The sequence below is a fragment of the Sphingobium cupriresistens genome (genome assembly GCF_004152865.1).
In the GTDB taxonomy this organism is placed as follows: Bacteria; Pseudomonadota; Alphaproteobacteria; order Sphingomonadales; family Sphingomonadaceae; genus Sphingobium; species Sphingobium cupriresistens.
This window is the reverse complement of sequence record NZ_SEOO01000017.1, coordinates 55271-97344: the sequence shown is the minus strand read 5'-3', so window position 1 is coordinate 97344 and position 42074 is coordinate 55271. Positions and strand designations below refer to the sequence as shown.

Here is a 42074-nt window from a genome sequence, read left to right as displayed (position 1 = left end):
AACCTTCCCGACTATGCTCTCGCCGGGCAATACCAGTCCATGCCACCATTCACTCCATCTTGTCGCAAAGACGGCTGAATCACAACATGCTGGTATTGCTCAACAACTTTCGGATCGGGCTCTGAGCGGAGTAGAAGGGCCGAGCGAATTTCGACGGAAGAACAAGGATAGCCCATGGACCGGCTCGTCAATACGGCTCTTACCGCGATGCGCGGCGCGATGGCGCGGCAGACGGCGGTCGCGAACAACCTCGCGAACGTCAATACCGTCGGCTTTCGCGCCGAGATCGCCAATGCCGAGACGCGCTGGATCAAGGGCGACAGCTTCGACACCCGTGCGCAGGCTTCGGAACAGGTGATTGCGGCCGACATGGCGCAGGGCGCGGTCACCGAAACGGGCAATCCGTTGGACGTGGCGATGAACGGCGATGCTCTGCTCGCCGTTCAGGCCACCGACGGCAGCGAAGCCTATACGCGCCGCGGCGACCTGAAAGTCACTGACAGCGGCCTGCTGACCACTGGCGACGGCTTGCCGGTGCTGGGCGAAGGCGGCCCCATCACCCTGCCGCAGATGGACAGTGTTTCCATCGCCAAGGACGGCAGCATCTGGGGCGTGCCACAGGGTGGCGATCCGGCCAATCCGCAGCAGGTCGACAAGCTGAAGCTGGTCAATGCGGCCGGCTCCAGCATCGCCAAGGGCACCGACGACCTGTTCCGCGAAGTCAATGGCGGCGCCCTGCCGTCCGATCCGCTGGCGACCGTCACGTCGGGTTCGGTCGAAGGATCAAACGTCAATGCGACCCAGGCGCTGGTCCAGATGATCGAAGCGAGCCGCGCCTGGGAAACCCAGGTGAAGATGATCGACACCGCCAGGCAGCTGGACGACGGCGGCGCATCGCTCATGAAATTAGATGGTTAATTTTGGCACGCATCTTGCTGTGACTGACGCATGAGCACCCTATGGGGATGCGCCACGGAGAAATGAACGATGAGCAACGCCGCCCTTCATGTCGCCCGCACTGGCCTTGACGCGCAGAACACGAAGATGCGCGTGATTGCCAACAACCTGGCGAACGTCAACACGACCGGTTTCAAGAAGGACCGCGCCGATTTCGAGACGCTGGCCTATCAGCAGATCGTCCAGGCCGGTTCCAATTCGGACAGCGAGAATAAATTCGCCACCGGCCTCAATCTCGGCTCCGGCGTCGCGTTGCAGGGCACGAGCAAGATCAATACCCAGGGTACGCTGAACCAGACCAACAATGTGCTGGATATCGCGATCGAAGGATCGGGCTATTTCCAGGTGCAGCAGCCCGACGGCTCGACCGCCTATACCCGCGCCGGCAATTTCAGCGTCACCGCCGAAGGCACGGTCGTCACCAGCGACGGCCTGCCGCTGATTCCGCAGATCACCGTGCCGCAGGGCGCGACATCGGTCTCGATCGGCAATGACGGCACCGTGTCGGCCACGCTGCAGGGCGAAAGCGCGCCGAGCAACCTGGGCCAGATCGAAATCGCCACCTTCATGAACCCGGCGGGGCTGACCTCCATCGGCGGCAACCTGCTGACCGAAAGCGCTGCGAGCGGCGTGCCGCAGGTCGGCGTCGCGGGCCTCGAAGGCCGCGGCCTGATGCGGTCGGGCTATCTGGAAACATCGAACGTCAACATCGTGGAAGAGCTGGTCGACATGATCGAGACGCAGCGCGCCTATGAGGTCAACAGCAAGATGATCAAGGCGACCGACGAGATGCTCCAGTACGTCAACCAGAATATCTAAGGCCAGATGATGCGCCTCTCCTACGCCACCATCGCCGCGGTTTCGCTGATCGCACTGGCCGCGTCGCCCGCCGACGCTGCCAAGCAGAAGAAGCGCGATATCGAGCGCGATTTCTACGCGCCGACCGTGATCCCCCTGCCCGTCGCTCCGCCCGCGAACGGGTCGATCTTTCAGGCATCGACCGGCTATACCCCGCTGACCAGCGGCGCGCGCGCGACCAGCGTGGGCGACATCATCACCATCGTTCTGGTCGAGCGGACCCAGGCGAGCAAGACGACAAGCGCGGACACCGCCCGCAACGGATCGATCGGCATCACGCCGCCGAGCACCGGCATATTGTCCAAGCTGTTTTCCGCCAGCGACGTGTCCGCCGGCGGCCAGAACAGCTTCACTGGCAAGGGCGCCGCGAGCCAGTCGAACGCGCTGAGCGGCGAGATCACCGTGACGATCGCGGCGACCTACCCCAATGGCACCATGCTGGTGAAGGGCGAAAAGGCGCTGACGCTCAACCGCGGCGACGAATTCATCCAGATCAGCGGCCTGATCCGCCAGGCCGACATCGCGCCCGACAACCGCATCGCATCGACCCGCGTCGCCGACGCCAAGATCATTTACAAGGGCAAGGGCGAGATCGCCAATGCCAGCCGCCAGGGCTGGCTCCAGCGTTTCTTCTCCGCGATCAGCCCCTTCTGATGGAAGCCGCAAACGCCATGATCCGTCTGTTCCGCCTGATCCTGCCGATCTTCGCGCTGATGGCCTGTCCGGCCCAGGCCGAGCGGGTGAAGGATCTCGGCACCTTCCAGGGGGTCCGTCCCAACCAGCTGACCGGTTATGGCATCGTCGTGGGCCTGGCCGGCACCGGGGACGACAGCATCGAATATGCGACGCAGGGCATGAAGGGCGTCGTCTCGCGCTTTGGCCTTACCCTGCCGCAAGGCGTCAATCCGGCGCTCAAAAATGCCGCCGCTGTTCTGGTCACCGCCGACCTGCCCGCCTTCGCCAAGCCCGGACAGCGGCTGGACGTCACCGTATCGGCGCTGGGCAAGGCCAAGTCGCTGCGCGGCGGCACGCTGATCCTGACGCCATTGCGCGGCGCGGATAACGAGATTTACGGCATGGCGCAGGGCAACCTGGCCGTCGGCGGCCTGGGCGTATCGGGCGCCGATGGCAGCCAAGTGTCGGTCAACATCCCGTCGGCTGGCCGTATTCCCGGCGGCGCGACGGTGGAACGCGCGGTCGCGACCGGATTCGACACCGCCCCGACGCTGACCTTCAACCTGGCCGAAGCGGACCTGACCACGGCGTTGCGCGTCGCGGACGGCGTCAACCGCGCCTTTGGCGACCGCCGCGCCCGCGCGATGGACGCCGTGTCGATCGCGATCGACGCCGCGCCCGGCGCCGAAGATCGCATCATGATGATGGGCATGATCGAGAATATCGAGATTTCGCCCGCCGATGCGCCGGCCAAGGTGATCGTCAACGCGCGCACCGGCACCGTCGTCATCAATGGCGCGGTCAAGATTCATCCGGCCGCCGTCGCGCACGGCAAATTGACCGTCAGCGTCAACGAAAGCCCGCGCGTCGTCCAGCCTGCGCCCTTCAGCCAGGGGCAGACCGCGCTGGAGCAATCGACCAGCATCAGCATCGACGAACAGAAAAAACCTATGGTTAATTTTAAAGGCGGGGCGTCGCTGGCCGATATAGTCAAGGCGGTCAATGCGATCGGGGCTTCCCCGGCGGATATGGTCGCGATCCTCGAAGCCTTGAAACAGGCGGGCGCGATGAAAGCCGAACTGGTGGTGCTGTGATGCAGGTAGCGACGACAACCTCCCCCGCCGCCGCGAGCGCCGGAACATCGAACAAGGCGTCGCTGCAAAAAGTGGCGCAGCAGTTCGAGGCCGTTTTCCTGCGCCAGATGATCGGCGCGATGCGATCGGCCAGCCTGGCCGAAGGGATCGACGATTCAGCCGCGACCCAGCAATTTCGCGACATGGCCGATTCCCGCACTGCCGACGCGATGGCCAGCAAGGGCGCGATGGGCATCGCCGAATTGCTGCTGAAACAATTTGGCGACCGGGTGAGCGACACGCCCTCGCCGACCGTCCCTGATGGTCCCGCGCCGGCGACAAGCGCATGAGCGATCTTTTCATCATCGGCGCTTCGGGCACCAAGGCCTATCGATCGGCCATGGCCGCGATCGGCGAAAATATCGCCAACGCCAGTACGGACGGCTATGCGCGCCGATCGGTGCGGACCATCGAATCCGGGTCGTCCACCGCAACGATGACGACCTATATCTCGCGCGCCAATTTCGGCGGGGTGCAGGTTGCGGGCATCAATCGCGCGGCCGACCCCTATCTCGACGCCACGGTCCGCAACACCGGCATGGCGCTGGGCAGTTCGACCGCCCGCCTGCGCTGGCTGACCGATGCGGAAACGGCGCTGAACGACACCGGCACCGGTATCGGCCAACTGATGACGGGCATGTTCCAGAATATGGAAAAACTGGCGGCCAGTCCTGGCAACGCCTCGTTGCGCGTCACTACGCTCGACAGCATCAACAGGGTGTCGGAAGCGTTCAGCCAGACGTCCGCCGATCTGCAACAAGTGTCGAGCGGCATCGCCACGGAAGCGCAATCGTCCGTCGATACGATCAACCGCTCGCTCGCGTCGCTGGCGGACATCAACAACAGCCTGCTGCGCGCCCAGCCCGGCACCTCCGCTTATGCCCAATTGCTCGACAGCCGCGATTCGGCGTTGCAGACGCTGTCGGACAATCTGAACGTCACCATCAGCTTTGGCGCGCATGACAGCGCGCAGATCAGTTTCGGCGGGCAGACGCTGGTCACCGGCGACAGCGCGACCAGCCTGTCCATGGCGACCCATGACGACGGCACGCTCTCTCTCAACCTGGCCGATGGCGCGGCGCTGACCGCGCCCGCCAATGGCACGCTGGGCGGCCTGTTTTCCGCCGCCGACACGGTGGCGGATCGCCGCGCCGATCTGGACACGCTGGCCGAACAGTTCGTCACCGACCTTAACGCCTGGCACGCGCAGGGTGTGACCGACGGCGGCGCAGCGGGCGGCGCATTGCTATCCTATGGCGGCAGCGCCGCGACCGTCGCCACGCTCATCACCGATCCTGCCCAGCTGGCGACCCGCTCTTCGGACGGGACGCTCAACGGAAATCTGCTGACCGTCAATTCCGTTCTGCGCGGCAATGGCAGCGTGGAGCAGAATTGGACGACGCTGATCGCGTCCCACGCCACCCTGGTGGCGTCGACCCAGGCGGAATATGACACGGCGAGCAGCCGCAACGACCAGGCGGTCGCCGCGCGCGAAGCGGTGAGCGGCGTCGACCTGGACATGGAAGCCGCCGATCTGCTGCGCATCCAGCAGGCCTATTCGGCCTCCGCCAAAATCCTGCAGATCGCCAAAGAGACGATCGATTCTATCATGAACATCATCTGACCCGGAAAGGATTGAGCCATGGTAGGTATCACCAACAAGATCATGCTCGCCGAAATCCGGCGGCAGCAGAAATTGTCGCAGGACATTGTCGACGGGCAGACCGCGATCTCCACCGGGATCACACTCAACAAGCCGTCCGACAATTCGCTCGCCTGGGTCCAGGTGTCCGACATCGGCCGCGCCCAGGCGCAACAGGCCGCCTGGCAGTCCAACATCAGCTATGGCGCCACTCGCGCCGGCAATGCCGAGGCCAATCTGTCGGAAATCGACAATCTGCTGACCCGCGCGCAGGAATTGGTGACGTCGGCCCGCAACGGGTCGCTCAACGACACCAGCCGCGCCGCGATCACCGAGGAAATGTCGACCATTCGCACGACGATCGACGAATTGCTGAACCAGAAGGATTATCAGGGCGTGTCCGTTTTCGACGACGGACAGAGCGTGCTGGTGCCGGTCAGCCGCGGCCTGAACCTGGCGGTCGTCGGCACGAAGCAGGAAGTATCGGAAGGCATCGACGTCGATGGCGTGCCGATGTCGATCGACGAGATATTGGCGCAAAGCATCGCCGCCGTCCAAAGCGGCGACGATGCAGCCGTGGCCGCCTCGCTGGAGGGGGTCAAGACCGCGCAGGGCCATATCGCGGTCGAGCAGGCGAGGCAGGGCGTGCGGGGCGACCGGCTGGACGTCATCGGCACGCGACTGACTGATGTCGACCTCGACCTGACCGAACGGCGCGCATCGCTCGAATCGACGGACCTGAGCGAAGTGATCGCGAATGTGAAGGCGCAGTTGCTGCAACTCGACGCGGCGCAGTCGGCCTTCGCCCGCATCAACCAGCAGACATTGTTCGACCTGATCAGCTGATCGCACGCTAAAAAGCCGCGCGGTCCTAAACCGGACGCTAACCAGTCCGTATTAACCACAAGGACACAGCGTCGCACGCGACGCGGGGAGCTACCGCCTCCGGGCGCGTCAATCGGGGATAATCATGTTCGCAGCCATCGGCCTCGTCATTCTGATCGTCATGGTGTTCGGCGGCTTCGCCTTCACCGGCGGCGACCTTGGCCCCGTGTTGCATGCGCTGCCGCACGAAATGCTGATCATCGGCGGCGCCGCTGTCGGCGCGCTCGTCATCGGCAATAGCGGCGCGGACCTGAAAGCGCTGGGCGGTGGCCTGGGCAAGGTGTTCAAGGGCGCCAAGTATAAGAAGCAGGATTTTCTCGACTGCATCTTCCTGGTCAGCAAGTTGATGAAGACGCTGCGCGTGGAAGGGCCGGTCGCGCTGGAACCCCATATCGAAGACCCGTCCAGCTCCACCATCTTCACCGAATATCCCAAGTTGATGAAGGACAAGGCGCTGGTCCACCTGATCAGCGATACGCTGCGCCTGGTCGTCATCTCGTCCGGCACGCTCGATCCCCATGCGGTCGAGGACGTGATGGACAATACGCTCAAGACCCACCATCACGAGGCGATCAAGCCGGCCGACAATTTGCAGGGGCTGGCCGACGCATTGCCCGCGCTCGGCATCGTCGCCGCGGTTCTGGGCGTGGTGAAGACCATGGGCTCGATCGACCAGCCGCCCGCCATATTGGGCGCGATGATCGGTTCGGCGCTGGTCGGCACGTTCCTGGGCATTCTGCTCGCCTATGGCATGGTCAATCCTTTCGCCAATCGCTGCCGCAGCGTGATCGAGGCGGACGGCGCCATCTATCAGGTCGTCAAGCAGATCATCATCGCCTCGCTCCACGGCCATCCGCAGCCGCTGGTGATCGAAGCCGCCCGTTCGGGCCTGACCCATGCCAACCAGCCCGGATTTGCCGAAGTGTTCGACGGTATGCGGGGCAAATAAGCCATGGCGGAAAAGAAGCGCGGCGCGAACGAGCCGGAACCCCGGCCGATCATCGTCAAGAAAATCATCGTCGAAGGCCATGGCGGCCATCATGGCGGCGCCTGGAAGGTCGCCTATGCCGACTTCGTGACGGCGATGATGGCGTTTTTCCTGCTGATGTGGCTGCTGGGCGCGACCACCGAAAAGCAGCGCAAGGGGCTGGCCGACTATTTCACGCCGACCCTGGTGCAGATGAAGGAAAATTCGGCCGGGTCGAACGGCATGTTCGGCGGCGACAGCATGATGGGGAAGGATAATTATCCCACCACCGGCGGCCAGGGCAATCTGGCCATCACCATCCCGCGCGACGCCAGCGGCACCAAGGATCAGGGCGGCAAGGCCACCCGCGCCGCCGACCGCCAGAAATTCGAATCGATCAAGAAGAGCCTGGAAGAGCGCATGATCGCCAAGGGGCTGGGCAAGCTGCGCAAGAATGTGCGTTTTACCGAAACGCGCGAAGGATTGCGCATCGACCTGATCGACGAGGCCGATTTCGCGATGTTCGCAATGGGCACCGACCGGCTGGTGCCGCAGGCCCGCGCGCTGATCTCCGAGGTCGCCACCGTGTTGCAGACCATGCCCAACCCGCTGATCGTGCGCGGCCATACCGACGGCCTGCCTTATGCATCGGGCCGGACCATGAACAACTGGATGCTGTCGTCCAGCCGCGCCGAAACGACGCGCCAGACACTGAACCAAGCAGGCATCGGCAATGCCCGCTTCGCCCGGATCGAGGGCGTGGCCGACCGCGAACCGTTCATCAAGGACGACGCCTATGATCCCCGGAACCGGCGCATGTCGATCATCCTGGGCTGGACCCGCGGCGGCGGCGATGGCGACGACGACGCGCCGGACGCGGAAACCAAGGCCGCGATCCAGGAACGCGACAATCCCTTGCGCGTGGCGAAGGAACAGGCGCGGAAGCTGGACATGGGCGGCACTGGCCTGCCCAGCGGCGCAGCGCTGATCAACCCGGCCGCGCCGGGAACGTCGAACAAGCCGGGCAAGCATTAAGTAAAGCGAGGGTGACTAAAAAGGGTGAGAAGCGGACATTTCCCTCCCGCTTGCGGGAGGGGCAGCGTTAGTCGCAGCGGGGTGGGCAGTTGCGACGTCCTGCCCCTCTAACCCTCTCCCGCCAGCGGGAGTGGGAACATGTCCGATGTTGGTCGATTGCGGCCGTCCCTTCCCCACTATACTTCCAATGTAGGATTTTCTCTGATCTACCCTATGGGATGGAACAGCGCCCTGCCCCCCGCCCCAACCCATACGTGACCCGGATGGCGTCACTGGCGCGTGGGCGTGAACCAGGCGGCGCGTCCGCGATACCTATGCGGGCCTCAACCGAGGCCTGGACACAGCGCGCACCCGGCCTACACCACGCTTCTCCGTCCCATTATCGACCCTTCAGTCCCCGAAGAAAACACCAGCGACGGTGTGAACTTCGATGCATGACCCGGCCGCGACGGTCCTTGCCCGTCACCCCTTGACCCCGCAGACCCGGCCGGCGACAGCGGCGGTCGGCCCCCACCCGATAAGGATCGCACCCACCCCCATGTCCGCCTCAACCGCCATCGCCTATCTGAACGGCCGCTTCCTGCCCCTAGAAGATGTCCGCATTTCTCCGCTCGACCGCGGCTTCCTGTTCGCCGACGGCATTTACGAGGTTGCGGCTGTGATCGACGGCAAGCTGGTCGACAGCGCCAGCCATCTCGCCCGGCTGGAGCGCTCCACCGCCGCGATCGGCATCGTCCTGCCGCTCAGTCTGGCCGATATAGAAGCCGCGCAGACGGAGCTGGTCGCCCGCAACGGCCTGAGCGAAGGCCTCGTCTATCTCCAGATCACCCGCGGCGCCGATGCCAGCCGCGACTTCATCCCCGCTCCAGACCTTCAACCGACCCTGTTCATGTTCATGCAGGACAAACCGCTGATAGATCTGCCCGCGGTCGCCGCCGGCATCGCTGTCGCGACCATGCCCGACCTGCGCTGGGCGCGGCGCGACATCAAGAGCGTCGGCCTGCTCGCCCAGGCGATGGCGAAACAGGCCGCCAAGGAAGCGGGCGCGCAGGAAGCCTGGATGATCGAGGACGGTTTCGTCACCGAAGGCGCATCGTCCACCGCCTTCATCGTCACCGACGAAGGCATCGTCACCCGCCCCTACAGCCAGTCGGTTCTGGCCGGCTGCACCGGCGCGGCGCTGACCGCGCTGGCGCAGGAAAGCGGCATCGCCGTCATCCGCCGCCCTTTCACCGTCGATGAAGCGCTCGCCGCTAAGGAAGCCTTCATCACCAGCGCCTCGACCCTGTGCCTATCCGTGGTGCGGATCGACGGGCAGCGCGTTGGCGACGGCGCGCCCGGCCCGGTCGCGATGCGTCTGCGCGCGCTCTACATCGATTTCGCCCGCGCAACGGGGGTCTGACAATTAACTCCATTATGGAGGTAGCTTCACCCTGTGTTGAGAGGATAGGAAATGTCCTACATTCTCCCGCCAAAACGGCGGCAAGCTGGACGAAAGGGGGCGTGAAACAAGCACGGCGCGCGGGCCTATGACGGCTTTGCTCCATAGCCCGTCCATAATGGCCGTTATATGGGGCTGAAACGATCCGTTCTTGCTTTATTCTTGGGAACGAAGGTAGAATAGGATTCGGATCATGATGGACGATTTTTCCTACGCCCAGCCAATCATCGGCCAAACCGCGCTGCTGGCGCCGCGGGACGAGCGCGCCAGCCTGCTGGTGATCGCGGACCAGATGGATGCGCCCGATCTGGCGCCGGTGGCTGCCGCCGCGGGCTTCCGCTTGCTGGGCGTGGCTGCGCTGGCCGACGCCCCGGTCCGGCTCGACCTTCAGGCCCAATGCGACACGGTCCTGTTCTTTTGCCCGACCATGACGCCGCTGCTGGAACGGCTGCTGGTGCAACTCGAAACCCAGGCGATCCAGAATGGTATGGCGGTGATCCTGGTCGCCGGGTGGGAGACGGTGGAACTCGCCTTTGCCTGCCTGCGCGGTCCGCATACCCAATTGCTCTGCGATCCCGACCGCACCGAACTGGCTGCGGCGCTGGTCGCCGCGGGCGAACATCGGCCGGTCGTCGGCCATGTCCATGAAATCGACCGGGAAGGCGCCCGGCTCCAGCAATTGAGCGAGGAGGTAGGCCGGCTCGCCCGCACGCTCGATGCGCTGACGGAGCGGACGCGGATGGCGACGCCCAGCTTCGACCTAGGGCCGCGCATTTCCGACCGGCCAAGCGACTATATCGGGATGCCCGCCCTGCACCCCATCGGCGCGCCGTTGCAGCCTGTGGAAAAAGCCGCGCCCGCCATCACCGCCGCCCAGGTCCGCGACCTGCTGCGCGCGCGGCGTATCCGCGCGGACTTCCTGCCCGGCGACCTGTTCGCCGACCCTGCCTGGGACATGATGCTGGACCTGCTCGCCGCGCGGCTTGACCATGAGCGGGTGTCGGTGTCGAGCCTCTGCATCGCCGCCGCCGTGCCGCCGACCACCGCGCTACGCTGGATTCGCACGCTCACCGACAAGGGGCTGGTGGAGCGCCAGGCCGACCCGCATGACGGCCGCCGCGTCTTTATCGCCCTGGCGCAGGAGGCGGCCGATGCGCTCACCCGCTGGTTCGGCGCCAGCCGACGCCTGCTCAGCGCCTGACCGCTATGTTCCACCCTTGACCGGCCCGCTTTTTGCCGTAGAGAGGCGCTCTCCCGAATGGGGGCGATTAGCTCAGTTGGTAGAGCGTCTCGTTTACACCGAGAATGTCGGCGGTTCGAGCCCGTCATCGCCCACCAGTTTTAAGCCTTCGGGACTTCGCCGGGAATGGGTGGCGGAAAAACTTCGAGCGAAGGCAATAGACCGCCTTCAATTCGCAACCGTAATGTTCATCGTGCAGCAAGCATCGATACGGCATCGTTACTATATGCCATTCGCAGCTTTCTTCGGCGGCCCGATCATGCCTGTTTTGCTGATGCTGTCGCCGCTGGCGGTGATGGCGGCCAGCGATTGCACTCGCTGGCATCCGGTCGCCGATGCGGCCAAGGCTGGCGACCGAACAGCCTACACGCGCCATCGCCCGCCATTGATGTGACAGTGGATATTGCGGCGCAGCGCAGCCGCTGCTAGTCCCGCATCCCATGATCCAACCGCCCGAAATCCTCCGAGTCTCCAAATCCCGCGTGTCATGCGACGGTAGCGGCGACATCCCCGCCGCGCTCGGCCATCCGCGCGTTTTCCTGGAAATCGACGACCATGGCTATGTCGATTGCGGTTATTGCGATCGGCGCTTCGTGCTAATTGGCGGCCCCGCCGACAATGGCGAGATCGCGGGCAAGCCGGACATCGCGTCGGGCGCCAGCCTCTAAAATTTTCGTTGGGCTTGGGGAGCGCCGCCCCTATATCGAGTGGCATGACCGATCTTGCTCCCCTGTTCACCGACGCCCGCGGCCTGCTCTATCGTCCCGGCCTGCTCGATCCCGATGGTGCGCGCCGCCTGACAGCGGAGGCGCTGAAGGCCTGCGACGACGGCGAACTCTATCTGCAATATCGGGCGAGCGAGAGCTTCGGCTTTGACGATGGTCGGCTCAAGACCGCCGACTATTCGACGGACGCGGGCTTTGGTCTGCGCGGGGTGTCGGGCGAGATGACCGGCTTCGCCCACGCCAATGACATTAGCGAAGCGGCGATCCGCAAGGCGGCCCAGACCCTCACCCTGCTCGACCCGGCCAGCAGTCCGGCTGCGCCGCCGCCCCAGCGCACCAATCGCCACCTCTATACCGACGCAAATCCACTGGAGATCGTCCCCTTCGCCGAAAAGGTGAAGCTGTGCGCCGAGGTCGACGCCGCCGCGCGCGCCCGCGATCCGCGGGTGGCGCAGGTGTCGGTCAGCCTGGCCGGTAGCTGGTCGGTGATCGAAATCGTCCGCGCCGACGGCTTCACCGCGACCGATATCCGTCCGCTCGTCCGCCTGAACGTCTCCATCATCCTGGAGGAAAATGGCCGCCGCGAAACTGGCGTGTTCGGAGTGGGCGGGCGCTATCTCTATGACGAGGTGATGGACCGCGCCGTCTGGAACCGGGCCATCGACGAAGCGCTGGCCCAGGCCCAAGTCAACATGCGATCGATCGCCGCCCCCGCAGGCGAAATGACCGTGTTGCTCGGCCCCGGCTGGCCCGGCGTGCTGGTGCATGAAGCGATCGGCCACGGCCTGGAAGGCGATTTCAACCGCAAGGGCACCAGCGCCTTTTCCGGCCGGGTCGGCCAGCGCGTCGCTGCGCCCGGCGTCACCGTGGTCGATGACGGCAGCATCCTCAATCGCCGCGGATCGCTCTCCATCGATGATGAAGGCACGCCGACGCAGGAAAATATCCTGATCGAGGACGGCATCCTGAAAGGCTATATGCAGGACCGGCTCAACGCCCGGTTGATGGGCGTCGCGCCCACCGGCAACGGCCGCCGCGAAAGCTACGCCCATGCGCCGATGCCGCGCATGACCAACACCTTCATCAAGGGCGGGCAGGACGATCCGGCCGAACTGCTCAGTCGCATGAAGTCCGGCATTTTCGCCAAAAGCTTCGGCGGCGGACAGGTCGATATCGTGTCGGGCAAGTTCGTCTTCTCCTGCACCGAAGCCTATAAGGTGGAGAATGGCCGGCTGACCGACCCGATCAAGGGCGCGACCCTGATCGGCGATGGCCCGACCGCGCTGACCAAGGTGGTCGGCATCGGCAACGACTGGGCGCTGGACGAAGGCATCGGCATGTGCGGCAAGGGCGGGCAAAGCGTGCCGGCAGGCGTGGGACAACCGACGCTGCTCATGGAAGGCCTGACGGTTGGCGGCACGGCGACCTGACTAGCGGGACTCCAGCCGCTGATGAGGCGACCGGAGCCTTTTACAGCCATGAGTGGCGGGAACCGGAGCGGTTGTCCGTCATTGAACTTGTATGAATATGCTGACCGACAGCCATGATGCGGTGACGGCCGATTGGGCCGCGGCGCTGCTCGATTTCTGGTTCAATCAGGTGGGCGAGGCTGGCTGGTGGCGCCATGATCCGGCGCTCGACCGGCAATGCGACCAGCAATATCGCCCATTGTGGCAAGACAAGCAGGCGCTGCCGGCCGACACATTCCTCGATCGGGCCGACGATGCGCTGGCGGCGGTGCTGCTGTTCGACCAGATGCCGCGCAACATGTTTCGAGGCACTGCCCAGGCCTTCGCCACCGACGCGCTGGCGCGGGACGTGGCGCGCGGTGCCATCGCCCAAGGCTATGATATTCAGATCGGCGGCGCTGGAAGGCTTTTCTTCTACATGCCCTTCCAGCATAGCGAGGCGATCGAGGATCAGGAGTTGTCCCTGGCCCTGTTCGAAGGCGCGGGCGACGAACGGTCGCTCGATTTCGCGCGCCAGCACCATGCAACCATCGCCCGATTCGGTCGTTTCCCGCATCGCAATGCCGCTTTGGGTCGCGAAACGCTGCCCATAGAAGCGGACGCAGCGGCCGAAGGCGCACGCTGGTAGACGATCTGCCCATTTTTTAGGCAGCGGATGGTTGCTGCCCATTTTTTCGGCGCTGCACCATGACCCGTCGCGGTCAAAGCCCGCATTAACCCGCCATTAGCATTTTGGCACGCCTCTTGCTGAGTAGTCCCCGCACACCAGTAACAGGGGGCGACATGAAACTTGTCATGGCTATCATCAAGCCGTTCAAGCTTGACGATGTCCGCGAGGCACTCTCCTCGCTCGGCATCGCAGGAATGACGGTTAGCGAAGTGAAGGGCTTCGGCCGCCAAAAGGGGCAGACCGAAATCTACCGCGGCGCCGAATATTCGACGAATATGGTCCCGAAGATCAAGATCGAGGTGGTCTGCGACGACGACCTTGCCCCGCGCGTGGTCGAAGCGACCCAGGCGGCCGCCAATTCGGGCGCCATTGGCGATGGCAAGATCTTCGTCCTCGATGTCGGTCAGGCCGTGCGCATCCGCACCGGCGAGACCGGCGAAACCGCGCTGTAAGAAGGGGGAAATAATGACCTTTTCCAAGAAACTTTGCGGGATAGCGGGGGCAACCGGCCTATCGCTGTTCGCCGCGCTGCCTGCCTGGGCGCAGGATGCGGCGGCCCCCGCCGCCACGGTCGACAAGGGCGACGTCGCCTGGATGATGACCTCCACCGTCCTGGTCCTGGCCATGATCCTGCCCGGCCTCGCCCTGTTCTACGGCGGCCTGGTGCGCAGCAAGAACATGCTGTCGGTGATGACGCAGATCGGCGCGGCTGCTTGCCTCGCCATGCTCATCTGGGTGATCTACGGCTATTCGATGGCCTTCGGCCCCGACTACACCAGCGGTCTTTCCAACTTCGTCTCGACCTTCGACAAGGCGTTCCTGAAGGGGGTCACGCCCGCTTCGCAGGCCGCGACCTTCACCGCAGGCGTCGAAATCCCCGAATATGTCTTCATCTGCTTCCAGATGACCTTTGCCGCGATTACCGTCGCGCTGGTGCTGGGTTCGGTGGTCGAACGCATCAAATTCTCGGCCGTGATGGTGTTCGCCGCGGTCTGGCTGACGATCGTCTATTTCCCGATCGCGCACATGGTCTGGGCGGCTTCGGGCTATTTCTTCAAGGCGGGCGCGCTCGACTTTGCGGGCGGCACCGTGGTCCATATCAATGCGGGCGTCTCCGCGCTGGTGGCCTGCATCATCCTGGGCAAGCGAATCGGCTTCCCCAAGGAGCCGATGGCGCCGCACAGCTTGACCCTGACAGGCGTCGGCACCGGCCTGCTGTGGGTCGGCTGGTTCGGCTTCAACGCCGGTTCGGCGCTGGAAGCCAATGGTTCGGCAGCGCTGGCCATGATCAACACCTTCGTCGCCACGGCTTCGGGCGGTCTGTTCTGGATGCTGGCTGAAAAGCTGAACGGTCACAAGGGTTCGGCCCTGGGTTTCTGTTCGGGCATCATCGCCGGTCTCGTTGCCGTCACTCCGGCCGCCGGCAACTCCGGTCCGTTCGGCGCGATCATCCTGGGCGCCGTCGCTTCGATCATCTGCTTCTACGCCGTCACCGTCGTCAAGCCCAAGCTGGGCTACGACGACTCGCTGGACGCCTTTGGCATCCACGGCGTCGGCGGCATGATCGGCGCCATCGGCACCGCCATCGTCTACTCGCCCGCCTTTGGTGGCCCCGGCGCGGAAGACTATGCAATCGGCGCAAAACTGCTGGTTCAGATCGAAGCGGTCGTCGTGACCATCATCTGGGCAGGCATCGGCACCGCCATCGCCATCTTCATCGCCAAGGCCGTCACTGGCCTGCGGGTCAGCCAGGAAGTCGAACTGGAAGGCCTGGACCTCGGCGAACATGGCGAACGCGCCTACAACTATTGAGATTGGCAGGGCGGCCCGCCTGTCGGGCAAGGGCCGCCCGCCTCACCTTGTTCCTCCTGCGAACATGCCTTGGGCCGGTGCGTAAGCATCGGCCTTTTTTTTGGACGCGCCGGTGCATAAGCATCGGCCCTTTTTTCGTCAGGCCGAGCGGGTCCAGAGGCTCGCAGGGCGCGGCACAGCGGCTGGCCAGCGACTTGCACGGCGGACCACCTGCACCGCCGCCCGCGCCACCCAGCCCAGCTTCTCACGCTTGGGGGTGACAACGCGGTGGTCCCAGGCCTGCTCGCCGCGGCGCGCGACTTCGCGGGCGATGTCGCCATAGATGCCGGCGGCCGCCAGCACCGCCCAGGCAGCGCGCGGCGGCAATGCGCCGGTGCCGTGACGGGCGCTGTCCTCATAGGCAGCGGCCATGGTCGCCAAGCGGCGCGACAGGATCGCCAGCCGGGGCCGGACCCAGGGCTTCATATGTTCGCCCGGCGGAATGTCCATTTCGGCGAGCCATAATTGCGGCAGGTAGCAACGATCCGCCGCCTCATCCTCGCTGATGTCGCGGGCGATATTGGCCAGTTGAAAGGCGAGGCCCAGGTCGCAGGCGCGGTCGAGCGTCGCGCGGTCGTTAGGGTCCACCCCCATCAGCACCGCCATCATGCAGCCGACCGCGCCCGCGACATGATAGCAATAAAGCAGCATGTCGGCTTCGCTGCGCGGCCGCCAGTCGCGCGCGTCGAGGGCGAATCCTTCGATCAGGTCGTGGGCGTAGCGTTCGGGGATGGCGCATTCGCGCATGACCACGCCGAAGCCGTCGAACGCCGGGTCGCCGGTCGGTTCGCCGCGTAGCGCCTTGTCCGTCAGCACGCGCATCATCGACAGACGGGCTTGCGCATTCGACACGCTTGTCATCACGCCGCCATGATCCTGCCCATCGGCGATATCATCGCACTTGCGGCACCAAGCGTAGAGCAACCAGGCCCGCTCACGGGTTTTCCGGTCGAACAGCTTCGATGCCAGGGCGAAGGATTTGGAGCCGCGCGCGATGCTGTCGCGGGCGTGGGCGACAAGGGCGGGGCGGTCGGGGACTGAAGAGGACATGCGGCGAGACATGCCCTGCCTTGCAGGGAAAGTCACCCAACGTCCGTTCGTTTCGAGCCTAGTCGAGAAGCACACCGAACGCACCAACCGCTTCTCGACTTCGCTCGAAGCAAACGGATGCGTTCTATATCGTCAGAGCCTGTCTGCCTTCATCGCGAAGATCGTTTCATGCGGCTGATAGGCCGACATGGCGTCGACCAGCGCCTCGATGCCGTCGGCATGAATCATGATCCCGGCATGTTGGGCGCGGATAAAGCCGGCCTCCACCATCTGCCGGTTGAAGCCGATCAACTGATCGTAGAAGCCCGCGACGTTGAGCAAGCCCACCGGCTTGCTGTGATAACCCAGTTGCGCCCAGCTGATCGCTTCCCACAATTCGTCCATCGTGCCGACGCCGCCGGGCAGCGTCACGAAGCCGTCCGACAGGTCCGTGAAGAGCTGCTTGCGCTGGTGCATCGTCTGGACGACATGCAATTCCGTGCAACCGCGATGCGCGACCTCCGCGCCGACCAGGGCTTCGGGGATCACGCCGATCACCTCGCCGCCCGCTTCCAGCGCCGCATCCGCCACCGCGCCCATCAGGCCGAGCCGCCCGCCGCCATAGACGACTCCAATGCCCCGCTCCGCCAGCGTCCGTCCGACATGACGCGCCGCATCGATATAGGTCAGGTCGGCGGGGGTCGCCGATCCGCAATAGACTGCCAGTCTCTTCATCATATCCGTCCGTGGGCCTAAGCCCCTATTTCAAATCATCCAGCATCAGCGCAGCGGTCGCCTTCGCGCTGCCCACCACGCCGGGGATGCCCGCGCCGGGATGGGTGCCGGCCCCTACCAGATAGAGATTGGGAATGACATCGTCGCGATTATGCGCGCGGAACCAGGCGCTTTGGGTCAGCAAAGGCTCCAGGCTGAAGGCGCTGCCCATATGCGCGTTCAGGTCGCGACCGAAATCGCTGGGCGCATAATGAAAGCGGGTGACGATGCGCGAGCGGATGTCGGGAATCAGCCGATGCTGGATTTCGTCCAATATCCGCTCCGCATAAGCATGGCCGAACTGATCCCAGTCGATCGGCAGCTTGCCCATATGCGGCACGGGCGCGAGCGCATAGAAGGTCGAGTGCCCCTCCGGCGCCATCGACGGATCGGTGACCGTCGGATGATGCAGGTAGAGCGAGAAATCCTGCGGCAGCACGCCATGATCGTAGATGTCGGTCAGCAGCCCTTCATAGCGCGGGCCGAACAGGATCATATGATGCGGGATGCCGGGCCAGCTGCCCTTGATGCCGAAATGAAGGACGAACAGGCTGGGCGACCAGCGCTTCTGGCTCAGTTTCTCGCCCTGTTTCTGCCCGCGGGGATGATGGCCGAGCAGGTCGCGATAGCTGTGCATCAGGTCGGCATTGGTGGCGATGGCGTCCGCCTCCCCGCGCCATCCCGATGCGGTGTGGACCGCCGTCGCCTTGTCGCCATAGGTTTCTATCCGGGTGACGGCATCGCCCAGCCGCAGCGTGCCGCCCAACCGTTCGAAATGGGTCGCCATGCCATGGACCAGCCGGTTCGTGCCGCCTTTTGCGAACCAGACGCCGCCATCCTTTTCCAGCTTGTGGATCAGCGCATAGATGGCGCTGGTCTTCATCGGATTGCCGCCGACCAACAGGGTGTGAAATGACAAAGCCTCACGCAGCTTTTCGTTCTTCACCTGGCTGGAGACGATCGAATAAACCGATCGCCAGGCCTGATATTTGGCGAGGCTGGGCGCGGCTTTGATCATCGAGGCGAAGTCGAGGAAGGCGACCGAGCCGAGCTTGCGATAGCCCTCCTCGAAAACGCCGGCGGCATAGTCGCAGAAGCGATCATAGCCCGCGACATCGCCTGGATCGAGCTTGGCGATTTCGGCGCGGAGCGCGGCTTCGTCATTGCTGTAATCGAAATTGGTGCCGTCGCGCCAGTTGAGCCGGTAAAAGGGCGACACGGGCATCAGAGTGACGTCCTGCGCCATGTCGTGTCCCGACAAACGCCATAATTCGGCCAGGCAATCAGGGTCGGTGATGACGGTCGGCCCGGCGTCGAAGGTGAAGCCGTCCTTTTCCCACATATAGGCGCGCCCGCCGGGACGATCGCGTCCTTCGACCAGGGTGGTGTCGATGCCTGCCGATTGCAGGCGGATGGCGAGCGCCAGGCCGCCAAAGCCTGCGCCGATAACGATCGCTGTCCTGTTGGTCATCAGGCGGGCGGGTTCCATAATGTTCGCATGGCGTCCCTTATGGGTACAGGCGGGCGTCCGCACAAGATGCGCATACGGTCAGCCAGCGACGAACGGCCGGCGTAGAAACGCTGGATCAGGTCCGGGCGCAGCCGATAGAAGCGGGCGAAGATGCGCCAGCGCTGAGCCGGCCGGGCGGCGCCGAACAGCATCTTGCCAAGCAGCCGATAATAGCCGCCGCGCCGCCAATGGGCCGCGGCATAGGTGCGGGTGGCCGCGGGCAGATTATCGAGCGGCTGATCCACCAGCCAGAGCGCGAATCGCACCGCGTCGGGCAGCGAATAGCCGGTCATCGGCTGGAACAGGCCGGCGCGCACCCCGGCGCGGGCGACGGGATCGTCCTTTGGCCAATAACGATCAAAGTCGCCGCCATGGACCACAGGCAGGACGCCCTGTTCGCGATGGACCACCGCGCCGCGCCAGCCCCTGGCCTGCGCATAGGCGGCGATGCGGGCATCGAGCGTGGGCACGTCCAGATCCGGCGTGTCGCTATAATAAGTATCCTCGATAAAGAGCGTGCGGTCGTCCCAGGGCAGCAGATAGACGAAGCGGTAGCCATCGACCTGATCGACCGTCGCGTCCATGATGACCGGGCGGTCGATGCCATGGGGATCGTCGCAGCGCAGCGCATGACCGACGAATTTCTGCCAGCCGCAGCGCAAGGCCGACAAATCCCCTGCGCCGCGGGCGTCGATAACCGCCCCTGCGGTGATTTCCCGGCCATCGGCCAGGCGGATGGCATGGGGTTCGACCGCGGTCGCCGTCGCGCCGGTCAGCAGCCGATCACCCAATATGCGTTCAAGTGCGACAGCGAGTTGGACAGTATTAACGCTGTTATAGGGCGTCGCGAGATTGCGACCGTAGTCGGGGAAACGCACGGCATGGCCCTGTGGCCAGCGATGGGCGACAAGTGGGTCGACGAGCCAGCGATCGGCGGGCGCAACGTCGCCATCGAAGAAGGACCAGAGATGATTGCCGCCAGGCCGATCCCCCTGTTCGACCAGCAGCAGCCGCACATCGGGCCGCAGCGCGGCGAAGGCGAGCGCGATCAACCCACCGGCAAGGCCGCCGCCGATGATCGCCAGGTCGCAGTCCAGATCGCTTGTCATGGCGGCATTGATAGGGGAGCGGCGCATCCCGATCCACCCTTGGTTTCGGCGCAAATATAGTATAGGGGGGTATCCTATGCACATTGTTGCGGATCGGGATAAATTGCTGGCGCGGATACGCCGGATCGCGGGACAGGTCGCCGCCGTGGAGCGGCAATTGTCCGGCGATGCCGGCTGTTCGGAGACGTTGCAGCTGGTCGCGTCGGTGCGCGGTGCGGTGGGTAGCCTGATGGAGGAACTGATCGAGCAGCATATGCGCGAGCATGTCGCCCGGCCGGGCCTGTCCGACGAGGCGCGCCAGGCCGCGACCGAGGAAATGCTGGCGCTGATCCGCCGTTACGGGAAATGACGATGCACGACGACCATCACCATGCTCATGGGGACCACGGCCATGGCGCCCACAGCCCTGCCGACCAACCCGCCGCTGTTCAGGACAATAACGGCGAGGAAAGCCATTATTTCGACCATATCTATCTGTCGGCCGGGCATGACCAGAATGCCAAACGAACCTTGTGGGTCGTCTGGCTGACCGCTGCGACGATGGTGGTGGAGATCGCCGCGGGCTGGTGGACCGGATCGATGGCGCTGCTGGCGGACGGATTCCACATGGCGACCCATGCCGGGGCGCTGGCGGTGGCGGCCGCCGCCTATGGCTATGCCAAGCGCCATGCGCGCAATCCGCGCTATACGTTCGGGACCGGCAAGGTCGGCGACCTGTCGGGCTTCGCCTCCGCGCTGCTGCTGGGCGTCACCGCCCTGTTCATCGCGATCGAATCAGGTATGCGCCTGTTCCAGCCGATCGACGTGGCCTTTGGCGAGGCGACGCTGGTGGCGGTGGTCGGGCTGGCCATCAATATCATCAGCGCATTGTTGCTGGGCCACGACCATAGCCATGACAATCACGACCATGGCCACGACCACAAACATGGCCATGCCGACAATAATCTGCGCGCCGCCTACGTGCACGTGCTGACCGACGCGCTGACGTCGGTGCTGGCGATTGGGGCGTTGCTGGCCGGGCGCTATCTGGGATGGTGGTGGATGGACCCGGCGGTCGGCCTGCTGGGCGCGGTTGTGATCGCACGCTGGGCCTGGGGCCTGATGAAGGACACCGCCGCGATCCTGCTCGATACGGCCGAGCCGGCGCTGATGGCGCGGGTGCGCGCGCAGGCGGAGGCGGAAGGCGCGACGATCCGCGATCTGCATGTCTGGCGCATCGGTCCCCATGCCCATGCCGCGATCATCAGCCTGGCCCCCGGCGCCGACGCGCCCAAGGTAAGGGCGCGGGTGCGCGCGCTCCCGCGCATGGAGCATGTCACGGTGGAGTGCGGGTAAAATTAAGGACGCTCGTCCCAACGAATCAGGCTGACCCCACCATCCTGATCGACGGCCAGTTCGCCAAAAGCCCCGGTCCGCAACTTCAGCGCGCCGAGCGGCAGACCCGCCGCGATCAGAGCAAAGCGCGCCGCGCCATTGCTCGTGACGAGCAGGTCCACGCCCGCGCCGCCCTCCGCGAAGAAGGCGCGCCAGGCGGCGATGCGGGCATCGGCGTCCACGATCCAGCCATCGGGCGCAATACCCCGCTCGTCCCAATCGGCCAGCGCCTGCGCGCCGATCCGGGCCAGCACCGCCGCCTCCGGCCGCCCTTCGTCCGGACCATGGTCGATCTCCCCCAGCCAGTCGCGCACACCATCCGCGGCATCGCCCGTCGCGGCGGCGATAGCAGCGGCCGTTTCACGCGCGCGCAGGAGTGGGCTGGACAAGAGGCGATCGATCGGCTGCGCCTGGTGCGCGAACCATTGGCCCAACCGCCCCGCCTGCGCATGGCCGCTCTCCACCAGCGGAATATCGGTGCGGGCGCCCACCCGGCAGGCGTCAGCGCTGCTCGCAAAGGTGTCGCCGTGACGGATGATGAAGATGCGGCGCATGATAGCGGGCGATCAAAGCGGCGGGGTCGGGTCGCCATAGACGGCGATCAGCGCCTCGACCCGGCTGATGTCGGCCTCCGTATCGATGCCGCTGCTGTCGAAGCGCGGTGGATCGACGGCGACGGTCATGACCGGGATACCCAGTTCGAGCAGGCGCAATTGCTCCAACCCCTCCAGATTTTCCAGCACCGTGGGCGGGCAGGCTTCAAACCGCTCCAGCGCGTCGAGCGTATAGCCGTAGAGGCCGACATGGCGCCAGACGGGGGACCAGGGGTCGGTTTCGCGCAGCTTATCCTCATTGCGGATCGCGGGGATGATCGTCTTGGAAAACCACAGGGCGCGACCATCAGGCGCGCGGGCGCAGGTGGTGCCGCTGAAGGGCGAGCGCGTCTTATGTTCGCGCAGCGCGTCGAGCGCGGGCCAGTCGAGCGCGATGACCGGCGTGGCGACCGGCGCGCCGCCCTGTAGCGCGGCGATCACCGCGCCGAGCGCTCCTTCGGGCTGGAAGGGCGAATCGCCCTGGAGATTGACGATGAAGCGTGGCGGCGAGGGTTGCGCCTGCGCCGCCGCAAGCGCGCGGCCCGATCCGGTGGCGATGGCGCTGTCCGTCATCACCGCGTCGCAGCCGGCGGCGCGGGCATGATCCGCGATCGCATCATCATCGGTCGCGACGGTCAGGGCAACGTCCGCACGGACGCCGATCGCCGCCCGCGCCATGGCGATCGTTCGGTGCAGCAACGTCCGCCCGGCGATCAGGCGAAGCGGCTTGCGCGGCAGACGGGAAGACCCCGCCCGCGCGGGAATGACGACGAGAAGGCTCAGGCGACCCCGGCGTGAAGCAGATCGTGCATATGGACCGCGCCGATCAACCGGCCATTTTCGCAGACGAAAAGCAGCATGATATTATGCTCATGCATCAGATGCATCGCTTCGGACGCCAATTCGTCGGGACCGACGGCAAGCGGCGTCAACGTCATCGACCGGCCCACGGCCTCCGTCAGATTCTGCTTGCCTGTCACGGTACGGCGCAGATCGCCATCGGTGAAGGCGCCGATCAACCGGCCATTGCGATCGACGATCGCCGTACCGCCGAGGCGCGCGCGCGTCATTTCGATGGTCGCATCGAGAAGCGAGGCATCTTCCCGCACCATTGGCACGTCGTCACCGGCGGCCATAAGCTCGCGCACCTTGACCAGTTGCGCGCCAAGCCGGCCATTGGGATGGAATTTATGGAAATCATCGGCGGAAAAGCCGCGCATTTCCATCAGAGAGATCGCCAGCGCATCACCCAGCGCCATCTGCACCGTGGTCGAGGTCGTGGGGGCTAGGGAATTGGGGCAGGCTTCCTCCACTTCGGGCATCAGCACGCACATATCGGCCGCCATGGCGACGGTGCTCTGCGCCTGCGCGGTGATGGCCACCAGTGGAATGGCGAAGCGCTTGCAATAATGGATAATCGGGCCGAGTTCGGTCGATTCGCCCGAATGGGACAACATCAGAACGACGTCATCCGGGGTGATCATGCCCAGATCGCCATGCCCCGCATCCGCAGGGTGCAGGAAGATGGCCGGGGTGCCGGTGGAGGTGAGCGTCGCGGTCATCTTGCGCGCAACGATACCGCTCTTGCCGATGCCGGTGACGATCACGCGGCCGCGCACTTTCATGATGACGCCGATCACGCGCAGGAAGGTTGCGGCAAATTCCCGTTCGGCGAATTTGGCCTCCAGCGCATTGAGTCCGGAGGCTGCAATCGAAAGACTGCGGCAGGCAGTCTCCACGATACGGCCGCCGGAGCCGAACGGGACGATTTTCGAAGCTGGTGTCGACACGCGTTTGCCCTTTTATCCGTTTTTCACGACCAGATCATCCGGCCGGATCAACGGCGACGAACCATCGTATTCGATGCGTCGTCTTTCCCTCGTTCCGCGACCCCTAGCTGATTTTGCAACCAGCATGGGAGCATGGCTTACGCTGTTTCAGGCACTTATGGCAATCTATTTTGCAAGTGCGAAAGAAATTAGCGGCAGTTGAAAACAGTCAAACCTGACAGGAGCAAGGCAAAACGACTATATACAGCGACGAACCGTGGAACCATTTCCTATTTGCTATGCGCGCGACGTGCTGCCTTCATTGGGTGTCATGATAGTCACGATACCATTGCACGAATCGCGGCACGCCCGACTCGATTCCCGTTGTGGGAGCGAAACCAATATCATGGCAGATAGCGCTGATGTCGGCATAGGTTGCGTGAACGTCGCCCGGCTGCATCGGCTGGAAGTCGATCTGCGCCTTTCGCCCCAGCGCATCTTCCAGCACGGCGATCAGATGCATCAGTTCTTCGGGCCGGTTATTGCCGATATTATAGAGCCGGTGCGGCGCGCGACTGCCCCCGGCCTTGGGCGCGCCATCGTCGGCGGGTGGATGATCGAGGCAGCCGATGATGCCGCTGACGATGTCGTCGATATAGGTAAAGTCGCGCTGCATCCGGCCATGGTTGAACACCGGGATCGGTTCGCCCGCCAGGATTTTCGCGGTGAAGATCCACATCGCCATGTCAGGACGACCCCAGGGGCCATAGACGGTGAAGAAACGCAGGCCCGTCATGGGGATGCGGAAGAGATGGGCATAGGTTTCGCTCATCAGCTCATCGGCGCGCTTCGTAGCGGCATAGAGCGAGACGGGATGATCCGCGCGATCCTCCACCCGGAAAGGCAGCGTGTCGTTGCCGCCATAGACCGACGAGGAGGAAGCGTAGACCAAATGCCGGACCCGCCGCTCTCGCGCCAGTTCCAGCATGTTGACATGGCCAGCCAGGTTGGAGCGGACATAGGCATGGGGATTGATCAGCGAATAGCGCACGCCCGCCTGCGCGCCCAGATGCACGATCGATTCGATCACCTGATCGGCGAGCGCCGCGTGCAGCGCGTCAAGGTCGGCGAAATCCAGTTCGTGGAAGGTGAAGAGCCGGCCATGGTCCGTTTGCAACCGGGCAATCCGGTCGCGTTTCAGCGACACCGGATAATAATCGTTCATGTTGTCGATGCCGACCACCGCATGGCCCTGCGCCAGCAGCCGGTCGGCGACGTGCATGCCGATGAATCCGGCAGCTCCGGTAACGAGGATGGTCATGCATTTCCCTCTCGGCCTAGGTGCGGATGCGCGGCCCCTTCCCCGTCTCAGACAATCCACCATGGCTTGTAAAGCCCTCATAGGCTGCACGCGGTCGCGCTATGCGCAGACTTTCGCCGATCTTTACCGCCCTATAATCTTTATCGCCTAAGCGAAGGCCATGGACATGGCATCCCATCCCAAGCCCCCGGCTCCGGTCCCCGACCTGACCGGGCAAGGTCAGCGCGAACGCTGGCTGGCGTTGGCGCTGGACGCAGCAGAGGTCAACGCCTTCTACGCGCCCGACATGCTGACGGCCGCGATCGACCATCTGGCGGGCGACGGAAACGTCCATCTGATCGAGGCGCGCGATGGTGACATGGCGATAGGCCTGCTGCCGGTCGTCTGCAAGCCGCGCCATGGGCGCCTGCCGATCGGCTGCGTGGCGAACTGGATGCACGATCACTGCTTCTTCGGCGCGCCGATGATCCGCCGGGGGCATGAAGTCGCCGCGTGGCGCAGCTTCCTGGCGCAACTGGAGGCGGCGCCCTGGGCGCGCGGCTTCCTGCATCTCGAAGCGCTGGACGCCGCCGGGGCCAATGCCGCGGCGCTGGAGGCCTTATGCGTGGAGCAGCGGCGCCGCCGGCTGGAGATTCATCGCTACGACCGGGCGATGTTGCGGTCGGACCTGACCGGCGACGCCTATTGGGAAACGCAGATACGGTCCAAAAAGCGCAAGGAATTGCGCCGCCTGCAAAAACGGTTGGCGGAAATGGGGGCGGTCGAGACGCGCCAGTTGACCGACGGCGCCGAGTTGGCGCGCTGGTGCGGCGATTTCCTGGCGCTGGAGGCGTCGGGCTGGAAGGGGCAGGAAGGCACCGCGCTAGAGTGCAAGCCGGCCGACGCCGCTTTCTTCCGCGCCGCCTGCGCCGCCGCCTTCGACGCAGGTCGCCTGCACATGCTGCGCATCGACCTGGACGACCGGGCGATCGCGATGCTGGTCAATTTCCGCCATGGCGAGGGCGCTTTCTCCTTCAAGATCGCGTTCGACGAGACGCTGGGACGCTTTTCGCCGGGCGTGCTGATCGAGATCGCCAATCTGAACGCGGTGCAGGCCGATCCAACGATCGGCTGGATGGACAGTTGCGCCGCCCCCGATCATCCGATGATCGACAGCCTGTGGGCGGAACGACGGACCATCGTGCAATATCGCATCGCCCTGCATGGCGCGGGCATAGCCCGGATGCAGCGCAGCGCCGCCTTCACGCTCGCCAACGGGGTAGAGGCGATCGCCAGAAAATTGAAAGGACAGGCATGACCGCCCATAGCCCGATCGCCCCGGCCGCCGACGCCATCTTCCCCGACGAGGCCCGCGTCGCCTTCGCCGCCGCCTATCCCGACCAGTCAACGACGCTGCATCATGGACTGGCCGGCCATGGGCTGCTGACCCTCGACGCGCTGGCGACCCTGGCCGAGCGGATGCCGGCCACATCGGTCGAATATAATCTGGGCAAGCTGCCGCTGGGGGTTCGGCCGGAGGATACGCCGTCCAATGGGCTGACGCTGGGCGAGACGATCCGCACGATCGATACCAATGGCAGTTGGGCGGTGCTGAAGAATGTCGAGCGCGACCCGGCCTATGCGGCGCTGCTGGACGCGGCGCTGGCGGAACTGGCGCCGATCGTCACGGACAGGACCGGGCCGATGCTGCATCGCGAGGCGTTCATCTTCCTCTCCTCGCCAGGCAGCGTAACGCCGTTCCATATGGACCCGGAGCATAATATCCTGCTCCAGATCATGGGCGTGAAGACGATGACCGTCTTCCCGGCGCGCGACCAGCATCTGGTGCCGGCGCAGAAGAGCGAGGATTTCCATGGCGGCGGCCATCGCAATCTGGTGTGGCAGGACGGGTTCAAGGCGCATGGCACGGCCGTCCGGCTGGCGCCGGGCGATGCGATCCATGTGCCGGTGAAGGCGCCGCATTTCGTGGAGAATGGCCCAACCGTATCGGTCAGCCTGTCAGTGACATGGCGATCGGAACGCAGCGTGGCCGAAGGCGAGCTGCACAGTTTCAACGCATTGCTGCGCAAGCGCGGCCTGCCGGTCGGCACGGTCAGCGCGCGCCCCGAAGCGCAGGGCGTGCGCCGCCTGGTCTATCGCATCATGCGGAAGCTGGGCGCTTAAGTATCCGGCGCAGCAGCGCTTCGGCTTCCAGGCGCGGGCTGAACCGTTCCAGCACCCACCATTCAAGCGAGTCCTCGTAGGTGGCGAGGCTTTGCTTGTACCGATCCTTGCCCGCCAGCAGAGAATAGCGGGCCAGGTCGCGTGCGGCATAATGGCCGACCGCCGCCGCATGGCAGAGCAGGCCGGGCTTGTCCTTGGCCGTGCGCGACGCGGCGAAGGCGGACTGATAGTTCATCGCCACGCCGCGATGGGCGAAATTGACCAGCAACCCGACCACGCCACCGGCATCGGAAAAACGCAGCAGTTCCACCGCGCCCGACGGCAGTCCGCGCGCGCAGATCGTGCCGACGAAGCTGCGGAAGCCGGCATCGTCCCAGGCGTTGTCGGCATGGCGGCCGCCGTTGAGCGCGGCCATCTCCTCCAGCCAGGGGATGACGTCATCAAGCCCGCCGATAGCAACGTCGGGGAGTGGGCCGCCATGATCCTTCATCGCGCGGCGAATCTGGCTGCGCGTATTGGCGCTGAGCAGCGACAGATAGTCGCCGTCAGCGGCGCGCACCGCGCCCAGATCGACCTGATAGACGGGCGAGACATCGATCCGGCTGCGACGGCGCGCGGCCAGGCCGAGCAGCGGCGAATCGGGCGCGACCCCGCTGAGCGTCAGCGCCCGCCAGTCGCGGCGGCGCGTGAGGGCCGCAAGTGCGGCGGCGGTCGCTTCCGCCTCCCGGCCCGTTTCGACCAGCAGGCCATTATATTCGACATAGGGCCGGTCGGCCTGGGGATCGCCCGACTGGTTGAGGCTGAGCGTCGCGACGTCGCCCAGCAGGCGCGGCCGCATCGCATGGCCGGCCAGCGCCAGCGCCACATCCTGTCCCGTTGCATCGGTGACGGCCAGCAGGTCGGGCCGGACGCCATAGCTGTCGAGCCATGCCCCGACCCAGGTCCAGCCCAGGAAGAAGCTGCCGTCGGATCGCGCCTCCAGCGCCTGCCAGCGCTCAGCCAGGGTCGCCCGGTCGGGCTGCGAGAAGGTCGCGGACAATGTCATCGCGCCCCTTGTGGCAGAGCGCCGGGGCGGGTCAAGCGGATCGGTCAGACGGACATGCGTCTGGCCGGATCGACTGTGCCGTCGGGCCGTACACCGGCGCGCGCCAGATCACGGCCCATATGGCCGGTGAGGAAGCGATACCACATGACGAAATCGGCGCGCAGCGACCAGAGCGGATAGCGGAAGGTCGCGGGGCGATTGCGTTCGATCAGGCTGTGACCGGCCCAGGCGAAACCATAGCCCACCAGCGGCAAGGCTGCGGCCATCCACCAGCGCCCGGCAAAGGGCGCCGCAGCGACCAGCGCCACCACCAGGCTGGTGCCGGCATAATGGAGCGCGCGGGTGCCCCGACGCGCATGTTCCTGCAGATAATAGGGCCAAAAGTCGCGGAAGCGCTTCATGCGTGTCACGGCCATATGTGTTGCATCCTCTCTTTGACCGCAAGCGTAACGAAACAGCCGGTGGCTGTTAAGTCTTATGCGCCAGACCGTGCGCCCTGTCGGGAGCATAGAGGAAATAGTCATAGGCCGCGCGCGCCGCTTCCGCGATGATGCGGTCGCGCGCGACATGGCCTTTGCTATCCTTCATCACGAAGACCGCAATCGCGAAGCGGCGCCCGTCGGGCAAGCGCACGACACCGACATCGTTGCCGGTGCCGTTCAATGATCCCGTCTTGTGCGCGACCGCCGTGCCCGGCGGCAACATGCCCACGATCCGCTTCTTGCCCGTTTCGCAGTTCGCCATGATGGTGAACAGCCGCTGGGTGCTGGCGGCCGACAGCGCGCGGCCCGATTCATAGGCGGCGATCAGGTCGAGCATCGCTGCGGGCGTGGAGGTATCCTGCAATTCTGCAGCGAAGGCCATATTAGGCAGATCGCGGATGTCGCGCGTGACCAGTTGCGGATCGGCGCGACGAGCGGCGTCGGCATTCTGGCGGAAGCTGCCCGCCAGCGGATGAATGCCCATGGCGCGATAGAGGAGATGCGCGGTGTCGCTGTCCACACGCAGCCCGGTGACGCCCAGCTTATTCACGAAGCCGGTGATCGCCTGCGGCCCGCCCGCACGCGCGACCAGCACGTCGGTCGCATTATTGTCGCTCTTTTGCAGCATCAGTTCCAGCAACCGGTCGATCGACAGGGTCGCGCCGGGGCGGGAGAACATCCAGGCGATGCCGCCCTCGCTCGCCAAGGCAGGATCGAGCGCAAGCTGTTCGTCCAGGCGCGCCTGCCCCGCATCGACCAGCGCGAAGATGCGGCCGGCCACCGCGATCTTGTAGGCGCTGGCCATCGGGAATAGCGTGTCGCCGTTCAGCGCCTGCGTCTCGCCGGTCTGGAGATCGCGCACCCCGATCCCGACCGATCCGTCCGACAGGGCGGCAAAGCGGGCGAACTCGCCCAGTAATTTCGCTTCGGCGCTTTGCTGGACCAGCGGCTTGGGCGGCGGGCCGAAGGCGTCGGCGCCGGGCAACGGGGCAAGAAACAGGCCGAAGGCGGCGAACAGGCTGACGGGACGAGCAAGCGACATGGTTTCGCCTGTCGCGGATCGGCGCGCGGGAGGCAAGAGGCTTTGCCCCGAATCGGGCAGGTTGACAGGGCTTTGCGCCCCGCGCCATCAGGCGGCATGAGCGACACCATCAAGCTGCACGAAAGCTGGCGCGCGCCGCTGGCCGATCAATTCGAAGCCCCGCATATGCAGGGGCTGAAAAATTTCCTGCGGGCGGAGAAAGCGGCCGGGAAACGAATCTTCCCCAAGGGCAGCGAATATTTCCGCGCGCTGGACCTGACCCCGCTCGACCAGGTGAAGGCCGTGATATTGGGGCAAGACCCCTATCACGGCGAGGGGCAGGCGCATGGCCTGTGCTTTTCGGTACAGCCGGGCGTGCGCACACCGCCGTCGCTGGTCAATATCTATAAGGAGATGCAGGCGGATCTGGGCATTGCGCGGGCCAGCCATGGCTTTCTGGAGCATTGGGCGAGGCAGGGCGTGCTGCTGCTCAACAGCGTGTTGACGGTCGAGATGGGCCGGGCGGCGTCGCATCAGGGCAAGGGCTGGGAACTGTTCACCGACGCGGTGGTGCGGATCGTCGCACAAAAGGAGGAGCCGGTCGTGTTCCTGCTGTGGGGCGCCTATGCCCAGCGCAAGGCGGGCTTCGTCGATCAGAGCCGCCATCTGGTGATCAAGTCCGCCCACCCCTCCCCTTTGTCCGCGCATAACGGTTTTCTGGGATCGCGGCCCTTTTCCAGGGCCAATGCCTTTCTGGAAGCCAAGGGCCGCGGCGCGATCGATTGGGCGTTGCCGGCGCTGGCCGTCGGTCAGCAAGGGCTGTCGCTTTAACGTATCAGCGCCATAGCTGAACGGTGCATAACAGGTCGGTTCAGGAACGAAACAAGCGCCTCATGCGATACCCCCATCACAGTTAGAGATTTCAGGGTTTGAGGAGAACGCACATGATCTTTCGTAAAGCCATTCTGGCCACCGCCCTTGCCGCCGCGTCGCTGACCGCAATCGTCCCTGCGACATCCTATGCGCGCGACCATGATCGTCGCGGCCATCATCGCGAATATCGCAGCGATCATCATCGCGGCGATCGTTATGCGCAACGCCGCAGCTATCGTGACGACAACCGTTACCGCTGCCGCAAGTCGGGCGGGACCACCGGCCTGCTGCTGGGCGGCGTAGCCGGGGCCCTGCTGGGCCGGGCCGTCGATACACGCGGCGACCGTGCGCCTGGCACGATCATCGGCGCTGGCGCTGGCGCGCTGGCCGGCCGGGCGATCGACCGCAACGGTAGCTGCTAAAATAAAGAAAGGCGCGTGGGACATGTCCCCCGCGCCTTTCTCTTATGTCCAGGAAAAGCGAGGCCCGGTCCTGCTTGCGCAGGCCGGGCCTTCGTTCCTCTCCAAACTTGTCCAGCGGTCAGCCGTCGTAATCGCCGCCGATATTCTGGTTGCGCGGCGGCGCGGCGGCGGTCAGGCGCAGAGCCTCCGCCGACTGGGCGATCGAGCCGATTTCGTCCGGCGTATCGTCATCGTCAATCTGCACCTTTTGCAGCGACGCGACGACCGAATCGTGGAGATCGGCGGGCAAGACGGTTTCCTCGGCGATCTCGCGCAGGGCGACGACCGGATTCTTGTCCCGGTCGCGGTCGAGCGTCAACTCAGCGCCGCCGGAAATCTCCCGCGCGCGCTGGGCGGCGAGAAGGACGAGGTCAAAACGGTTGGTAACCTTGTCGACGCAATCTTCGACGGTAACGCGGGCCAAACAGGGCCTCCTGCAAATAACGGAAGGAAAGTCGTGAATTGGCCGCTTAGCAGCCGTCCCCGCAAGAGTCAATGAAAAGGCCATAAAGCCATGGCGAGAGACGGACAAAATGGGCATGAAGGGCATATGGCGACCATCAAACCCGCCCCCGACTGCGCCACCACGGACGACATCCGCCTGGACCTGCACGGCAATCATCTGCGCCTGATCGCGGACGGCCCGGCGCTGCGCGATGCGCTGATCGCGCTGATCGACGGGGCGCATCACAGCCTGAAACTCTATTATTATATCTTTGCGGCCGATGGCAGCGGGACGCTGGTGCGCGATGCGCTGATCGCGGCGCGGGCGCGCGGGGTGGCGGTGACGCTGATGATCGACGGGTTCGGATCGGCCGCCACGCCCGACGCATTCTTTGCGCCACTGATCGAAGCAGGCGCGCAGTTCGCGCGGTTCGGGACGAGCCGCTCGACCCGCTATCTGATCCGCAACCATCAGAAGATGGCGATCGCCGACGACGAGCGTCTGATGATCGGCGGCTTCAATGTCGAGGACGGTTATTTCGGGATTCCCACCGAGGATTGCTGGCGCGACATCGGCCTGCTGATCGTCGGTGATCAGGTGGAGGCGATGACGCGCTGGTACGGTCAGCTATGGCGTTGGAGTTTGACGAAGAGGCATCGTTTTCGCACTCTGCGGCGCATGGTGCGCCAATGGCATCCCACGCTGCATCACCATGCCGCCGATCCGTTCCGCTGGCTGATCGGCGGGCCGACCCGGCGCCTCAGCCCCTGGGCGCAGGTAGTGAAACATGATCTGGAGAAGGCGGGGCGGGTCGACATGATCGCCGCCTATTTCTCGCCGGGGCGCGGAATGCTCAAGCGCATAGCCCGCGCCGCTCGGCGCAAGGGCGCGCGTATCATCCTGCCGGCCAGGTCGGACAATGGCGCGACCGTGGCCGCCGCGCGATTGCTCTATGGACCGTTGCTGCGGCGCGGGGTGGAGATTTACGAATATCAGCCGTGCAAATTGCACATGAAGCTGATCGTCATCGACGATGGCGTCTATGTGGGGTCGGCCAATTTCGACATGCGCAGCCTGTTCATCAACCTGGAGGTGATGCTGCGGGTGGAGGATGCCGGATTTGCCCAAGAGGTGCGCCAGTTCATCCTGCGCGAGGCGACGCGAAGCCGGGCGATAAGCCTGGAGGCGCATCGGTCCGGCCGCAGCGGCCTGACCCTGCTCAAACAATGGATCAGCTATCTGCTGGTCGGCGTGCTGGATTATACGGTGACGCGGCGGCTGAATTTCCGCGACCCGGACGCAGATTAAGGGGGCAGGCGCCGCCCGCCCCGCAACAGATTTCAGCGACCATTGTCGGTCAGCACGCGGACCTCGCCGACAGGATAGCCTTTTTCGGCCATTTCCTTGGCATAATCGCCGCGGGCATCGGCCAGTTCGGCGCGAAATTCCTCCCAGGCGTCGCGATTATCCTCCGCATCGGACGAACCGCGCAAATCGCCGGTGAGTTCCTTGCGCGCTTCGGCCAAATCGGTCTGATAGTTGAACCAATAATCATTTTCGACGCCAGCAATCGGCCCCTGATAGACCAATTGGGTTTCGACCTGGGCCAATTGTTCTTCATAGCTGACCGGGCCTTCCTGCGCCTGGACGGCGGCTGGCGCCATAGCCAGCAGAGCGGTGGCGGCGAGAAGCTTCGCATACATCATGGGTTCTTCTCCTCTTTTGATCGAACCATGCACTGCACAACGCGCCGACCCAGGTCTTTTTCGCCTGAACGAATGTGCAGAATGGACGAAGCGAGAAAAAGGGGCGACGGATCGTTGCGCAAACGTCCGGCCATTTCTACTTATTGCTTTGAAAACAGATAGTTAATCGATTATCGCACCACCAGATAGAAGGCGGCCGGTACAGACCCGCCATTTTCGATCACGATGTCATAGCGATCGGTAAAGAGCGGCAGCCAGGCGCAGTCCACCTGAACGCCCCCAATTGGCTTGGCGCAGAGCGTATTTCCATCCGCGCCCTGCACCCGCATCGACAGATTGGCCGCGCCGCGGGCCGGGGCGACCGAAATCTGGGCGCGCTGGCCGGCGAAGAATAGCTGCCGCACGGTCACGCTGTCCCCCGCGCCGAGCGATCCGCGCCGATAGGCCGGCCCCAGCGCGCGGCCGCGAAAACCAAGCGCCGAGCGGGTGACGCCATGATCCTGCGCCTCCTGCGTCCATAGCGCCGCGAGATCATCCTGCCCTTCGGCCGGGGTCGCGCCGAGCGCCTTGAGGATTTGCGCCGTGTCGAGCAATGCGGCGTGATCGCCATCGCCCTGCGCGACCTCACCTTCCATAAGCGTCCGCAACACCGGATCGGCGGGCAGCATGTCGGCCGCCGGCGCGGCCGGCCCGGCGACAAGCAGCAATCCCGACAAGAGCAGCCTAATCATCGCGGTCCTCCGGCTGGAGCACGAACCGCGCACCGGGCGCGGCCTCCTCCACATGCAGCGACAATTCGTGCCGCTCTGCGATCGCCCTGGCGAGCGAAAGGCCAAGGCCATGCCCCCCGCCCCGCGCGCCGTCAAGCCGGACATAGCGTTCAAACACCCGTTCCCGGTCGGCGGGCGGGATGCCGGGGCCGTCATCCTGCACCACAATATGCGGACCGGGAGCCAGTTCCAACACGATCGAGCCGCCACTGGGCACATATTTGAAGGCGTTGTCGAGCAGGTTGGACATGAGCCGCGTCATCTGCATCGGGTCGGCGCGCGCCCGCACGCCCGGCGCGATCCGCGCATGGAAACCGATGCCCAGATCTTCAGCACTGGCGCCGTAGAGATCGGCCAGGCTTTCGGCGATGTCGCTCAAGTCGACTTCGGCCAGGCCGCGCAGATCGCCGCGCATCGCCTGGGTGCCGGCAATGTCGAGCAGCGAATCGAGCAGGCGCACGACGCCGCGGATTTCGGCGCGCGACTGATCCAGCGTGCGCAGTAGCGCCTCGTCCTGCGTCCCCTCCATCGCCTTGAGGATGCGGGTGTCGAGATGCATCAGCGGGGTGCGAATCTCATGCGCGGTCTGGTCCGACACGGCGCGCTGCGCCTCGACCAGCCGTTCGACCTGGTCGAGCATGGCGTTGGTATTGGCGGCCAGTTCGGCCAGTTCGTCATTATTGCCCGGTCCCGGCGCGCGGGCGGCGATACGCCCGGCGCGGACGGCGGCAAAGGCGGCGTTCACCACCTCCACTCGCGCTCGCAGGCGACGGGCGGCGAAATGGCCGGCGGCCAGACTGAGCAGCGCGATGCCCGCCCCGGCGATGGCGAACGCCATTGCGAGCCGCGCGAGCAGCGCCTGGCCGCGATAATTGCTGCGCCCTACCAGCAGGCGAGCGCCGGCGCCGAGCTGGGTCGCCCGCGCGAACATGCGGTCACCGTCGGGCAGGACGACATAACGCGCCTCCGACACTTCCGATGCGATGGCCGGCCAGCGATCGAGATTGCCGGCCAGGCGGCGGCCGGCCCCATCGGTCAGCAGATACCAGCTACGTTCGCCATCCTCACGGTTCATGGCGAGACGATCGGCGATCCGCGCCCTGAGTTCCGCCTCGTCGCTGCTGACATAGATATCGGCGAGGCCCGCCAGGTCGGTGTCGACCTCTCGCGCCAGCATCGCCCGACCGTCATCGTCGACGATCTTTTGCACCACCAGAAACAGCGCCAAGGTTGACAGAAGACTGACCAAAAGCGCCGACAGCGTGACCCGCCCGAAAACCGAACGGAACAGGCCGGGTCTAGGCACTTCCCGCCCCTGTCGGCCCCGCCGCGGCGATCAGCCGATAGCCGGTGCCCCACACCGTTTCCAGCACAGGACCGTCGAACCCGTCCTCCAGCTTGCGGCGCAGGCGTCCGACATTGACGTCCACGACATTGGTCTGAGGATCGAAGCTCAATTTCCATACCTGGCGCAGCAGCATTTCGCGCGTCACCACTTCGCCGGCATGTTCCATCAGATAGCGGAACAGTTCGAATTCCTTGGGCGAGAGCGGCAGATGCTTGCCCTGGCGAAAGGCCGTGCGCGCCTTCACATGGCATTCCAGGTCGCCAAACAGCAGCACCGGCTCATGGCTGCGCCGGCTGGCCCGGCGCCACAGCGCGCGAACGCGGGCGACCAGTTCGTCGGGTTCGAACGGCTTGGCCAGATAATCATCGACGCCGCTTTCCAGACCCTCGACCCGATGTTCGCTGCGGCCGAGCGCCGACAGCATCAACACCGGCGCGCCAACGCCCGCCACCCGCAGCCGGGTGACGATGTCAATGCCCGACAAATGGGGCAGCATCCGGTCGAGGATGATGACGTCGTGGCTGCCGCCGCCCGCGCGGTTAAGGCCGGTGGCGCCGTCGATCGCCTGTTCCACCACCATGCCTGCATCGGTCAGGATCGTGGCGATGTTGGCGCGCGCGGCCTCGTCATCTTCCACCAGCAATATCGAAATCGCGTCTGCCTGCGCCATCATGTCCCCCGGCTCGCAGATAACGCGAAAGGCCGCCAGTGACAAAGGCTGTTAGCCCATCACTGGCGGCCTTTCGCGCAAAGCCCCGGCTTTGGCGTTTATATTTTGAGCCCGGCGCGCAGCATGAGGCAGCCGATCACGAGCAGATAGGCGCCGAAGATCTTTTTGAGCGGGCCGGCGGGCAGGCTGTGGGCGGCGGCCACGCCGAGCGGCGCGGTCAGCATCGACATGGAGGCGATTGCCAACGTGGCGGGGATGTTGATGTAACCCAGCGAACCCCAGGGCAGGCCGCCTTCCTTCAGACCGATGATCGCGAAACCGATGGTTGTCGGGATGGCGATCAGCGTGCCGATGCCCGACGCCGTCGCAATCGCCCGGTGGATGGTGCGGCCGCACAGCGTCATCACCATGATGGCGATGGTGCCGCCGCCAATGCCCAGCAGCGAGGAAAATGTGCCGAGCCCGCCGGCGATGCCCATGCGCAATATGCCCGACGGCATGGTGTCGCTGACGACCTTGCCGCTGACCTTGGGCAGCAGGAAGTTCAGCGACATCAGGATCACGCCGCCGCCGAAGATCATCTTGAGCGTGCGGCCATCGACATGGCTGGCGAGCATCACGCCCGCGCCGCAGCCCAGGACAATCCAGGGCGCCCAGGTCTTGAGCACTTCGAACTCCACCGCGCCGCGCTTGGAATGGGCCAACAGCGAACGGATGGAGGTGACGATGATGGTCGCCGCCGACGTGCCGATCGCGACATGGGCGATGGCGTCATGCGTGCCGCCGAGCAGTGGAAGGACGACGAGCAGGGCCGGCACCACGACGAAGCCGCCGCCAATGCCGAAAATGCCCGCGGCGAAGCCCGCGAGCAGGCCGGCGGCCAGCATCGCGACGAGCGGAATGAGCCAGGTCATGACATCGCCCTGCATTATAGCGCGCCCTCCTGCCCATTACGACGAGCGCGCATGTTGCTGCGTTCGCCTCTGCGGATCAAGGCGGCGAAATTGGGGAAATCGACCATGACGTTAAACCATGCCTCTCTTCGGCGAAATCAAGCTGCATGGGGGGCATGTGGTCATGTCCCCCTGTCCCGCTAGACGAACGAGGTGCGGGAACCCGCAAGGCCATGGCCTAAAGTGCAAGACGATGGGGAAACAAAAGGACATGGTATCATCAGGCCAACGCCTCCTCCGCGGGCGTATAGCGCAGGCCCAGATCCTGTGCGACGGCCTGATAAGTCACCTTTCCATCCCAGATGTTGAGGCCCGCGCGCAGGTGGGGGTCGTCGCGCAATGCGTCCCGCCACCCCAGTTCGGCGATGCGCAGCGCGTGGGGCAGCGTCACATTGTTGAGCGCATAGGTGCTGGTCCGCGCCACCGCGCCGGGCATGTTGGCGACGCAATAATGGACGACGCCATCGACGATATAGGTGGGGTCGGCATGGGTGGTGGCGTGGCTGGTTTCGAAACAGCCGCCCTGATCGATCGCGACATCGACCAGCACCGCGCCCTTCTTCATGGTTTTCAGCATCGCGGCGCTGACCAGCTTGGGCGCGGCGGCGCCGGGGATCAGCACGGCGCCGATCACCAGATCCGCGTCGGCCACGCATTCGGCCAGGTTCGCGCGGTTGGAAAAGCGGGTCTTGGCCCGCGCCTCGAAATACATGCCGAGCTTTTCCAGCACCTCCGGACTGCGATCCAGGATAGTGACGTCGGCGCCGAGGCCCGCCGCCATCTGCGCCGCGTTGAAGCCGACCACGCCGCCACCGATCACCGCGACCTTGGCCGGCAGCACGCCGGGCACCCCGCCCAGCAGCACCCCGCGCCCGCCATGCGCCTTTTCCAGCGCGGTCGCCCCCGCCTGGATCGCCATGCGACCGGCGACCTGGCTCATCGGCTTGAGCAACGGCAGGCCGCCATGGACGTCGGTCACGGTTTCATAGGCGATGCAGGTTGCGCCCGACGCGATCAGGTCGTGGGTCTGCTCCGGGTCGGGCGCAAGGTGGAGATAGGTATAGAGGATCTGGCCCGGCCGCAGCAGGGCGCGTTCCTGCGGCTGCGGCTCCTTCACCTTCACGATCATTTCGGCGGTAGCGAAGACGTCGACGGCCGCCGCGACGATCTCCGCCCCCGCTGTCTCGTACAGCGCGTCGCTCGCGCCGATACCCTCGCCCGCGCCGCTTTCCACCAGTACGCGATGGCCGTGCGCGGTCAGTTCATGCACGCTTTCGGGCGTCAGGCCGACGCGATATTCATGGTTCTTAATTTCCTTGACGGTGCCGACGATCATCGTGCCTCTCCAAAAAAGGGGGCGCGTTGCCGTCGCGCCGCTCTGCCGCCATCATAGCGCAGGCGGGATGACGAAGGTTCCCCCGATGTTAGGGCGCGGCCCTGACCGGCACCGGCGCATTGCACAGGTCGACGCCGCCAGCGGGGCGATCATAGAAATCATCCTTTCGGTTGGCGCGCAGGCGCAAATAATTGGCGAAGCTGGGCGACAGCGTGTCCATCGCCTCGAAGCGCGGGCGCTCGGCGGCCGGCAGTTCGCTGGCGAGACGGACGGTCAGGATCGGCGCCTGATGTTCGGTCGGCGTATAGAAGCCCAGTTCGCCCGATCCGCGCGGCAGGCTGGACAGATGCGCCATGCCTTCGATCACGCGGCCCACGACTGCGATGTTGCGATCGAGCTGGCGCGGCGCCTGGCCGATCACGGCATAGAGTTCCGCGCCCGTTCCCGCGTCCGGCGATAGGTTCCGGCCGACGCCGACATAGCCATAGCAATGGGGCAGCCAGGCCGACGTTCCGTCCATCGCCACCGGCCAGCCGCCCACGAAGCCGGTCGAGGAGGCATAGGGATCGGCATAGGGCAAGGGCGTGACCGCAAGCCGCCGCGTCGCCAGCGGCAGCGCATAATCGTCCGGGCTGGTGGCGGACAGGCCTGGCGGCATCGGCTTCTTCTCGGTCGCATCGCCCCATTGCACGACATAATTATCCTGCACCCGGTTGATGCTGGCGCCGTCCCACCAATGCGCCTTCGCCAGCGTCGCGATATTGGCGACATGGCGTGGCGAAAAGCCGGGCGCGAGCTGGATGACTACGCGCTTGCCGCCCTCTATGGTCATCACCAGCAGTTCGTCCGCTGGTATCGGCCGCCACGCGCCCGCCGGCGCCTGCGCCACTACGTCGGCGGGCGTAGCGGGCGGATCGGTGGCGAGAGCCTGGGCAGCGAGGCAGGCGGGAAGGACAGCGGCGGACAGCGCGAGCGCGAGAAGGCGGTTCATGCCGCGATCAAACAGCGACCGCGGGATAAAGTAAAGCATCCCCTGCCCATAGCCCTTGCCTAGCCGCACATCGCACGATAGGGAGCCGCACTTCCAGTGCAATGCGGAGCGGTGGCCGAGTGGTCGAAGGCGCTCGCCTGGAAAGTGAGTATACGCCAAAAGCGTATCCAGGGTTCGAATCCCTGCCGCTCCGCCACTTCGGAACAACGGTGGGCACTCCGCCCGCCGCCGAGGTTACGCCATTAGCGGCGAGCACCCGCAACAGGTTGCTCTTTGAGCCCATGATGCGGACTTCCTCGCGATCGACTTCCACCCGCTGCGCGAGCGCGCGCAGATGGTCGCGTCGGTAGCCGCCGCCCTCCAGCCGGATACGTCGCCGCGCGGTAGAGGCGAAGTCGCGCAGCATCGTCGGCGTGATCGCCTGTTGCGCCGAGCTTAAGAGCAGCGCCGAGGCGCGCTCGGCGTCCGCTCGCGCCTGATCGCGGGTCGCCTTCAATCCGTCGATGCGATCCTTGAGCGCCGGGTCATCGAGATCGGCGACGCCGCTTTCGATCGCATCGTAGAGCCGCTTCAAACGAAGCTCAGTCTCCGCAGCGCGCTTGTTCAACTCGGCGATGTGCTCCCGGCGTCGCTCGGATCGTTCCTGTCGCCGATCCAGAACTTCTGACAGCACCTCCTCCAGTCGATCGGGATCGAGCAACCGTTCGGCCAGATGATTGGCGACAAGATCGTCCAGCCGATCCATCGCGACGGTCATGCCCTCGCAGGCCGTCGCGCCCTGCCGCGCCTTCATCGAGCAGGTATAATAACGATAGCGCCCGCCCTTGCCGGTGCGGATCGTCATCGCGCCGCCGCATTTGCCGCAGTGGATCAGCCCCGTCAGCAGCGTCGGGCCACCAACGACCTGCGGATGCGCGACCTTCGGGCTACGCGCCTTCAAATGCGCTTGCACCGCATCGAACATCGCCTGGTCTATGATCGCCGGAACCTCGACCGCGATCACTTCCTCGGCCGGCTTCAACTCCTTGCTCTTGCCGCGCTTATTGAACTCATGCCGGCCCGCGTAAGTCGGGCGGGTCAGCATGCGATGCACCGTGCCGATGCCCCAGCGCCCGCCATCGCGGGTGAAGATGCGGCGCTCGTTGAGATGCTTGGTGATCGTCTTCACACCCATCGGGCCGGACGTGCCGTCGCCTTCCAGCGCCAGCTTGAATGCCAGCCGCACCGTGTCGGCGTGAAGTGGGTCGATCTCCAGCTTCTTCTTGACCTTGGCCCCGCGTTGCTCGGCCGCGACAATGCGATAGCCTATCGGCGGCAGCGAGCCATTCCAGAATCCCTGTCGGGCATTTTCCTTAAGCGCGCGCAGGACGTGCTTGGCATTTTCCTTGGACTGATACTCATCGAAAAGGGCCATGATCCGCCGCATCATGTCGTGCATCGGATCGTCACCAAGCTCCTGCGTGATGGAGACGAGGCGAACGCCATTCTTACCGAGCTTCCGGTAATAATATTCCATCTCGAAAGCGTCGCGAAAGAAGCGCGAGAAGCTGTGGACGACCACCACGTCGAATGGCGAAGGCTTACTCGTGCCAGCTTCGATCATCCGCTGAAATTCGGGACGGCGATCATTCGTGGCCGTGTTACCCGGTTCAACAAACGTCTCGGTAAGTTCATAGCCGCGCGCGATGCAATAGGCTTCGCCCTGCTTGCGCTGATCCGGGATCGAAACGTCATGCTCGGCCTGCCGCGCGGTTGAGACGCGCAGATAGAGGGCGGCGCGCAGCGGCACGGTCATGGCAGCTTCCTCACATCATTCGCATGGCCCGAACAGCTCGTCGAAGATGTCGCCGAACCATGCCTCGAACACGTCCACTTCGACGCTCGTGACCGGCACGCGCTCGGGCCAGTCGTCGGTAACGGTCCAGGTCGAAAGATCGTCTTTAGGCGACCGACCGGCACAAGACCGAGGCGCGCCGTCCAGCGATCGGGCGTAATCAAGCAAATCGTCCGGACAATATGCGGGACGGCGCGGCGTTCGGCGGCGCGGCTTACGAAACGTGGCCATGCCGACACGGTGCCGCCCGGCCTGCGCTGGTGCAAAGCTTCCGACGCAGCGTAGCGCAGATAGGGGCGGAGGGCGGCGCGGTTCATGTCTCGCCCCACGGGTTCACGACAGTGATGGCGCAGTCCGCGAAGTCGGCGACATTGCGAGTCGCCAGTCGCGCGCCCCGCGAGCGCACGATCGCCGCAATCTGCGCGTCGATCTGGCTGATCGGCTTGCCACTTTTCCGCCGCCCGGCTGCAATGTCAGGATAGGCATTAGCTGCGTCCGTATCGAACGGCAGCACACGCCCGGCGAGATCGACATCGAACATCGGCCGCGCAGCTTCCGTTAGCGCATCCCGGCGGCGACCTTCGGGCAGAAGCGCCAGGCCGTAGAAGATTTCCGCCTGGGTCAGCGTCGTCGTGAACACGCCCGCCATCGGTTGCTCGGCGATCCACGCCATCACCGCAGCATCGGACTCACTCCGCATCAGTTCGGAGATGACATTGGTATCGAGGACGATCATTCGCCGAAGTCCACCGTGTGCCGGATCGCTTCGCGAGGCACGTCGGGGAGATCGACGCCGCCCAGCACACCGAAGCGCTCATGGATGGCATGCGCCAGATTGCGCGGTCGCGGATCGTCCGTCGAGAGCGCCGAGCGAAGGATGTCCCGCGCCTCATCCTCCATCGAGCGGCCGTTGACCGCCGCGCGCACGCGCAAGCGCTTCTTGATCGTA

At 64.9% G+C, this 42074-nt stretch carries 46 protein-coding genes, 2 tRNA genes and 1 pseudogene (1 of these 49 cut by a window edge); 26 read left to right on the top strand and 23 right to left on the bottom strand.

Annotated elements, in window-relative coordinates:
• The first annotated feature begins 174 nt into the window (after nucleotides 1-174).
• The 18 genes from flgF to EWH12_RS11890 all read left to right on the top strand — a co-directional run bounded on the left by flgF (nucleotide 175) and on the right by EWH12_RS11890 (nucleotide 15509).
• Entirely contained in the window at nucleotides 175-918 is a 744-nt protein-coding gene (gene flgF, locus EWH12_RS11975) for a flagellar basal-body rod protein FlgF (RefSeq protein ID WP_066599987.1), read from the top strand.
• Between the two features lie 69 nt (nucleotides 919-987).
• Nucleotides 988-1776, top strand: coding sequence for a flagellar basal-body rod protein FlgG (flgG, locus tag EWH12_RS11970; RefSeq protein ID WP_066599984.1), 789 nt, complete (start codon nucleotides 988-990; stop codon nucleotides 1774-1776).
• Nucleotides 1777-1785: 9 nt separating this feature from the next.
• Nucleotides 1786-2469, top strand: coding sequence for a flagellar basal body L-ring protein FlgH (locus EWH12_RS11965; protein ID WP_129926730.1), 684 nt, complete (start codon nucleotides 1786-1788; stop codon nucleotides 2467-2469).
• Nucleotides 2469-3584 (top strand): flagellar basal body P-ring protein FlgI, encoded by a 1116-nt coding sequence (locus EWH12_RS11960; protein ID WP_066599979.1) that lies wholly within the window; start codon nucleotides 2469-2471, stop codon nucleotides 3582-3584. The genes EWH12_RS11965 and EWH12_RS11960 overlap by 1 nt, the downstream gene beginning before the upstream one ends.
• Nucleotides 3584-3913: a rod-binding protein gene (locus tag EWH12_RS11955; RefSeq protein WP_129926723.1), complete on the top strand. Its 330-nt coding sequence runs from the start codon at nucleotides 3584-3586 to the stop codon at nucleotides 3911-3913. Before EWH12_RS11960 ends, EWH12_RS11955 begins: the two co-directional genes overlap by 1 nt.
• A complete protein-coding gene (gene flgK / locus EWH12_RS11950; RefSeq protein ID WP_129926722.1) occupies nucleotides 3910-5247 on the top strand; it encodes a flagellar hook-associated protein FlgK in 1338 nt (445 codons plus the stop codon). The genes EWH12_RS11955 and flgK overlap by 4 nt, the downstream gene beginning before the upstream one ends.
• 18 nt (nucleotides 5248-5265) lie before the next feature.
• Nucleotides 5266-6111, top strand: coding sequence for a flagellin (locus EWH12_RS11945; protein ID WP_066599972.1), 846 nt, complete (start codon nucleotides 5266-5268; stop codon nucleotides 6109-6111).
• 124 nt (nucleotides 6112-6235) lie between these two features.
• Nucleotides 6236-7099 (top strand): flagellar motor stator protein MotA, encoded by an 864-nt coding sequence (gene motA, locus EWH12_RS11940; protein ID WP_066599968.1) that lies wholly within the window; start codon nucleotides 6236-6238, stop codon nucleotides 7097-7099.
• Between the two features lie 3 nt (nucleotides 7100-7102).
• Entirely contained in the window at nucleotides 7103-8152 is a 1050-nt protein-coding gene (locus EWH12_RS11935; protein ID WP_129926721.1) for a flagellar motor protein MotB, read from the top strand.
• A 538-nt stretch (nucleotides 8153-8690) separates the two neighbouring features.
• Entirely contained in the window at nucleotides 8691-9554 is an 864-nt protein-coding gene (locus EWH12_RS11930; RefSeq protein WP_129926720.1) for a D-amino-acid transaminase, read from the top strand.
• 232 nt (nucleotides 9555-9786) lie between these two features.
• Nucleotides 9787-10794 carry a MarR family transcriptional regulator gene (locus EWH12_RS11925; RefSeq protein WP_129926719.1) on the top strand — a complete coding sequence of 336 codons (1008 nt, stop codon included), beginning with the start codon at nucleotides 9787-9789 and terminating at the stop codon, nucleotides 10792-10794.
• A gap of 61 nt (nucleotides 10795-10855) precedes the next feature.
• Nucleotides 10856-10931 (top strand) — tRNA-Val (locus EWH12_RS11920).
• Between the two features lie 86 nt (nucleotides 10932-11017).
• A complete protein-coding gene (locus EWH12_RS11915) occupies nucleotides 11018-11227 on the top strand; it encodes a hypothetical protein (RefSeq protein WP_129926718.1) in 210 nt (69 codons plus the stop codon).
• Nucleotides 11228-11273: 46 nt separating this feature from the next.
• A complete protein-coding gene (locus EWH12_RS11910; protein WP_066599960.1) occupies nucleotides 11274-11501 on the top strand; it encodes a zinc-finger domain-containing protein in 228 nt (75 codons plus the stop codon).
• Between the two features lie 44 nt (nucleotides 11502-11545).
• Nucleotides 11546-12988, top strand: coding sequence for a metalloprotease TldD (gene tldD / locus EWH12_RS11905; protein WP_129926717.1), 1443 nt, complete (start codon nucleotides 11546-11548; stop codon nucleotides 12986-12988).
• A 91-nt stretch (nucleotides 12989-13079) separates the two neighbouring features.
• Complete coding sequence (locus EWH12_RS11900) at nucleotides 13080-13655, top strand: DUF924 family protein (RefSeq protein WP_129926716.1); 576 nt, start codon at nucleotides 13080-13082, stop codon at nucleotides 13653-13655.
• Between the two features lie 155 nt (nucleotides 13656-13810).
• The gene (locus EWH12_RS11895; RefSeq protein WP_004209785.1) at nucleotides 13811-14149 is read left to right on the top strand and encodes a P-II family nitrogen regulator; all 339 of its coding nucleotides are present in this window, start codon (nucleotides 13811-13813) and stop codon (nucleotides 14147-14149) included.
• Nucleotides 14150-14162: 13 nt separating this feature from the next.
• Nucleotides 14163-15509 (top strand): ammonium transporter, encoded by a 1347-nt coding sequence (locus tag EWH12_RS11890; protein ID WP_066599953.1) that lies wholly within the window; start codon nucleotides 14163-14165, stop codon nucleotides 15507-15509.
• 138 nt (nucleotides 15510-15647) lie between these two features.
• Here EWH12_RS11890 and EWH12_RS11885 read toward each other — a convergent pair whose 3' ends face one another.
• The 4 genes from EWH12_RS11885 to crtY form a co-directional block, all read right to left on the bottom strand.
• Nucleotides 15648-16598 (bottom strand): phytoene/squalene synthase family protein, encoded by a 951-nt coding sequence (locus EWH12_RS11885; RefSeq protein WP_066599949.1) that lies wholly within the window; start codon nucleotides 16596-16598, stop codon nucleotides 15648-15650.
• Nucleotides 16599-16730: 132 nt separating this feature from the next.
• Nucleotides 16731-17312 carry an LOG family protein gene (locus tag EWH12_RS11880; RefSeq protein WP_066604873.1) on the bottom strand — a complete coding sequence of 194 codons (582 nt, stop codon included), beginning with the start codon at nucleotides 17310-17312 and terminating at the stop codon, nucleotides 16731-16733.
• A 25-nt stretch (nucleotides 17313-17337) separates the two neighbouring features.
• The gene (locus EWH12_RS11875) at nucleotides 17338-18822 is read right to left on the bottom strand and encodes a phytoene desaturase (RefSeq protein ID WP_129926715.1); all 1485 of its coding nucleotides are present in this window, start codon (nucleotides 18820-18822) and stop codon (nucleotides 17338-17340) included.
• Nucleotides 18822-19970, bottom strand: coding sequence for a lycopene beta-cyclase CrtY (gene crtY / locus EWH12_RS11870; protein WP_129926714.1), 1149 nt, complete (start codon nucleotides 19968-19970; stop codon nucleotides 18822-18824). The genes EWH12_RS11875 and crtY overlap by 1 nt, the downstream gene beginning before the upstream one ends.
• Nucleotides 19971-20046: 76 nt before the next feature.
• Here crtY and EWH12_RS11865 point away from each other — a divergent pair, with 76 nt between their 5' ends.
• Both EWH12_RS11865 and dmeF read left to right on the top strand, forming a co-directional pair.
• A complete protein-coding gene (locus EWH12_RS11865; protein WP_066599947.1) occupies nucleotides 20047-20319 on the top strand; it encodes a metal/formaldehyde-sensitive transcriptional repressor in 273 nt (90 codons plus the stop codon).
• Nucleotides 20316-21305 carry a CDF family Co(II)/Ni(II) efflux transporter DmeF gene (gene dmeF, locus EWH12_RS11860; RefSeq protein ID WP_129926713.1) on the top strand — a complete coding sequence of 330 codons (990 nt, stop codon included), beginning with the start codon at nucleotides 20316-20318 and terminating at the stop codon, nucleotides 21303-21305. The genes EWH12_RS11865 and dmeF overlap by 4 nt, the downstream gene beginning before the upstream one ends.
• Nucleotides 21306-21307: 2 nt before the next feature.
• Here dmeF and EWH12_RS11855 read toward each other — a convergent pair whose 3' ends face one another.
• From EWH12_RS11855 to EWH12_RS11840, 4 genes are all read right to left on the bottom strand, one after another.
• On the bottom strand, nucleotides 21308-21898 hold the full coding sequence (locus EWH12_RS11855) for a histidine phosphatase family protein (protein ID WP_066599941.1): 591 nt from the start codon (nucleotides 21896-21898) through the stop codon (nucleotides 21308-21310).
• Between the two features lie 12 nt (nucleotides 21899-21910).
• Complete coding sequence (locus EWH12_RS11850) at nucleotides 21911-22720, bottom strand: 3-deoxy-manno-octulosonate cytidylyltransferase (RefSeq protein ID WP_082678950.1); 810 nt, start codon at nucleotides 22718-22720, stop codon at nucleotides 21911-21913.
• A complete protein-coding gene (locus EWH12_RS11845) occupies nucleotides 22717-23676 on the bottom strand; it encodes a KpsF/GutQ family sugar-phosphate isomerase (RefSeq protein WP_066599935.1) in 960 nt (319 codons plus the stop codon). Before EWH12_RS11845 ends, EWH12_RS11850 begins: the two co-directional genes overlap by 4 nt.
• Before the next feature lie 349 nt (nucleotides 23677-24025).
• The gene (locus tag EWH12_RS11840; RefSeq protein WP_129926712.1) at nucleotides 24026-25027 is read right to left on the bottom strand and encodes an NAD-dependent epimerase/dehydratase family protein; all 1002 of its coding nucleotides are present in this window, start codon (nucleotides 25025-25027) and stop codon (nucleotides 24026-24028) included.
• 160 nt (nucleotides 25028-25187) lie between these two features.
• On the opposite strand from EWH12_RS11840, the gene EWH12_RS11835 reads away from it, so the two are divergent.
• Both EWH12_RS11835 and EWH12_RS11830 read left to right on the top strand, forming a co-directional pair.
• Complete coding sequence (locus tag EWH12_RS11835) at nucleotides 25188-26324, top strand: GNAT family N-acetyltransferase (protein WP_129926711.1); 1137 nt, start codon at nucleotides 25188-25190, stop codon at nucleotides 26322-26324.
• Entirely contained in the window at nucleotides 26321-27190 is an 870-nt protein-coding gene (locus EWH12_RS11830) for a cupin-like domain-containing protein (RefSeq protein WP_129926710.1), read from the top strand. Before EWH12_RS11835 ends, EWH12_RS11830 begins: the two co-directional genes overlap by 4 nt.
• Here the strand turns inward: EWH12_RS11830 and EWH12_RS11825 are convergent.
• From EWH12_RS11825 to bla, 3 genes are read right to left on the bottom strand one after another with little or no spacing between them, the layout of a single operon-like run.
• Complete coding sequence (locus tag EWH12_RS11825; RefSeq protein ID WP_129926709.1) at nucleotides 27168-28235, bottom strand: GNAT family N-acetyltransferase; 1068 nt, start codon at nucleotides 28233-28235, stop codon at nucleotides 27168-27170. The genes EWH12_RS11830 and EWH12_RS11825 overlap by 23 nt on opposite strands.
• Nucleotides 28236-28279: 44 nt before the next feature.
• The gene (locus EWH12_RS11820; RefSeq protein WP_066599919.1) at nucleotides 28280-28651 is read right to left on the bottom strand and encodes an Mpo1-like protein; all 372 of its coding nucleotides are present in this window, start codon (nucleotides 28649-28651) and stop codon (nucleotides 28280-28282) included.
• A 52-nt stretch (nucleotides 28652-28703) separates the two neighbouring features.
• Nucleotides 28704-29759, bottom strand: a complete 1056-nt coding sequence (gene bla / locus EWH12_RS11815) for a class A beta-lactamase (RefSeq protein WP_066599917.1) — start codon at nucleotides 29757-29759, stop codon at nucleotides 28704-28706.
• A 96-nt stretch (nucleotides 29760-29855) separates the two neighbouring features.
• Here bla and ung point away from each other — a divergent pair, with 96 nt between their 5' ends.
• Both ung and EWH12_RS11805 read left to right on the top strand, forming a co-directional pair.
• Nucleotides 29856-30569 (top strand): uracil-DNA glycosylase, encoded by a 714-nt coding sequence (ung, locus tag EWH12_RS11810; protein ID WP_066599916.1) that lies wholly within the window; start codon nucleotides 29856-29858, stop codon nucleotides 30567-30569.
• Nucleotides 30570-30682: 113 nt separating this feature from the next.
• Nucleotides 30683-31033 carry a glycine zipper 2TM domain-containing protein gene (locus EWH12_RS11805; protein WP_066599913.1) on the top strand — a complete coding sequence of 117 codons (351 nt, stop codon included), beginning with the start codon at nucleotides 30683-30685 and terminating at the stop codon, nucleotides 31031-31033.
• A gap of 118 nt (nucleotides 31034-31151) precedes the next feature.
• Here EWH12_RS11805 and rpoZ read toward each other — a convergent pair whose 3' ends face one another.
• Nucleotides 31152-31496: a DNA-directed RNA polymerase subunit omega gene (gene rpoZ, locus EWH12_RS11800; protein ID WP_007708529.1), complete on the bottom strand. Its 345-nt coding sequence runs from the start codon at nucleotides 31494-31496 to the stop codon at nucleotides 31152-31154.
• A 126-nt stretch (nucleotides 31497-31622) separates the two neighbouring features.
• Between rpoZ and EWH12_RS11795 the strand changes: the two genes are divergently transcribed.
• A complete protein-coding gene (locus tag EWH12_RS11795; RefSeq protein ID WP_422917732.1) occupies nucleotides 31623-32825 on the top strand; it encodes a phospholipase D-like domain-containing protein in 1203 nt (400 codons plus the stop codon).
• 32 nt (nucleotides 32826-32857) lie between these two features.
• Here the strand turns inward: EWH12_RS11795 and EWH12_RS11790 are convergent, their stop codons facing one another.
• From EWH12_RS11790 to EWH12_RS11760, 7 genes are all read right to left on the bottom strand, one after another.
• The gene (locus tag EWH12_RS11790; RefSeq protein WP_129926707.1) at nucleotides 32858-33223 is read right to left on the bottom strand and encodes a hypothetical protein; all 366 of its coding nucleotides are present in this window, start codon (nucleotides 33221-33223) and stop codon (nucleotides 32858-32860) included.
• 170 nt (nucleotides 33224-33393) lie between these two features.
• Nucleotides 33394-33954 carry a hypothetical protein gene (locus EWH12_RS11785; RefSeq protein WP_066599906.1) on the bottom strand — a complete coding sequence of 187 codons (561 nt, stop codon included), beginning with the start codon at nucleotides 33952-33954 and terminating at the stop codon, nucleotides 33394-33396.
• Nucleotides 33947-35299 (bottom strand): sensor histidine kinase, encoded by a 1353-nt coding sequence (locus tag EWH12_RS11780; protein ID WP_129926706.1) that lies wholly within the window; start codon nucleotides 35297-35299, stop codon nucleotides 33947-33949. Before EWH12_RS11780 ends, EWH12_RS11785 begins: the two co-directional genes overlap by 8 nt.
• Nucleotides 35292-36011 carry a response regulator transcription factor gene (locus EWH12_RS11775; protein WP_066604864.1) on the bottom strand — a complete coding sequence of 240 codons (720 nt, stop codon included), beginning with the start codon at nucleotides 36009-36011 and terminating at the stop codon, nucleotides 35292-35294. The genes EWH12_RS11780 and EWH12_RS11775 overlap by 8 nt, the downstream gene beginning before the upstream one ends.
• A gap of 98 nt (nucleotides 36012-36109) precedes the next feature.
• The gene (locus EWH12_RS11770; RefSeq protein WP_066599901.1) at nucleotides 36110-36940 is read right to left on the bottom strand and encodes a sulfite exporter TauE/SafE family protein; all 831 of its coding nucleotides are present in this window, start codon (nucleotides 36938-36940) and stop codon (nucleotides 36110-36112) included.
• Between the two features lie 244 nt (nucleotides 36941-37184).
• Entirely contained in the window at nucleotides 37185-38300 is a 1116-nt protein-coding gene (gene ald / locus EWH12_RS11765; RefSeq protein ID WP_129926705.1) for an alanine dehydrogenase, read from the bottom strand.
• Nucleotides 38301-38388: 88 nt separating this feature from the next.
• Entirely contained in the window at nucleotides 38389-39291 is a 903-nt protein-coding gene (locus EWH12_RS11760) for a peptidylprolyl isomerase (RefSeq protein WP_066604861.1), read from the bottom strand.
• A 105-nt stretch (nucleotides 39292-39396) separates the two neighbouring features.
• Here EWH12_RS11760 and EWH12_RS11755 point away from each other — a divergent pair.
• Nucleotides 39397-39487: transfer RNA gene (locus EWH12_RS11755), tRNA-Ser, on the top strand.
• Between the two features lie 573 nt (nucleotides 39488-40060).
• Here the strand turns inward: EWH12_RS11755 and EWH12_RS22665 are convergent.
• The 4 genes and pseudogenes from EWH12_RS22665 to EWH12_RS11735 form a co-directional block, all read right to left on the bottom strand.
• A pseudogene (locus EWH12_RS22665) lies at nucleotides 40061-41086 on the bottom strand (recombinase family protein); the annotation flags it as partial.
• A 15-nt stretch (nucleotides 41087-41101) separates the two neighbouring features.
• On the bottom strand, nucleotides 41102-41293 hold the full coding sequence (locus tag EWH12_RS11745) for a hypothetical protein (protein ID WP_242496032.1): 192 nt from the start codon (nucleotides 41291-41293) through the stop codon (nucleotides 41102-41104).
• 145 nt (nucleotides 41294-41438) lie between these two features.
• Nucleotides 41439-41861: a type II toxin-antitoxin system VapC family toxin gene (locus EWH12_RS11740; protein WP_129926703.1), complete on the bottom strand. Its 423-nt coding sequence runs from the start codon at nucleotides 41859-41861 to the stop codon at nucleotides 41439-41441.
• Nucleotides 41858-42074, bottom strand: the 3' portion of a protein-coding gene (locus EWH12_RS11735; RefSeq protein ID WP_207212396.1) for a FitA-like ribbon-helix-helix domain-containing protein. 32 nt of this gene lie beyond the right edge of the window; only the last 217 of its 249 coding nucleotides appear in the window; its start codon lies off the right edge, out of view — the gene reads right to left on this strand; it ends in the stop codon at nucleotides 41858-41860. The genes EWH12_RS11740 and EWH12_RS11735 overlap by 4 nt, the downstream gene beginning before the upstream one ends.

What these genes read in the sequence shown, in the direction of transcription:
- EWH12_RS11885 (WP_066599949.1), bottom strand. Translation starts at nt 16,598, where the DNA reads ATGTCCTCTTCAGTCCCCGACCGCCCCGCCCTTGTCGCCCACGCCCGC.
- EWH12_RS11740 (WP_129926703.1), bottom strand. Translation starts at nt 41,861, where the DNA reads ATGATCGTCCTCGATACCAATGTCATCTCCGAACTGATGCGGAGTGAG.
- EWH12_RS11865 (WP_066599947.1), top strand. Translation starts at nt 20,047, where the DNA reads ATGCACATTGTTGCGGATCGGGATAAATTGCTGGCGCGGATACGCCGG.
- EWH12_RS11825 (WP_129926709.1), bottom strand. Translation starts at nt 28,235, where the DNA reads ATGACATTGTCCGCGACCTTCTCGCAGCCCGACCGGGCGACCCTGGCT.
- EWH12_RS11820 (WP_066599919.1), bottom strand. Translation starts at nt 28,651, where the DNA reads ATGGCCGTGACACGCATGAAGCGCTTCCGCGACTTTTGGCCCTATTAT.
- EWH12_RS11935 (WP_129926721.1), top strand. Translation starts at nt 7,103, where the DNA reads ATGGCGGAAAAGAAGCGCGGCGCGAACGAGCCGGAACCCCGGCCGATC.
- EWH12_RS11915 (WP_129926718.1), top strand. Translation starts at nt 11,018, where the DNA reads ATGTTCATCGTGCAGCAAGCATCGATACGGCATCGTTACTATATGCCA.
- EWH12_RS11785 (WP_066599906.1), bottom strand. Translation starts at nt 33,954, where the DNA reads ATGATTAGGCTGCTCTTGTCGGGATTGCTGCTTGTCGCCGGGCCGGCC.
- EWH12_RS11900 (WP_129926716.1), top strand. Translation starts at nt 13,080, where the DNA reads ATGAATATGCTGACCGACAGCCATGATGCGGTGACGGCCGATTGGGCC.
- bla (WP_066599917.1), bottom strand. Translation starts at nt 29,759, where the DNA reads ATGTCGCTTGCTCGTCCCGTCAGCCTGTTCGCCGCCTTCGGCCTGTTT.
- crtY (WP_129926714.1), bottom strand. Translation starts at nt 19,970, where the DNA reads ATGACAAGCGATCTGGACTGCGACCTGGCGATCATCGGCGGCGGCCTT.
- motA (WP_066599968.1), top strand. Translation starts at nt 6,236, where the DNA reads ATGTTCGCAGCCATCGGCCTCGTCATTCTGATCGTCATGGTGTTCGGC.
- dmeF (WP_129926713.1), top strand. Translation starts at nt 20,316, where the DNA reads ATGACGATGCACGACGACCATCACCATGCTCATGGGGACCACGGCCAT.
- EWH12_RS11835 (WP_129926711.1), top strand. Translation starts at nt 25,188, where the DNA reads ATGGACATGGCATCCCATCCCAAGCCCCCGGCTCCGGTCCCCGACCTG.
- EWH12_RS11795 (WP_422917732.1), top strand. Translation starts at nt 31,623, where the DNA reads ATGGCGACCATCAAACCCGCCCCCGACTGCGCCACCACGGACGACATC.
- ald (WP_129926705.1), bottom strand. Translation starts at nt 38,300, where the DNA reads ATGATCGTCGGCACCGTCAAGGAAATTAAGAACCATGAATATCGCGTC.
- EWH12_RS11960 (WP_066599979.1), top strand. Translation starts at nt 2,469, where the DNA reads ATGGAAGCCGCAAACGCCATGATCCGTCTGTTCCGCCTGATCCTGCCG.
- EWH12_RS11770 (WP_066599901.1), bottom strand. Translation starts at nt 36,940, where the DNA reads ATGCAGGGCGATGTCATGACCTGGCTCATTCCGCTCGTCGCGATGCTG.
- ung (WP_066599916.1), top strand. Translation starts at nt 29,856, where the DNA reads ATGAGCGACACCATCAAGCTGCACGAAAGCTGGCGCGCGCCGCTGGCC.
- tldD (WP_129926717.1), top strand. Translation starts at nt 11,546, where the DNA reads ATGACCGATCTTGCTCCCCTGTTCACCGACGCCCGCGGCCTGCTCTAT.
- EWH12_RS11955 (WP_129926723.1), top strand. Translation starts at nt 3,584, where the DNA reads ATGCAGGTAGCGACGACAACCTCCCCCGCCGCCGCGAGCGCCGGAACA.
- EWH12_RS11840 (WP_129926712.1), bottom strand. Translation starts at nt 25,027, where the DNA reads ATGACCATCCTCGTTACCGGAGCTGCCGGATTCATCGGCATGCACGTC.
- EWH12_RS11925 (WP_129926719.1), top strand. Translation starts at nt 9,787, where the DNA reads ATGATGGACGATTTTTCCTACGCCCAGCCAATCATCGGCCAAACCGCG.
- EWH12_RS11965 (WP_129926730.1), top strand. Translation starts at nt 1,786, where the DNA reads ATGCGCCTCTCCTACGCCACCATCGCCGCGGTTTCGCTGATCGCACTG.
- EWH12_RS11895 (WP_004209785.1), top strand. Translation starts at nt 13,811, where the DNA reads ATGAAACTTGTCATGGCTATCATCAAGCCGTTCAAGCTTGACGATGTC.
- EWH12_RS11855 (WP_066599941.1), bottom strand. Translation starts at nt 21,898, where the DNA reads ATGCGCCGCATCTTCATCATCCGTCACGGCGACACCTTTGCGAGCAGC.
- EWH12_RS11790 (WP_129926707.1), bottom strand. Translation starts at nt 33,223, where the DNA reads ATGATGTATGCGAAGCTTCTCGCCGCCACCGCTCTGCTGGCTATGGCG.
- EWH12_RS11760 (WP_066604861.1), bottom strand. Translation starts at nt 39,291, where the DNA reads ATGAACCGCCTTCTCGCGCTCGCGCTGTCCGCCGCTGTCCTTCCCGCC.
- EWH12_RS11945 (WP_066599972.1), top strand. Translation starts at nt 5,266, where the DNA reads ATGGTAGGTATCACCAACAAGATCATGCTCGCCGAAATCCGGCGGCAG.
- EWH12_RS11805 (WP_066599913.1), top strand. Translation starts at nt 30,683, where the DNA reads ATGATCTTTCGTAAAGCCATTCTGGCCACCGCCCTTGCCGCCGCGTCG.
- EWH12_RS11890 (WP_066599953.1), top strand. Translation starts at nt 14,163, where the DNA reads ATGACCTTTTCCAAGAAACTTTGCGGGATAGCGGGGGCAACCGGCCTA.
- EWH12_RS11880 (WP_066604873.1), bottom strand. Translation starts at nt 17,312, where the DNA reads ATGAAGAGACTGGCAGTCTATTGCGGATCGGCGACCCCCGCCGACCTG.
- EWH12_RS11875 (WP_129926715.1), bottom strand. Translation starts at nt 18,822, where the DNA reads ATGACCAACAGGACAGCGATCGTTATCGGCGCAGGCTTTGGCGGCCTG.
- EWH12_RS11830 (WP_129926710.1), top strand. Translation starts at nt 26,321, where the DNA reads ATGACCGCCCATAGCCCGATCGCCCCGGCCGCCGACGCCATCTTCCCC.
- EWH12_RS11910 (WP_066599960.1), top strand. Translation starts at nt 11,274, where the DNA reads ATGATCCAACCGCCCGAAATCCTCCGAGTCTCCAAATCCCGCGTGTCA.
- EWH12_RS11775 (WP_066604864.1), bottom strand. Translation starts at nt 36,011, where the DNA reads ATGGCGCAGGCAGACGCGATTTCGATATTGCTGGTGGAAGATGACGAG.
- flgF (WP_066599987.1), top strand. Translation starts at nt 175, where the DNA reads ATGGACCGGCTCGTCAATACGGCTCTTACCGCGATGCGCGGCGCGATG.
- EWH12_RS11930 (WP_129926720.1), top strand. Translation starts at nt 8,691, where the DNA reads ATGTCCGCCTCAACCGCCATCGCCTATCTGAACGGCCGCTTCCTGCCC.
- flgK (WP_129926722.1), top strand. Translation starts at nt 3,910, where the DNA reads ATGAGCGATCTTTTCATCATCGGCGCTTCGGGCACCAAGGCCTATCGA.
- flgG (WP_066599984.1), top strand. Translation starts at nt 988, where the DNA reads ATGAGCAACGCCGCCCTTCATGTCGCCCGCACTGGCCTTGACGCGCAG.